The following is a 57671-nucleotide window of genomic DNA, read 5'->3' on the forward strand; positions in this document are numbered from 1 at the left end:
GCGCGGCATGTCACGGTTCACCACCAGTTCGGGCGAGCGAGCGGTGGCCGGTTTCTGGGGACGTGCGCGAAGGCTCTTCCTACTTCGCAGGAAGGGCCCAGGCATCCTGGCTTGCGGGGGTGGGCAAGGCATGTTGAGTTGCAGTCCCGACACGCAAAGGCCCAAGGAGCCTTCATGCCCTCTGCTGCACCTGCTGAATGGAAGGGACCTCCCTCGAACCGCACGTTCCTGGGACACCCGGTGGGTCTCTTCGTCCTCTTCTTGACCGAGATGTGGGAGCGCTTTTCGTATTACGGGATGCGCGGGCTGCTGAAGCTCTACATGGTGAACTACCTGTTCATCACCGTCCGCCAGACGCTGCAGGGCAAGGCGTACGATGGAGCGGGCAATCCGGATGACGTGATCGGGTGGGGCTTCGTCAAGTCGTTGCTGCCCACGATCGATCCGTCGACGCTCGAGCAGTGCGTGGGCGAGAAGGTGAAGGCGCTGGTGGCCCAGAACCCGGGCATGCTGGCGGACATGGCGAACACCATCGCCTCGCAGAAGTGCGCGGTGGAGCCCAACGCCTCGCTGCTCTATGGCGCCTATGCGAGCCTGGTGTACCTGACGCCGGTGATCGGAGGCTGGATCGCCGACAAGTACCTGGGGCAGAAGAAGGCCGTCTACGTGGGCGCCATCACGATGGCGCTCGGGCAGTTCGTGCTCTTCGGCGCGGACAACCTGTTCTTCATCGGCTTGTTGCTGTTGATCATCGGCAATGGCTTCTTCAAGCCGAACATCGCCACCCAGGTGGGCAGCCTCTATCCACCGGGGGATTCCCGCCGCGATGGCGCCTTCACCATCTTCTACATGGGCGTCAACATCGGCGCGTTCATCTGCAACTTCGTTTGCGGCACCCTGGCGGCGTTGTACGGGTGGCGGTACGGCTTCCTGGCCGCGGGCGTGGGCATGTGCATCGGCTTGGCGGTGCAATTCCTGGGGCGCAATGCGCTGGCGCCGGACACGCTGCAGGAGCGCAAGAGCCAGGCCGTCCAGGAGGAGAAGCAGTCGCTGACGGCCAACGAGAGGAAACGTGTCCTCGCGCTCATCATCCTGTGCCTGCTCAACGTCGTTTTCTGGGCCGTCTACGAACAGCAGGGCAACACGATGCAGACGTGGGCCGACGAGAAGACCTTCTGGCCGTCGTGGGCGTCCTCGACGTGGTTCCAGTCGGTGAACCCGTTCTTCATCTTCCTCTTCGCGCCGTTCCTGGATCGGTTCTGGGCGTGGCAGAGCAAGCGCGGCAGCGAGCCATCCTCGGTGGCGAAGATGGCGATTGGCTGCTTCATCCTCGGTGGGTCCTTCGTCGTGATGGTGGCGGGCGCACGCATCGTGGGCGGCGACAAGGGCAGCCTGTTCTGGCCGGTGTTCTGCACGATGCTGCTGACGATCGGTGAGCTCTACCTGTCGCCGGTCGGCCTGTCGCTGGTGACCAAGGTGGCGCCGGTGCGCATCGTCTCGCTGATGATGGGGACGTGGTACCTGTCGAGCTTCCTCGGCAACTTCCTGTCGGGCTGGATCGGCCAGTTCTACACGTCGATGCCGAAGGAGATGTTCTTCCTCGTGCTGATGGTGCTCGGTATCTCGGCGGGTACAGCGATCTGGCTCTTCAACAAGCCGCTGAAGAATGCCATGCAGCCGGAGTCCCCTCATGGGGGCTCGAGCCCGGTGAGCAGCACGGCGTCGTAGTCACGCGGCTCTCTCCGGGGCGGTTCGTCCGCCCCGGAGGCGCCGGCGGCTACAACTCGTCGAGGAACTCGTCGTTGTACGTGTAGCGCGTGAGGCGCTTGACGAGGGCCTCCATCGCCTCGACGGGCTTCACCGCGAAGAGCATCTGCCGCAGCTTCTTCACCTTCTCGTACTCCTTCTGGGTGAAGAGCTTCTCCTCCTTGCGCGTGCCCGACTGGGCGATGTTGATCGCCGGGAAGATGCGCTTCTCCGCCAGCAGCCGGTCCAGCGTCACCTCGGAGTTACCCGTTCCCTTGAACTCCTCGAAGATGACCTCGTCCATGCGGCTGCCCGTGTCGATCAGCGCCGTGCCGATGATCGTCAGCGTGCCGGCCTCCTCGGTGGCGCGCGCCGCGCCGAAGATGCGCTTGGGGCGCTCCAGCGCGCGGCTGTCCACACCGCCCGTCAGAGTGCGGCCCGAGCTGTCCACTTCCTTGTTGTACGCGCGCGCCAGCCGCGTGATCGAGTCCAGCAGGATCATCACGTCCTTGCCCGACTCCACCAACCGCCGTGCCCGCTCCAGCGCCAGCTCCGCCACCTTCAGGTGATCGCCCGTCGGCCGGTCCGAGCTCGAGGCCAGCACCTCGGCCTTGATGCTCCGACGCATGTCCGTCACTTCCTCGGGGCGCTCGTCGATGAGCAGCACCATCACGTGCATCTCGGGATGGTTGGTGATCACCGCCTGGGCGATCCGCTGCAGCATGATCGTCTTGCCCGTCTTCGGCGGAGCGACGATCAACGCGCGCTGCCCCTTGCCGATCGGCGCGATCAGGTCCATCACCCGCGTCACCATCTCGCGGTGGCCGTTCTCCAGCTTGATGCGCTCGATGGGGTCCACCGACGTCAGGTCCGCGAAGTGCGGCCGCCGGGGCGCTCCGTCCAGCGGACTGCCGTCCACCGTGTCCACCTTCTGGATGAGGCCCTTGGTGCCGCGCATCTGCGCGAACGCCGTGACGTACTGCCCCTGACGCAGCCGCAGCTTCTGCACCAGGTTCTTCGGCATCTCCGGGTCATCCGGCGAGGGCAGCAGGTTCTTCTTCACCTGCCGCAGGAAGGCGTTGGGGCCCTTGGCCTCCGTGTCCAGCACGCCCTCCACCGGCGTCAGGTTCTGCTGCGGCGCCGCCTGTCCCTGCTGTCCGCCATGGTGCGGACGCTGGCCACCCTGCGGCTGCGGCTGGCCCTGCTGCTGCTGTTGCTGTTGCTGCTGCGCCAGGCGCTGCTGGTACTGCTGGAGCTCCTGCGGCGTCAGGAACACCTGCTGCATCTGCCCGTCCGGACCGGGCTGCATCCGGTAGGCCTGTCCCTCCGGGGTGAAGTGCACCTGCGCGCCACGGCGGCGGCGGCGGCGGCGGCGGCGGCGGCCTCCACCCTGGCCGGGCTGTCCCGGGGCACCGGGCTGTCCCGGAGTGGGCGCCGCTCCGTCTCCGCCCTCATCGGGTCCGTCATCGCCCTCGCCATCATCGCCGCCGTCATCGTCCATACCGGACGGTTCGGGCCGAGAGGCCTCGGCGGTGGGCGGGAGGGGCTCACGGGGATCGTTGTTATCGGGGGTGTTCTCGCTCATGGAATTCCGCAGGCTCTGCACGCACAGGCCCTGGCCGGGCCGGGTGCGGACGACTCGACATGTGGGACAGGGAGCCAGACGCGGGGTCCTCGAGGCTGCCTGCGCTCCATGCGCGGGTTCTCGATGACCGAAACCGCCGGTCCCTGGAGCCCTCCGGCGGCCCGAGAGCCGGCCAGAGAGCAACACTCACATTAGCAGAGACCCGTGGGAGGCTTCGAGAATTTCGAACCCCCTGTCCTCCAGCCGACTCACTCCACCGTCAGGGTGAAGGGCATGGCGGCCTTGAGCCCCGGCTCCAGCCACCCCGAGGTGAGGCCTGTCTCCTTCACGATCGCCTGCATGCCCGGCAGCAGGGCAGGGCGGGCCTCGGGCAGCAGCCGGTGCAGGACCGAGGGCTCCCCGCCCAGTGACGAGAACAGGCCCTTGGGCTCTCCGTATACCACCAGGTCCAGCTCCTCGTGGGCCTCCACCTTGGCCCGGGCCCGCGCCGTCTCCACCGCCTCCACGAAGCCGCCCAGCTTGTCCACCAGCCCGCGTGACAGGGCATCCTGGCCGGACCACACCCGCCCCCGGGCGATGGCGTCCACCTTCGCCTTCTCCATGTTCCGCGCCTGGCTCACGTAGGTGATGAAGTCGTCGTAGGTGGAGTCCACCCAGCGCTGCACCGCGGTCTGCTCCTCGGGCGTCCACGGGCGCCAGTAGCTGAGCATGTCCGCCATGGGGCCCCGGGAGATGTTCTCCTGGTTGATGCCCAGCTTGTCCTGCAACAGGCCCTGCAGCGCGGGCTTCAAGTAGAACACGCCAATGCTGCCGGTGATGGTGGTGGGGTTGGCGAGGATCTCATCGGCGCCGATGGACACATAGTAGCCACCCGAGGCCGCCACATCTCCCATGGAGGCGATGATGGGCTTGTGCTTCCGGGCCTCCACTACCGCTCGGTACATCAAATCCGAGGCGAGCACGTCCCCGCCGCCCGAGTCCACCCGCAGGATGATGGCCACCACGGAGGGATCCTCCTGAGCGCGCAGGAGCGCCAACACCACCGTCTCGGCCCCGGCGATGCGCGCCCCTCCGAGCGGATCCTCGCGGCTCTTGCCTCCGGCGATGGTGCCCAGCACCGGGACGATGGCGATCCGGCGGCGGCTGCCCCAGCGCGTCTCCCGCTCCGCGCGGGGAGAGTATCCGGGGGAGTAGGTCGAGCCCGGGGCCAGCTCACGCACCTTCTGTTCCACCTGGTCCTGCTGCTGGAGGATGCCGTCCAACAGCCCCAGCTCCAGGGCCTTCTTCACCGGGATGAGGCCCACGCTCCACGCCTCGCGCAGGCGCCCGGGGGGCAGCTTCCGTCCGCGGGTGACGACCTCCTCGTACCAGTTCACCTCGGTGTCCAGGTAGGCGTTGACCGTCTCCCGCTCGGCCTCGCTCATGTCCCGGCGGGTGAGTTGCTCGGGGGCCGTCTTGTACTCGCCCACGCGCGCCACGTCCCAGCTGACGCCCAGCTTCTCCATCGTCCCGCCCACGCTGACGATGCCCGCCGACAGGCCGTTGATGACCAGCGAGGAGGCCGGCATCGCGTAGATCTGATCCGCTGCCGAGGCCACCATGTAGCCCTTGTCGTCGCACGAGAGCAGCACGGCCAGCACCTTCTTGCCGTTGGCGCGCAGGCGCATCACGGCCTGGCGCAGCTCCTCCGCGCGGCCCCAGTCCACGCCGCCCAGCCCCTCCATCTTCAGCACCACGCCGCGCAGCTGGGGATCCTTGGTGGCCAGATCCAGGAAGCGCATCAGGTTCAGGTACGGATCCGGCCCGCTCGCGCCGAGCAGCGCCAGCGCGGGGCTCACGCCACCGGAGAGCCGGTCATTGAGATCCAGCATCGTCACCACGCCGGAGGACAGGCCCAGGGCCCGGTAGTTGGCGCTCGACACGCGCACGGCCAGCACGTGATCCCACCCGTCGCTCGTCCCGCCTCCCGCGTAGGTGACGCCGAGGTGGCCGGTGTCCAGCGTGGCGCCGAGCTGGAACGCCACATCCTCTCCCTTGCGCAGGCCGTGCGAGAGACCGGCGCCCAGCCTGAACCCGGGCCACAGCTCCGCCTTCAGCGCGTAGGTGAGCCGGCCCTCGTCCAGGCCTCCCGAGCGGAAGAGATAGTCCACCCCCAGCGTGTACCGCTCATCGAAGGGACGCACCCCGAAGCCCACGTCGAAGCTGCGGGTGAGCTTGTACTCGCCCTGCTCGGGCTGGTTGATGTCTCGCGCCACCACGCTGTAGGAGAAGGAGCGCCACGGGCGCGCCGACAGGCCGATGTCCCAGCTCGACAGCTTCTCGATGAATGGATCCGACGAGCCGAAGAGGTGGTAGGTGGTCCCGAGCGCCAGCGTGTCCGTGCCGAGCGAGAGGCCCCACGAGGTGCGGCGGTAGTCCGGCTGCGCCGCGTTGTCGAGCCACTCCAGCCCGAAGCCCAGCCCCACCACTCCGAACAGGCTGGTGCCGGTGAACAGGCCGTTGCCCACCTGATCCTGGGGCCGGTTGCGCTCGTGGACGAAGAACAGCTGCGTGTCGTCGATGAAGCGCAGGCTGCCGGGGTTGAGGGAGAGGGCGGTGGCCTCGTCCACGATGGCCGTGGAGTCGGGAGGCAGCGTCACTCCGCGCGAACCCACCAGGGGGCGGAGGATGGCATTCGTCTGGGCGAGGGCGACGCAGGGGAGCAGCAGGAGCATTGCCTGGAGGCGCATACGCCTCGGACTCTAGGCCGCTCCCACCCCGTGCGGACAAGCTTCGCGATCACCAGTCTTCAGTACCGTTCACTCGGTCCAGCGGATCGCCACTCTTGTCCTTCTTCTCCGTCACGCGCCGCCGGCCGCCCTGATCCTCGGAGTTCCACTCCTCCATGCCGTGGCGGTTGTCCAGCGGGTCCGAGCCCGTGACCTTCTTCTCACCGCCTCCCAGGCCGTTGTTGATCAGGTAGTTCACCAGCCGGCTCATCTCCGCCTTGGTCTGGCCGTACTCGTCGCCCTGGAGTACCAGGCGGCGGCTCGCCAGCTTCTTGCCGCTCTGCATATCGAAGAAGCCCACCACCACCTCGGTGCCATTGGGGCCCAGATCCTTCACCGTGCCCAACAGGCCGCGGTCGATCGACAGGGCCTTGCCCATGGCGGTGGCCGCGGGGCTCGGCTGGGTGCGGACGATCTCGCTGGCTACCTTGTCCAGCTGCGAGTCGTACTTCTTGTAGTTGCTCGTCGGCTTGAGCTCGGCGTTGACCTCCACGTCGTCCGGAGTCACCTCCAGCAACTGGCCGGACTGCTGGAAGCCGGGGCGGTCCAGCCGCAGCAGGTGCTTGCCCACCTGCATCGGGCCCACCGTCACCGGCGTGTAGCCCTGGAACTCGCCATCCACGTACACGCGGGCGCCCGCGGGCTTGGACTTCACCGTGGCGCTGCCGCGCAGCACCGAAGTGCGGCTGGTGGCCACCTGGGCGCGCAGGGCGATGAAGTCCTTGTTGTAGCGCTTGGTGTTCAGCTCGAAGGTCGGGTTGAGCGCCATCAAATCGATGAGGTTGAGCCTGGCCTCCTCGGTGTCCCCGCGCTGGCTGAGCACGGCGGCGTACAGGGCGGTGGCCTCGCACAGCTCGGTGCAGGAGCGCATGGCCCCCACGGCTCCCTGCAACTCCTTGAGCGTGGCGCGCAGCTTGCGCTCCGCGTCGTCGTACTCCTTGGCCTCGTAGGCCGCCAGGCTCTCCTCGAGCCCCTTGCTGCCGCGCTTGAGCGAGGCCTGGGCCTCGTCATCCGCGGGCATGCCGAACAGCTCCTCGGGCTTCTTCACCGTGAAGCCGGAGAACTGCTCGAGCGCCTCGTTCATGAAGGTCTCGAGCTTCACCGTGCTGCCCTCGGCCCCCTGATCCATGGGGATGAGCAGTGCGCTGATGCGCCGGGCCGTAGGGGGAGGGGCGGCCAGGGCAACAGCGGGAAGGAGTACGAGCACCAGGGCTTTCATTCAGAGACCTCGATACCTGCCGGACGCGAGCGCGCGGACAGCCATTCAATTCCGCCGCTAGAAGCCCAGCCCCGGGAGACCCGAGACGGGACCTAGCGGGCCGCCCCGCCGAGCCTGCGTGGCATAGACGATACCACCCGTCACCACGGCCGCACCTCCCACCACCGCGGCCCAGAACCAGGGCTTCTTGACGACCGGCGGCAGACCTTTCAGCGGAGAGGAGGGCTCGGCGACCAGCTTGCCCGTGAGGAAGCCGTGAACGCGCTCGGCCGCTGCCTGGGGGCTCTCGGTGCGCTCCTTCGAGGCGGGCTTCAGCTCCACGCCGCGCAGCCGGTTCTTCGTGCGCACATCCCACACCTGGACTTCGGCCTCGGCGCCCTTCTTCTGCTGCACTGCGGCAAGGACCACGTAGCGGGCGCCCACCTTGTCCGCGATGGAGGCGACTTCGGGGGGCATGGCGTCCCCATCGAAGGCCTTGGCGGAGGAGGCCTTGGCGGCGGCGGCGAGCACCTGGGCCAGCTCGGGCAGCGGCTCGAGTTGGGGCTTCAGCTCGGAGTTCTTGCCGGAGGCCACCTGGGGATAGGAGGCGTAGGGCTGGTAGCCGGGCAGGGAGATGACCACCGGCTGGCGGCCAGGGTGGACCTCCACGCCCTTGAGCGGGGTGAGGCCCACGTCCTCGCCGCGCACCGTCACCTGGGCGCCCGAGGGCTTGGACTCGACGACGAGCGTGCCGGGCTTCTGCGCGTTGAACTCCTGCTGTGCGTCGGTGAAGGCCGTCTGCACGTCCGAGCCGAAGAGGTTGTGGTCCGGCTGCGTGAGCGGATCCGCGGCCAGCGCGCGGAGGAAGGCGTTCTTCGCGCCCGGCTTGTCCCCGTTGAGGAACTCGCAGGCGCCCAGGAAGACGAAGGTCCGCGCGAGCTGCTGCGGCTTGAACGCGCCGGGGTGCTTCTCGTAGGCGTCCGCCGCCGCGTTGAACTTCGCGGCGGCAGTCTCCGGATCCAGGTTGTCGTAGGACTCCTTACCCTGCTCGTAGAGCGCGTCGGCCTCCTTGAGGGACACGGGCGGGGGAGGAGGGAAGGCCGAGCCCAGATCGACCATCTGGACGTCCGGCTTGCTGCTCAGCTCGCGGGTGAGGGCCTCCTGGATCTGGGAGGCAGCCGACTCGGCATTGCTGGAGCGGGCGATGGCGAACACCACGGTCCCGTTCTCGACGGCCTTGCGCACCGGGGGGGCGGGCGTGGGCTCCGGCTCCGGCTGGGCGACGGTGGGCTCGGGAGCGGGCTCGGGCTTGGACTTGGGCTCGGGTTTGACGACAGGCGCTGGCTTCTTCTTGCCGCGGCGAGCGGACTGGGCTTCAGCGCTGACGCTCAGAGCGAGCGCGAGAACGAGGAACAGGCGGAAGGTGGACACGGCGCGGATGCTACCCGAGCCAGCCCCCCGGACACCATTCCCCGCCTGGGGGGGGCAGGCTTCCGGCCTGGAACGGAGGGGGGCACCGGATCAGCCCGATGCCCCTCCGGCCAGGATCAGACGTCCAGCTCCTCGACGTCCCCGGCGCGCTCCATGATGAACTTGAAGCGCGCGCTCACGTCCTTGCCGAGCAGGTCATTGATGACCCGATCGGTCTCCAGGGCGTTTTCGATGGTGACCTTGAGACTCTTGCGGTTCTTGGGATCGAGCGTGGTCGTCTTCAGCTCCTCGGCGGTCATCTCGCCCAGACCCTTGAAGCGCATGATGTTGGGCTTGGCGTTGCCCTTGGTCTTCTCCTTGATGATGCGGTCTCGGTCCGCCTCGTCCAGCGCCCAGTAGGTCTCCTTGCCAATCTCCACCTTGTAGAGAGGAGGCTGGGCGATGTGGACGGCGCCGCTCTCGATGAGCGGGCGCAGGTGCCGGTAGAAGAAGGTGAGCAGCAGGGTGGCGATGTGGTGGCCGTCGCTGTCGGCGTCCATCATCAGGAAGACGCGGCCGTAGCGCAGCTTGGAGATGTCGAAGTCCGAGCCGATGCCGCAACCCAGGGCGCTGACGATGTCCTGGAGTTCCTTGTTGGTGGCCACCTTGTCGGTGGAGGCCTGCTCGGCGTTGAGCACCTTGCCGCGCAGCGGGAGGATGGCCTGGGTGCGCCGGTCCCGACCCTGCTTGGCGCTGCCGCCTGCGGAGTCACCTTCGACGATGAACAGCTCGCTGGAGCCGGGATCCGTGGAGGAGCAGTCCGCGAGCTTGCCGGGCAGGTTGAGCCGGTGGCTGATGGCGGACTTGCGGCTGATGGCCTGGGAGGCGGCGCGGCTGGCCTCGCGAGCGCGGGCGGCGAGGATGATGCGGGCCACCACCGCCTCGGCGATGGACTTGTTGTCGTTGAGCCACTTCTCCAGGGCGGGGCGCAGCACGCCGTCCACCTGGTTGGCGGCTTCCGGGTTGTTGAGGCGGCCCTTGGTCTGGCCCTGGAACTGGGGCTCCACCACGTAGACGGAGAGGATGGCCGTCATGCCCTCGCGGATGTCCTCCGCGGTGAGGGTGACGCCCTTGGGCGTCAAGTTGTGCGTCTCGATGTAGTTGCGCACGGCCTTGACGACGGCGCCGCGAAGGCCCGCCTCGTGCGTACCGCCCTGCGCGGTGGGGATGCCGTTGACGTAGGAGCGGATGCTCTCGTCGGTGGCCTCGGTCCACACCAGGGCGGCCTCCAGGCGCACCCCGTTGTCACGCGAGTGGTAGAAGCTGGTGCTTCCAGCCGGCACCACGGGCTTGGCGCGCTCGGCGACCCACTTGGTGAGGTACTCGGCGATGCCGCCATCGTGCTTGTAGGTGATGTGGACGTGAGGGCTGGCGGTGTCGTCCTTCCAGACGACCGTCATGCCCTTGTGCAGGTAGCTCTTGGCCTCGAGCCGCTCGCGGATGAGCTCCGCGTCGAACTTCTGCTTCTCGCCGAAGATCTCCGGATCCGGCTCGAAGGTGGTGGAGGTGCCGGTGCCGCGGGCGGGACCCTCCACGCGCAGGGTGCTGGCGGGCTTGCCGCGCCCGTACGTCTGCACGTGCTTCTTCTGGTCGCGCTTGATCTCGATGATCATCTTGCGCGAGAGGGCGTTGACCACGGAGCTGCCCACGCCGTGCAGACCGCCGGAGTGGATGTAGTTGCCCTGCTCGAACTTACCGCCCGAGTGAAGCGTGGTGAGGATGACCTCGACCGCCGGCTTCTTGAACTTGGGCATGATGTCCACGGGGATGCCGCGGCCGTTGTCCGTCACGGTGATGGTGCGCCCATCCTTGTGGAGCGAGACTTCCACGGTGGTGGCGTAGCCGTTGATGACCTCGTCCACCGAGTTGTCGAGGATCTCCCACAGCAGGTGGTGATAGCCCGTGCTGTCGGTGCCTCCGATGTACATGGCCGGGCGCTTGCGCACCGGCTCCAGACCCTCGAGGACCTGGATGTCCGCACCTGTGTATGTTTCCTTCTTGGTCGCCATGCTCGGCTACTCCTTCTTCTGCTCGGGCAGCGGGATGAAGGTGACGGGCCGGGTCACCTCTTTCACCGCATCCTTCCGCGACATCTCATGGCCCTTGCCGCCGCGGCCCGTCACCTCGTACTTCGTGGGGTTCAGGCTCAGCTTGCGGCCCTTCTGCGTCTCGTAATCGATGGCCCGGTCCTTGGTGCCCGGAGGCACCGAGAGGAACTCGACCACCCGGTCGCTCTCCTCCACCTTGATGACCATCACGCCCTTGCCGGGGCCCTGCAGCTCGTTCACCTCGTTGGCCTTGCAGACCAGGGCATTGGTCTTCTCGGTGAGCACGGCGAGCAGATCCTTCTCGCTGACCGGCTGCACGCCGATGATCTCGTCGCCCTCTCCCGTCTTGGCGTAGCGGCGGCCGGAGCGGGTGGAGACCTCGGTGTGGCCCTCGAGCGCGAAGCGCAGGCCCAGGCCGTCCTTGGTGACGGCGATGAGCTTGTCGGGCTTGGACAGCCGCGTGTCCAGCGACAGCGCGCCGACGATGCGCTCGTTGTCGTCGAACTTGAACAGCTTGCCCACCGGATCGCCGTAGCCGGTGGAGGCCGGCACGTCATTGAAGCGGGTGACGTAGGCGGCGCCCATGTTGCTGAAGAGGACCAGGTTGGCCTTGAGGCTGCCGGCCAGCACCGTCATCACCGCGTCGCCCTCGCGGAGGCGCGTGGTGGACGGATCCTTGATCTCCTTCACGCGCTTGATCCAGCCGTCGCGGGTGAGGACGACGTGGGCGTCCTCGTCGGAGATGAATGCCTCTTCGCTGAACTCGACCTCCTCGGACCCGGCGCCACCGATGCGCGTGCGGCGCTTGTCGTTGTAGGCGGCCTTGATCTCGTCCAACTCGGCCTTCACCGTGCCCCAGATCTTCTTCTTGTCCTTGAGGATGCCCTCGATGCGCTTGATCTCGGCGCGCTTCTCACCGAGCTCCTTCTGGACGACGAGGATCTCCAGGCGGGCCAGCTTGTAGAGCTTCATCTCCAGGATGGCGTCCACCTGGATCTCATCCAGCTTGAAGCGGGCCATGAGCTTCTTGGCCGCATCCTGCTTGCCCTCGGAGGCGCGGATGATCTTCAGCATCTCGTCGAGCGCGTCGTAGACCTTCTCGAAGCCCTCGAGGATGTGGACGCGCTTCTGCAGCTCGCCCAGCTCGTGCTGGAAGCGCTTGGTGACGACCTCGAAGCGGAAGTCGAGGAAGTACTGGAGGATGCTCTTGAGATCCAGGCGGCGGGGCGCGCCCACCTCCGGGTTCTCCGTGGGCACCAGGCACGTGAGGTTCACGCCGAAGTTCGTCTGCAGCGGCGTGTGCTTGTACAGGTAGGCCATCACCAGCTCGGGGCTGGTCTCCTTCTTGATCTCCAGCACGACGCGCACGTCCGTGGTGGACTCGTCGCGCACGTCCAGGAGCAGCGGCAGCTTCCGCTCGCGCACCAGGTCGCCGATCTTGGCCACCAGGTTGCTCTTGTTCACCGTGTAGGGGACGGAGGTGATGATGATCTGCTGGGCGCCCTTCTTGGTCTCCTCGACTTCGTACTCGCCGCGGATGCGGACGGAGCCCTGGCCCGTCTCGTAGATCTCCCGCAGTTCCTGCTTGGAGTTGAGGATCTGCCCGCCAGTGGGGAAGTCCGGGCCCTTGATGAACTTCATCAAGTCGCGGACGGAGGCCTCCTTGTCCTGGATGAGCATCACCAGGGCGTCACACAGCTCGCCCAGGTGGTGGGGCGGGATGTTGGTGGCCATGCCCACCGCGATGCCGGTGGTGCCGTTCATCAACAACTGCGGCATCCGGGAGGGGATGACGATGGGCTCGGAGAGGGTGCCGTCGTAGTTGGGACGGAAGCCCACCGTCTTCTTGCCCAGCTCGTTGAGCAGCTCGCTGGCGATGGGCGCCATGCGGCACTCGGTGTAGCGCATGGCCGCCGCGGCATCGCCGTCCAGCGAGCCGAAGTTGCCGTGGCCGTCCACCAGCGGGTAGCGCAGCGAGAAGTCCTGCGCCATGCGCACCAGCGCGTCGTAGATGGCCGTGTCGCCGTGCGGGTGGTACTGACCCATGATGGTACCGACGACCTTGGCGGACTTCTGGTACTTGGCGTCCGAGGTCAGCCGGTGGTCGTGGTACATCCCGTAGAGGATGCGGCGCTGCACGGGCTTGAGGCCGTCGCGCACATCGGGCAGGGCGCGCGAGGTGATGACCGACAGGGCGTAGTTGAGGTAGCGCCGGCGAGCCTCCTCGGCGAGCGGGGCCGAGACGGAATCTCCACCGCCCCCGCCTCCGGCTGCACCCGAGCCTCCCGAGCCCCCGTTGCCCGAGTCTCCCTGCTTCTTGCGTGTCTTGGTTTCGGCTTGTGCGAGCATGCTCATGTGTTCAGGCAAAGGAACATCCGTTCCCCGAACGCGGCGCGCGCCTCGCGCACTCCACGCTCCCGGACGCGATGTGTGTCTGACGGCCCGCCTAGCACGGCCGACTGACAAAGGGAACGAATTCGAGGGGTTGCGACCTCTCGTGATCGCGATATCTATACAGATGTTCAGTGATTTGTGCCATGGGAAGCGATGCCCAAGGCATGGAAATCATGAACCCGGAGCCTGCTCGGCCGGTGGGTGATCGGGACGGCGCGTGTAGGAGCGGCGCGACTAGCCGTTGTCGTCGGAAGGGGGAGCGATGTCCCCGGAGGAGCCTCCGGACGAGGAGCCGAAGGAGGAACCGCCGGACGAGGAGCCGCCGGACGAGGAGCCAGAGTTGAAGCGGGTGCCTGCCTCCTGCTGGGCCTTGCCCCAACCCTTGTTGCTGCCGCTGCCGCCTCGGAAGATGCGGACGTTTCCGCCCGAGCCTCCGCTGAGCATGCCGGCGATCGTGGCCTGGATCGCCTTGGCGGCGGGCGGGTGGTAGATGACGCGCATCTTGCGAGCCGAGGGCAGGGTGGGGCCGGTGGCATCGATGAGCAGGTAGACGGTCTTCTCGTCGATCTGCACGCGCTCGGGGTCCTGGCGGTTGTCGAGGTCGGAGAGGGCCTCGCCCTGGTCCACGCTCTTGGCTTCGTTGGTGAGCTGGCGCACCTTGACGCGCAACTGGGAGCTGGAGCTCTCGGCCCGGTAGTCGCGCGTGCCCTGGATGATGACGGCCATGTCGGCACCGGTCTCGGGCAGGTTCTTGCCGAGCTGGAGGCCCGTGGTGGTGTTGGTGTCGGTGTCGAGGAAGATGGTGGCGTTGGCGCAGCGGTTCTTGCAGTCGCCCCAGGGCTCCTTGTCGAAGCGCAGGCGCATGGCGAAGTCACTGCCTTGGGGGGCGACGAGCGCCTCGACGATGACGGGGCGCTCTTCGTCGGCGGGCGGGGTGTACTTGAAGGTGGAGCGAGGGGGCGCGGCGGTGCTCGCGCTGGCAATGAGGGTACAGGCGAGCGTCAGCAGCGGTCTCTTCACGAAAAGCCTCCAGAGCTGGGCCGGGCGCTCTTATTCAAGAGCGAAGGGGCCCGTAGTCAAGCCGAGCTTACCCGCATTCATTAGAGTCTCGGAGTACCCCGGTAGGTACTCGGGGGAGGAGGCATGCCCATGGAGACGCCGTATGTTCGGCAGCTGAAGTTGGGACCGATGGACAACTTCGTGTACCTGGTGGGGTTCGAGGGCTCGCCAGAGGTGTTGGTGGTGGATCCGGCGTGGGACGTGGCGGCCATCGAGCGGGCCGTGGTGGAGGAGGGCAAGCAGGTGGTGGGGGCGTTCGTCTCGCACTGCCACAAGGACCACACCAACGGGCTGCCGGAGCTGTTGGCGCGGCACGACATTCCCGTCTACGCCCAGCGCGAGGAGGTGGACTTCTCGGAGGACCTGCGCGCGTTGGCAGGGGACGCGCTGCGGCCGCTGGGGCCTGGGGATGCGATTGCGGTGGGTGGGAGGAACTTCCAGGCGCTGCACACGCCGGGGCACACGCCGGGCTCGCACTGCCTGTTGGCGGGGGACTCGCTGGTGTCCGGGGACACGCTCTTCATCAATGGATGCGGGCGGTGTGACTTGCGAGGCGGCAGCCCGGAGGACATGTACCGCTCGCTGAGCCAGGTGCTGCTGAAGGTGCCGGACGAGACGCGGCTGTGGCCGGGGCACGACTATGGCGAGGTGCCGGTGGCGGCGATGGGTGAAGTGCGGCGCACCAACCCGTATTTCTCCTTCCCGGACGTGGCCGCCTTCGTGGCCTTCCGGATGCGCCCGCGCCGGTAGCGGAGTCAGGCACGGACGACGGAGACGCGGCGTCCGGTGGGAGTCTCGGCCGTCGAGGCGTGGGTGCGCTCGGCGATGGGGGGCTGATCGCTGCGTCGATCGAAGATGACGAGCCAGCCGGTGGAGAGGCCCAGGCCCGCGAGGTAGCCATCGAGCTGGGTCAGTCCTTCGTTGAGAGGATCCTTCTCTCCGTCGCGCCAGACCTTCAGCTCCAGGGCCAGGGTGTCGGGCCCGTGGCGCAGGCACAGGTCCATGCGGCCCATGCCGATGGCGTACTCCCGCTCCAGTGTTCCACCCCCGTTGGCCACTCGGTGGAGGAAGGCCATGAGGACCAGGTGGGGCGCGACCTCATGGTAGTGCGCGGTGCCGAGCAGCGGCTGGCCATGCTGCCGCCAGAAGGCCAGGAACGCCTCCATCAAGCGTTCGGGATCCAGGCGTCCATCGGGGCGTAGCCACGGCGTCGTCCGCTGAGGCGGGAGGGAGGCGAAAGCCGTGTTTGCCAGCGCCCGAGGGATGATCTCCCGATAGATGGGGTTGGCGATCTCGATGCCGCCCGTGCTGGCGATGCGGACGAGGCCCAGATCCTCGACGAAGCGCAGATCGTCCTCGGAGACGTCACCCAGGGAACGGCCCGCCAGCATGGGCTCGATGATGCGGCGGACGCGAGGCTCACGCAGGCGCTCGGCGAGGCTGTCCAGGTGTGTTTCCCGGCGCTGGATGAGGAGATTCCTGGCGCGTTCGATGTCGGCGCGGTGGATGGGTTGGGCCTTGTCGGGGACGAGTTCTTCGACCACCAGCTTGGCCAGGGCATTGACGAGCCAGGGTTGGCCCTGGGTGAGCTCGAAGGCAAGGGCGAGGGCATCGGACTCGAAGCGTTGGCCTGTCTCGGCGGTGTGCTGGGAGTAGAGCTCGGTCACCTCGTCGGCGGTGAAGTTGCGCAGGGTGAGCGAGCGCACCTTGATGTTGAAGGGACTGGCCGTGCCCAGGGTGCTGCTGCTCCCCGAGGCCACCTTGTAGTCGCGCACATCTCGCAGGCCGATGAGCGCCAGCGAGGCGGGGAAGAGCGAGGGACGGTTGCGGTAGCCGTCGCGGAGCTGCCTCAGGACGGAGATGAGCACCTCGTCGCGGAGCGCATCGATCTCGTCCAGGAACACGACCAGGGGCTTGGACGCAGCCCGGGCCCAGGAGGAGAGCGCGGAGCCAATGCGACGCCCTGGGGGGGCCTCGGAGAGAGGGGGAGGACGCAGAGGTGGAGGAAGCTGCGTCTCGGTTGCGTCTCGCCAGCTCTCGAGCACGGCCAGCTCGGCGGCTCCGATGTCCTGGGGAAAGGCGGCGCCGACCTCCATGGAGACGAGGACCGCTACACAGGAGCCCTCGGAGGTGAGCTCCTGAGCGAGAGCAGGGCGGTCGTCTTGCCTACCTGCCGGGGAGCATGGACGACGAAGTAGCCGTGCTGATCAACCAGCTGCCGCACCTCGGGCAAACGCCGCAGGGGCGGGAGCATGTAGTGGTAGTCCGGCCGGCACGGACCGGCCGTGTTGAACCAGCGAGGCATGGGGGGAAGGTATCACCGCCGAGCCGAAGACAGCCGAGGCATGCGCATCTGGGAAGGCCGGTGATCCGCGTGCATCGACTTGTACGTGGCCCAGCCCAACAGCACGATGCCCAGCAGCGACCAGATGGCCGCCCAGGCGATGGCCGGCAGCCACGTGTGCTGCGCCAGCAGCGCCGCGTCACTGCCCGCGCGCACCTGGCTGTCCCACAAGTCACTGCGGAAGTCGAACAGCGCATAGAGCGCGGTGAACGCCGCCAGGAAGAGGTTCACCACCTCCACCACGCCCTCCGGCAGGAACTTCGCCCCCAGCCCCAGCACCACCGAGGTGCCCAGGCAGAAAGCCAGCGTGAAGGCATCCCGCGCGTACAGCACGCCCATGACCGCCAACCACACGCACGCCGCGCCCAGCACCAGCCGCCGCATCCGGAAGCGGAACGTGGCCAGCATCAACACCGCGCCCATCACCGCGCTGCCCAGATACCCCGCCGAGAAGACGATGATCTGCCGCAGCACTCCGGGCGGCAGTGCCGACAAGCACGCCCCGGACTCGTCCGAGCGCAGCGTGATGCTCTGCACCGAGCCGCCGACGATCAGCGAGGCAATCGCATGCCCGCTCTCATGCATCATCACGACCAGCAGCTTGACCGGTCGCAGGAAGGGCGAGTCCCAGAAGAACCAGCCCAGCCCCAGAAAGGCGAGGAGGAGGGCCACTCGCCCCATGTCCAGCTTGGCTCCACTCGCGGTTTGCATCGTTCCTTCCTCCAGCCTTCGGAACACCCGTGCCCGCATCATCTTCCGCTGAAAACGACCTGTGCGCACACCGGGGGTCGCTTGCGGGCCCCAGACGGGGTAGGGAAAGGCCTATGAAGAAGACGCTCCTGCTCCTGGCCCTGGTTGCAGCCCCGGCGCTCGCCGGCGAAGGAAAGTGGACTCCCCAACAGGTCCTCGAACTCGATCCCGCTTGGCTCAAGGCCCAGGGGCTCAAGGTGACGCCCCAGCGGCTGTGGGACCCCAAGCGGGGAACGGGGTTGCTGGCGGGCACTGTGAACGTGGGTGGGTGCTCGGGGTCCTTCATCTCGTCTACAGGCCTGATCATCACCAACCACCACTGTGCTTTCTCGATCATCCAGGAGCACAGCTCTCCGCAAAGAGATTTGATCACCCAGGGCTACCTGGCCACCAGCCGCGAGACGGAGCTGCCCGGCAAGGGAGCCCGTGTCCAAGTGCCTCGCAGCTTCAAGGACGTGACGAAGGAGATGCTCGCCGCGGTGCCTGCCGGCGCGGATGATCTGACGCGCTACAAGGCCATCGAGCGCAAGCAGAAGGAGCTCGTCGCCGAGTGCGAGAAGCGCCCGGCCACGCGCTGCCAGGTGGCCACCTTCGACGGCGGAGTGCAGTACGTGCTGGTGGACGCGGTGGAACTGGCGGACGCACGGCTCGTCTACGCCCCGCCTCGCGCGGTGGGCGAGTACGGCGGTGAGGAGGACAACTGGATGTGGCCGCGCCACACCGGAGACTTCGCCATCATCCGCGCGTACACCGCGCCGGATGGCTCGTCCGCGCCGTACAGCGAGAAGAACGTGCCCTACAAGGCGGAGTTCTTCTTCCCGCTGGCGACCCAGGGCGTGAAGCCTGGGGACTTCGTGATGGTGCTCGGCTATCCGGGCGTCACGTTCCGCACGATGCTGGCCGAGGAGATGGCCGAGCGCCAGTCGCGCTTCTACCCGCGTGTCGTGGATGTGGTGGGCGAGTCCATCCGCATCCTCGAGGAGGAAGGGGCGAAGGACCCGGCCGGGAAGATCGCCGTCGCCTCCACTGTCAAGAGCCTGCACAACTGGCACAAGAACTCCGAGGGCCAGCTCGCTGGGATCAAGCGTGGGCGCATCATCGAGAAGCAGCGCGAGGCCGAGCAGGCCGTGGTGAGCTGGGCCGAGAAGAAGCCTCAGTATGCGGAGGCGCTGCGGGCCCGCTCGGAGCTGCTCTCCCGGATCCAGGATTACGGCAAGACGTGGGAGCGCGAATTCCTGCTCGGCTCGCTCCGGGCCACCGCTCGCTCGGTCACCATGGCGGTGCACCTGTCTCGCCTGTCGCGCGAGCGGGCCAAGCCGGACATGGAGCGCGAGCCCGCGTACATGGAGCGCGAGCACCCCCGGATCAAGGATCAGCTGGAGCGCGAGCAGAAGAACCTCTTCCTGCCCGCGGAGAAGCGGTTGCTCCAGGCCTTCGTGCGGCGCGCGCAGGCGCTCGGGCCCGAGGAGCGCATCGCCGCCGTGGACAAGCACTTCGGCGCCAAGGCCACCGACAAGGAGCTGGCGACCAAGGTGGATGCGCTCTACGCCGGCACGAAGCTGCTCACGCTCTCGGAGCGGATGGCCATGTTCAGCGAGACGGAGGCGCAACTGCAGGCGCGCAAGGATCCGCTGCTGGCCTTCGGGCTGGATCTGGCCATTGAGGTGGCCGCACTGGACGACCTGAAGGACAGCCGGGATGGTGCCTCGAAGCGGCTGCGCCCCGAGTGGCGCAAGGCGGTGATGGCCCACGCGGGCAAGCCCGTGGCGCCGGATGCCAATGGCACCCTGCGCGTCACGTTTGCCAAGGTGCAGGGCTACTCGCCGCGCGATGGCATCTTTCACACGCCGCAGACCACGCTCACCGGCATGCTGGAGAAGAACCGGAACGCCGAGCCCTTCAACGTGCCGGAGAAGCTGAGCTCCACGGTGCAGGCGAAGCGGTTCGGCGCATGGGTGGATCCTGGGCTGAAGGACGTGCCGGTGGACTTCCTGGCGGACGCGGACACCACGGGTGGCAACTCGGGCAGCCCCACGGTGAACGGCAAGGGCGAGCTAGTGGGCGTGAACTTCGACCGGGTCTGGGAGAACGTGGCCAATGATTTCGGCTACAACCCGGACGTGGCGCGCAACGTGAGCGTGGACGTGCGGTACGTGCTGTGGATGCTGGATCAAGTGGAGGACGCGGACGCGCTGCTGCGCGAGCTGGGCGTCCGCAAGGGCCCGCCGGTGGCCCGGGAGAACCGCTGATGTCGGATGCATCTTCGCTCCCGCTGCCCGTTTTCAAGCCCGAGGAGCGGGTATGCGGCAACTGCAAGCTGTGGAGCCCACACTCGGTGGATCACCGGGGCTGGGTGGGGCCGTGCCGCATCTACCCGGGGCGGGGGCTGTTCCCGCCCTCGGCGCCCCTGTGTGACAAGTTCGCGCCTCGAGGCGGAGTCACGGTCCCGGAGGCCGCGCCCGCTGCTCGTGCGAGGGCTGCGCGCAGCGTGGCTCCGGTGGTGCGGCGCAAGAGTGACCCGAACGAGATCGTTGAGCTGGGAGACCTGAACATGACGCGCGAAGAGCTGATGGAGATCTTCCGGGAGGCTGCGGGAGAGACGGAGGCGCCGCCGCTGGCGGGAAAGTGGGAGGGCGGCACGCTGCGGCTGATTCCCGGCAATGCGGAGCTGCAGGCCAAGGACCTGCCGATCGACAACCTGTTCCACAAGGTGGTGATGGTGAGGGATCGGCTGCGCACGTTGGAGCAGAAGATCAACGGGCACAGCAAGCTGACGGACGCCGAGAAGGTGGAGATGCAGAGCTACATCACCCGCGTCTACGGCTCGTTGACGAGCTTCAACATCCTGTTCCGCGAGAAGGGCGACCAGTTCGTGGGGCAGAAGGGCGAGGAGTGAGCTGCGGTCCGGAGGGTCTGTGCCTCACGGGCCCACGGCCCCCAGTGTATAGGTCGGGGGAGGGATGATCTTCGCCAGCACGAAGCCGATGACGGGGATCTCGTAGGCCCTGTAGCGGAGCACCTCCATGCGTTCCTCGAATGTGAGGTTCTCGGTGGAGGAGGAGTGCTTGGAGCCGAGCTTGATGAGCAGGGGCATCAGGAGCACCAGCGCAAAGGCTGTCGCGGTGAGCAGCGCGGTCCCCATGCGCACTCGCGCTCGCCGCAGGCCCACCGGACAGTCGCGGGTGAGTACAGTCCCATCCCAGCGTTTGTAGAGCCGCAGGCACAGCCTTCCGTTCGAGCGCTGGACCAACTCTTCCACCTCGGTGGTGGTCATCGCGCGGACGTTGTAGACGTTGAGCTTGCAACTGGCGCAGTGGCGGACCCGGTCGTCGCCTTTCATGGCGTCCCAGCGCTCGTAACAAGGCGACGCCACCTGCAGCTTCTGAAGGTCGAACTTCGTTTCGGCCATGGGAGACCTCCCGCGCTGCGCCTATTCTGCCACGTTTCCGAACTGGACGCTGCGTCCACGCCTGGGCGAGGGTGCGTGCCATGCCATCCTTCTCTTCGAACGCCCGGCCTGTTGTGGACCTCGGTCTCGCGCGGCGCGTGGAGCTTGCCCAGGCCGCCCAGAACCGCAGTGCCACTCCGGCCGACGGTGTTCTCGAAGTGGCGGGTGGGCTCGCTCTGTTCAACGGCCCGGGTTCACCTCTCACGCAGGCAATAGCGCTCGGCCTGAGCGGGCCGGTCTCGCCGGAGGATGTGGACAGGGTGGAGTCCCACCTGGGGCGCGGTGGAGGAGCCATCCCGATCGAACTGCTGCCCTTTGCTGACCCATCGCTCTCGCAGGAGCTGGGCCGGCGCGGCTACCGCGTGGCCGAGTTCCAGCAGGTGTTCGTGCGCGACCTGTCTGGGCGCTGGCCCGAGTCTCCGCAGGTGGAGGTGCGTCCCATCCACCGAGAGGAGGCCGAGGTGTTTGCCCTCACGGTGGCCCGTGCCTTCATGGGGCGCGAGGAAGTGTCGGACGCAGAGGCTTCGCTCATATTGCCGATGGCGACGACGCCAGGGACCACCTGCTTTCTGGCATTCGTGAACGGCGAGCCTGCCGGGGGAGGGACCGTGGCCTTGCATGAGGGAGTCGCGACGCTCTCGGGAACAGGGATACGTGAGCGCTTCCGCGGCCAGGGGCTCCAGCAGGCACTGATCGCCGCGCGGCTGGACTGGGCGGCGCGTCAGGGGTGCACGTTGGCAGCCAGCAGCACCCTGCCGGCCACCGCATCCCAGCGGAACATGGAGCGCATGGGGTTCTTTGTCGCCTACCCCAAGGTCGTGATGGTGCGAGAACCCGCCAGGAATGGAATGGAGAGGTGAACTGGCTACTGCGGCTTCTTCGATGGCTGCGGCTTTGCCCGCTCGAGAATGGGGTAGTAGCACGAGCCTTTCCACTCATACGCATCGTCACTGCAAGGCGGATGCATATTCGTCATCAGGTGCCAGCACCCGCCATTGATCTCGACAAAGTTGCCTCGGCATGGAGCGCGGCGCTGCCCTGGAAGCAGCTCATCCAGCACCATCGCAATGACCCTCGCCTCCATGCTGTCAGGGAGCCTTGCTGACGCCACACGGGTGATCGGCGTGCTGTCCCCGAGCCCCCGCGTTCCCGCCTTTCTCGCCGCTCCATCTTCCAGAGCCTCAGCTCGCGCAACCTGGGGAGCCTCTTCACTCTGCCCACGACTCCGCCACTTGATGCCAACACACAGTAGGACTGCGGCAGCAGATGCCAGCCCCAGCCGCAATACACGGGAGTGCTTCGAGGACTTAAAGGTGGGCATGTCCATCATCAGGTACTCCGGCATGCGAGAGGGTCACGGCAAGCCAAGCCGTCACCAACGCTACCTCATGAGTAGTGTCCCATCGTGGCGTCCTGTCAAGTCTGCTGCCCTGCGCGCCGCGGCTCGAATGGAGAGGTAGCCGGCTACCGCGGCTTCTTCGATGTACGGGGCTTCACCCGGTCGAGAATGGGGTAGTAGCACGAGCCTTTCCACTCATACGCATCGTCGCCACAAGGCGGTTGCGTGTTCGTCATCAGGTGCCAGCACCCCCCGTTGATCGCGACCGTGTTACCTCGACATGGAGCGCGGCGCTGCCCTGGAAGCGGCTCATCTGGCAACTCTGTCGCAATGATCCTCGCATCCAGGATGTCAGGGAGCCTTTCTGGCGCCACACGGGTGATCGGCGTGCTGTCCCCGAGTCCCCGCGTTCCCGCATCAGGCGCCGCCCCATTTCCCAGAGCCTCAGTTCGCGCAATCTCGGGAGCCTCTTCGCTCTGCCGACGATTGTTCAGCCCGATGCCCATGGCCAGCAGGACTGCGGCAGCAGCAAGCCCCGACCACAGCACGTGGGGGCGCTTCGAGGACTTTGAGTCAGACACCCAAGCCTCTTCATGGACAGGCGCGTCCAGCAACTCAGGCGTGGGCCAGTCATCGCCAGCCAGCGGAGCCTCGCGAGGGGGCACTGCGGCGTTGTTGGGGGCAAGCTGCTCCGAAGCTGCGCCCCGGGGCTCCCATGGGACAGGGATGCTCACCGCCTCGGGCGCCTGTTCCTTCATGCCGAACAGGGGAACATCGGCCTCGGCCCCTGCGCGCTCTGCGAGCGACTCGGCGGCCTCCGCCACTTCGCGCGCCTCGCCTCGTGCCGTCGGCTCCCGAGCCATCACCTGTTCGATGAGGGTCACGAACCCCGGCAGCATCTGCACATCACGGTCCTGGGGCTGCAATTCCAGCAGGCGTCGCTCATTCCGCGCAGACTCTCCCGCCTCCGGATCTGTCCCCGGAGGTGGATACATCCCCGTGACGAGCTTGTAGAGACTGACACCCAGCGCATAGAGGTCATCCGCCGGGCGAGCCTCATAGCGCGCGCCCTTCTCGCGCCAGTGCGCCCACTGGAAGCGATGCGCCTCGCGACTGCGGTACTCGGGAGTGCCCGGAGCCATGATGCGCTCGGTGAGGGGAGGCGCGCCCGCCCAGGTGCCCGAGCCAAAGTCCGTGAGGAGCGCGCGCCCTTCAGGTTCCACGAGGATGTTGTCCCCCTTCACGTCCCGATGCAGGCCCCCGGAGCGGTGCAGCACTTCCAGCCCCCACGCCACCTGCGCCACCACGCGCAGCACCTGGCGCTGGGTTGCCGAGTGCACGCGTGCCCACTGATAGAGCGGAAGCCCCCGGATCCACTCCATCACCAGATAGGGGTGCACCGTGTCCGCGCTGGAGTGCCACCACCCCCGGTCCAGCAATCGCGGTATCGCTGGGTGACGAAGGCGCGAGAGGAGCTCCATCTCCCGGTTAAAGCGCGGGTCCTGGGGGAACAAGGCCAGTTTGAGCGCCACGGGCAAGGAGCCCGGATGTCCGGCACGTCGAGCCCGGAACACCACGCCGTAGGTGCCCCGCCCGCCGTAGCCCTCCACACGCCAGGGGCCCACCAGGTGGCCAGGCCGAAGCGAGTCGGGAGTGGGCAAGTCCATCGGGTACTCCGGCGTGCGAGAGGGTGACGGCAAGCCAGGCCGTCACCGGCACTACCCCATGAGTAGTGTCTCATCGTGACGCCCTGTCAAGTCTACTGCCCTGCGCGCTGTTAATCGGCGTCCCAGGCGGAATGCCGCCCCGCATCGCCACACCCCTGAGCCTGCTACGCACCGGTCTTGAGTAGCTTCACCGGGTAGAGTGGCCAGCAGTACTTGCACCTCAGTCATCGAGAGCGTAGTAGCCCGCATCACTCAGCTTGGAGCGGACTTCAGCGACAGCATCCGGTAGTTGGGCCGCCTCGGACTCAGCTCCGAACGAATCATGGAGCACGTCGAAGTAGTTCTTCGTGAAGGCCACGGCAATGGCTCGGGAGATGGCTCGAAAGGACATCTCCTCCGCTAGGACACCCAGGAGCGGAATGTAGAGATGTTCTGGCACGCCTTGAGGAAAGGCGCGCACGAGGAGTTCGCAGACAGGTTTGAGCGGGTCGGAGTCCGGGAGGTTCATGAGGCGAGCAAGCTTCAACTCTAACAGAGCAGCCTCGCGAAGCCGTGTGTCAATACTCCGCACTCCAGGTTCCGAAACCGGCGTCCGTTCGAGGAGCTCGATCAAACCGCGTGGCGCAAGGGACGTCCCTGGTCAGGGACTCTTCGTCCCATGGACAGCTGCCCCGCCAGCGTGACCTCGGCCATCAGCACCGCTCGGGCGAAGAAGTGAAGAAGCTCGGAGTGGTGGGTTCGATTCCCGCCGCTTCGACGGTGAGCCCTGGCTTGGGGAATGTACGCAGCAGAATCTGGTACGCCCCTCTCGACTCGTTGTGGTCGACTGGCTGGGCGATCGTCGATACCGGGTCGACGCGTCGGGAGGCAGCGCTACGTGACAGAGAGAGCCTTGGGACGGACTTGCCTGTTCACCGCAGTGATGGTCTTCAGCTTCTCCGCCATGTCCTGCTGGAGGCCGGAGGCTCGTTCCAGCGGCGCGAACCACCTCTTGCACACCGAGCCGTTCTAGCCATGGGAAATCCATCACCCGTTGCAGCAGCGTTCCAGTCGGCGTTCGAGCGTGAGTTCCTACCCCTGCTGAAGCTGCTGGGCTTCGTGGCCGGCAAGCCAAAGAAGGGCAAGCCAGGGCTGATCGTGGCCCTGGCCACGCGTGCCTTGACCCCGGAGAGTCGCCTCGAAGTGATGCTCTGGTGCCAGGCCGAGCGCCCGTTACTCCGTTTCAGGTTCGACCGGGTGGAGCCGATTCAGGGTGTCGAGTGCTCGGGGCAGATCGCGCTCGACGTGCCGTGGCAAGACCCCGCCTTCCCGAAGCCGCTGAGTCTCGATTCCAGCGCCAACGAGTTCTTGCCCACGGAGAGCCCCGAACGCCTCTCGGTCGCCATCACCTTTCTGGCGGGCGCCTTCGCGGCGAGCCTCCCCACTCGCGCGCAGGAAGTCCCAGAGCTCAGCGAGGCACTTCGCGCCGCGGCGGCGACGGCCGAGTGGAAGGCGGCTGTGGATCGCGCCAAGGAACTCTGGGAGAAGCGTCACATGCGGGGTGAAGTCGATGAGCGGGAAGTTCCCGCGACCCTTGTCTTCATGGGAGCGAACCTCGTGACGCTCGAGGCCGAAGGGGAACGCCTGACGTTCCGCATGGACACGAAGGCGCTGGACCGCGGCCTCCCCTGGTCCGTCTCAAGGTGGATCAAGAACCCCGCCGGGAGCCTCGTTGCCCTGAGGCTCATCAATGGTAAGAGGGCGTGGGACTTCGACGCTCGGGGCCAGTTTCTCGGAGAGGCGGGGAAGGCTTCCCGGTGACGGTCTCCGTCCCAGGAGGTTTGTGACGCCAGCTGTCAGGGAGCCTGGACGTCCCACGCAACCAGGAGGCTCTCAGGCCTTCGGACGGTGACGCTCTTCAGGAAGCCCAGGTTCTGCCCCGGCACGAGCCGAAGTCCCGGGAGACTTCGAAGCAGGGCGTCGAGCGCCACCCTTGCCTCGAGTCGTGCGAGCGGCGCGCCAATGCAGAAGTGGAGCCCCTGGCCGAAGGCGAGGTGCTTCTTCACGTCCGTCCGCCGGACATCGAAGCGCTCCGGTTCGTGGAACCGGGCCTCGTCGCGGTTGGCCGAAGCGTAGACGATATGGATGTGGGCGCCCTTCGGAATCGGGACGCCCCCAACTTCCACTGCCTCCCGCGCGGTGCGGAACATGGCATGCACGGGCGAGGTCATCCGCACCGCTTCCTCGACGGCACCGGCGATGAGGCTCGGCTCGTTCCGGAGTGCGTGCAATTGCTCCGGATGCCGGAGCAGCAGCTCCACCGCGCCCACGATGAGGCCCGCGGTCGTCTCATGCCCCGCGAAGTGCACCTGCATCAGCAGGCTCACGAGCTCCGCCATGCTCATGGGCGGCGTCATCCCTTGCCCCTCGGTGATGATGTCGCTCATCAAGTCCTCCCGGGGAGCCGTCTTCCGCTCCTCGAGCGCCGAGGCGAGGTAGCGCTGGAACTCGACCACGCCCCGCGCGCATGCGACCTGGTGCTCGACGGGGCCATGCGCCGCCAGGACGGTGGACAACTCATCGGACCAGCGTCGGAACCGGTGGACGTCCGAGCGGGGGATTCCGAGGATCTCCGCGATGATGCTGGACGACAGCGGATGGGCGAACCGGAGGAACAGATCCGCCTGTCCCTCCTGCCGGAAGCCAAGGATGAGCTCGTCCACGAGGGAGCGGATGAGGGGCTCCTTCTGCGAGAGCCTCCGCCCGGTGAAGGCTTTGCTGACGAGGCCCCGGAAGCGGGTATGCGCGGGCGGATCGTTGTCCACGAGGCTGGGCACCAGGGGGTAGCCGCCCATCAGCGTGGAGACGACCTCCGGCGGAATCGTCGCGGCCCCCACCGTGATGGACTCGGCGGAAGAGAAGCGCGCGGTATCGGCCACCACGGCGCTGATGTCCGCATGGCGCGTCACCACCCACGCTCCCAGCGCGGGGCTGAAGAACACCGGCTCCTCTCTCCGAGCACGCGCCAGGAACGGGTGAGGCTCCTCGAGCTGGGGCGAGTCGAGCGGGTGGTACTCGGAGCCAAGGCCTCGGGGCGTGTTGGTCGTGGACATAGATGCGCACCTTTCTGGCAATCAGCTCTTGGGTTGGAGCCATTCTGCAGCTTCTCGAACCGGGCCGGGGGAGTGAGGGTGGGGTGTGACTGGGGGAACGGACGGATTCACCCCATGTCACCACTGGCGTATATCGTTGCAAGTCTCCGCAAGCCCTGGGCCGCGCCTGGCTTCGGACGCGGAACCCTTCTGGAGTGGAGGCTCCTGATAATGAACGTGCAACGGTGGTTTCATGCCGCGCTGCTCGGGGCGATCCTGGTGGCAGCGGCAGCATGCGGTGACCCCGACCCTTCCCCTCAAGAGCCAGACGCGGGCGCCGGGGACGCTGGCTCTGATGCGGGTTTGCCCGATGCGGGTTTCCCGGATGGTGGCTCCTCTCTGGACGGTGGCTCCTCCCAGGATGGCGGCTCCTCTCAGGACGGTGGCTCCTCCCAGGACGGTGGCTCCTCCCAGGACGGTGGCTCCTCCCAGGACGGTGGCTCCTCCCAGGATGGCGGCTCCTCCCAGGATGGTGGCTCCGCGCAGGACGGTGGCTCCGCGCAGGATGGTGGTTTTCCGCAGGATGGTGGCTCCTCGGATGCGGGCATCCCGGATCCGAACGACCCGAACAATGCGACCAAGGACACGGATTGTGACGGTCTGAGCGACAAGGTGGAGTTCGAGACGAACCGAGGCAACGGCAGGAAGACGAACCCTGGGCTTGCGGACACGGACCTGGACGGACTGCCAGACGGGCTCGAGGTGGGAGTCGATACGCCGGTGCCTGGCACCACATGCGTCCTGCTGAGGGATGAGGGCTTCCTGCTGAAGACGGACCCCACCAGCCCGGACTCGGATGATGACGGCCTGCTGGATGGCGTGGAGGATGCCAACCACAACGGCAAGGCGGATGATTGGGAGACGCATCCCCTGCTCAAGGACTCGGACTGCGACGGACTGATTGACGGGCCCAACCAGGGCACCACCCTGGGCGAGGACCTGAACGCCAACGGCTTCAAGGATGGCAACGAGACGGACCCGCGCAAGTCGGACAGCGATGGGGATGGCATCCTGGATGGTGTGGAACGAGGTGTCACCGTCAATCCCGATCCCACCTCCTGCTCGGGCTTCATTCCAGACATCGATCCCGGCACGAACACGGATCCGACCAATACCGACTCCGACGGCGACGGAGTGAGTGATGGCGCCGAGGACTCCAACCAGAACGGCAGGGTGGAGCCCCCTGAGTTGGATCCCGCGGATGGCACGGATGCCAGCGGGCCCGTGGGGCAGGTGTGCACCACGAACAACCTGCGCTCCGTGGCGTTCAAGGACGAGCAGGGGCCCGACATCAAGCTGGCGCTGCCGCTGTCGTTCGACGAAGTCACCCAGATCAAGGTGGGCAGCGATGTCCGAGGCCTGATCGGCTACGACAGCAGCAACAAGGTGGGCTTCCTCGTCTATCGCCAGCCCGCGCCCGCGGGGGCCTCCGACCCGCTGGGGGACGAGGAAGTGCTGCGGCCGTCCATTGCCAGCAAGGGGGCTCTGTCCAATCGAACCGCCCAGCGATTCACGACCTGGGATGGCTATGGGGCCGTGCAGGCCTTCTATGACCAGGCAGGCACGACCACGGATCTCAAGCGCCGGACCGATGAGCTCGTGGACGCGCTGGTGCCCGGCAGCACGGGCCGCCTGAGTTCCTCCGCGTCGGGCATCACCGGGAACTTCCGGCTGCAGACGCTCTTCGTCCATCGCTCGGCGCAGAGCGTCGTGGTTCTCATCGCGGTGACGAACCTGGGGGCGGTCACGGACTCGAACCAGAACTCGGTGGCGGCCTTCTCCGCGAGGGATCTGTCGGATGGGTCCGCGCTGGCGCAGTTCGGCGAGCCGACGGCCGTCCAGTGCGAGCGCTTCCATGTCGCGACGACGTCGAAGTTGGATCTGCTCTTCGTGGTGGACGACAGCGGCTCCATGGCGACGTCTCAGACGGCGCTGGCGACGACGGCCCAGTCCGCGGTCAATGCGCTCAACGCCACCTCCCTGGATTGGCGCATGGCGATGGTCACCTCCAGCTACCACATCGCCAACTCTGCCAACTCGGCCAGGCTGCGGCCGTTCACCCGCAACGTGAACAAGGTGAGGGCGTGGCTCACGGAGAACAGCATCTGCACCTCGGGGATCTGCAGCAATGTGCCCACCACCCCTGAGGCTGCTACCTGCTCTGGAAGCTCCGCGGAAGGCGCGAACGGAGGGTGCTGGGTCAGCGTCACCGGCTCCGGCACCGAGGGTGTTCTGGGTGCGTCCCGGAAGGCCATCGATGACATCACCCCCGGAACGGATGCGACGGCTCCCGAGTCGCCCACCCTGGCGCGCAAGGGTGCCAGTCTCGTGGTGGTCATTCTTGGGGATGCGGATGATCAGACCAGTGGTGTCACCTCGACCGTGGTGAACTGCGGTTCAGGAGGCACCTCGGACAGGGCGGGTTCGGGCTGTGAGCCCATCCAGAACTTCATCAACTTCTTTGGCAGCGTGTCCTCTCCCACGACGCCCGGCAACAAGACGGGCAAGCTCATCCCCGTGCACGGCATCGTGTGCCCGACGGGAGCCTTCTGTGGCTGCACCACGCAGCCGTGCGACAGCAACAACACGACTCGAGAGTTCAACCCGCAGCCCCAGTACGGGCCGTTGCGGCATGCAACGGTGGTCAATGCCTCGGGCGGTGTGTTGGGCTCCATCCTCGATGCCACTTCGATCCAGGCCGCGATGACGGCGATCGTGTCCGACACGATTGGCAACCAGGGATACCAGACGCTCAAGCCGCCGATCGGGGCTTCGATCAAGGTGGCGCTGGAGGCCGTGAGCGATCCGGCGCTCTGCCAGGCGAGCAACGTTCCGCGCAGCACCGTCAATGGCTTCGACTTCGACGGCAGCGCCCGGACACTCTCCCTGTTCGGAGCTTGCCGCCCGGCGACCATGAACTCGCAGGCGGTGGTGTCCTACCGGTACTGGCGCAACACGGTGAGCGATCCGAATGGCGGCGCGCCATGCGAGGACGACCCGTACTACAGCCCGGTCGAGCCGGACCACTGCGCCGGCCCGACCCTGGGCTGCGACGCCTCGGACACTCAGTGCGTGTGCAAGCCCAACTGCGGTGGCACCTGCAGTGTCGGCACGCAGTGCAACATGGCAACCTGCGCATGTGAGTGAGGCTCCCGAGCCCGCGTGAGGTGGTCACCCCATCTCACGCGGGGCTCTCGGAGGAAGGGCTGATCGTCAACTCACGCCGGCTGCAGGAAGCGGCCGTCCACGAGATGGTCGATGACCTCTCGTGCCGAGTCCGGGTCGAGCTTCACCTTGGATCCCAGTTGCGCCACCGCGCTGGCAACCGTCGTCGGGCGCTCGAAGGCGGCCAGGGTGCTCAGGAGGATCCTCCCTTCCTCACCCTGATCCAGCGTCGGATCCGTGAACCGGCGCGGGCTGACCGAAGGTGCGCAGGCCAGTCCCGTTCCATCCACTGACCGCACGACGGTCACCTGTTCCTGGGCCACTTTCGCTGGGACCTTGTGAGGTCCCAGCCAATCTCCCAGCTTGAACTGGAGCGTCGAGGGAGCGGTGTTCAACAGGCGCGTGCGTCCATGGATGGGAACCTTTCGCCTCGCGGCCCTGTGCTCCCACGCCAGCGCATCGACCTGCTCCGACGTGCGCTGCACCGCTTTCTCGAGCGCCGCGTCGCGGAAGCGCAGCATCGGCACCGAGATATCCCCTGGCTCGCGCCGCTCGAAGTACTCGAGGAACTCGGCGAACGTGCGCGCTTCCGTCGCCATGTCGAACCGCGCGGGGTGCTCGGTGACGAGCGCCCCAGGCTGCGCTTCCAGCCGCTGATAGCCCACCACGCAGTCGAGGCTGATCACTCGCTTCACCAGCCGCAACTCCTCCTCGAGCGTGGCGGCGCTAGCAAAGGGCAGACCCGCGATTCCGGAGATCTCGACGCCCAGGTTCGGATGGCGGCGGCAGCGGTCGATGATCTCGAGCAACTCCCGGTCCGAGGCGCAGGGCTTGAGCAGGCCCCGACGCATCTGCTCCTGCCGCTGCTGCTCCGAGAAGCAGCCGATGTCGAGCACCATGTAGACCTGCTCGAAGGTCTGTGCCAGGGCGTCGATCAGCTCCATCGACGCGATCCCCCACAGGAAATACGTGCAGGAGTGCCGCGAGAGATCGACCCCGGCCCAGGTGCTCTGCAGAAACGCCGCCGAGCTCCCCGAGAAGTCATAGCGGTACTGCCACGTCCGGGGGGCGGTCTCCTGGTGGTCGCGGCGAACGCTCTCCTCGGAGCGGAGGAACGGCTTCGCGCGCCCGAAGTCCGCCTTCTGGTTGCCTCGGGCCCCACCGCAATACAGGCAGTTCTCGCCGCACCCCTTGCCAGGCGCGACCCACCCCGAGAAGGCGTGGCGGTCCTGGTAGCTCAAGAAGATATCGTCGAAGTGCGAGTAGTAGACGTCCTCGCTGTTCTTGGCGCCCTGCACGTATTGCAGGGCTTGCCGCCGTGGGGAGCCGTCCGGTGCCTGGGTGACGCAGTTGGGCGGGGAGGGATCGCCTCGGCAGAGCGCGAGCATGGGCACTTCGCCGTCGCCCAGGATGATGTGATCGATGCAGTCGAACGCGTACAGCTCTCGCCACCAGTACGACGCGGAGTTACCACCCAGGACGATCTGGATCTCGGGATCGATCTTGCGCAGCGCCCGGGCCAACAACAGCGCCCGGTGGACATGGTGGAACCACTTGAGGCTGATGCCGACGAGCTTGGGGCGTACGCGGGCTACCAGGGCTTCGAGCGAGCGGACCACCTCTTCCTCGGTCTCGTCCCCGTCGTAGAGGCGGACGAAGGCTTCGATTCCGCCCCGCCGCAGGTAGCCCGCGAGGTACAAGATCCCGCAGGTGGCCTCTCCGGTTCCGGCACCGAGAAGGAGGACTGGAGAGAGGACACGACGGCCATGCATGAGACGTTCCCCAACTTCGAGAGCCCGTAAGTATAGACGGTCCGCCTCAGCCGACCTACCTGATGAGGTGCCCCTCTCGGGCGAGAGAGCGACCCACTGGTATGCTGGCCATACCAGTTCGCGGCGAACCACCCCTAGTTGGAACTGCCAGGTGGCTCCACCGGCTCGGGCATGGCCCACACGGCCGACGGGGTGAGGTAGACCCCGTCGAAGGCGTAGAGGATGCCCGTCCAACGGTCCCAGAAGACGCCCCAGTTGTACTCGGTGGGAGGTGCCGTGAGCGGGTTGCCGTCCGGATCCGGCCGGCTGTAGGCAAAGTCCGAGTAGTCCCACGGGTGGGTACCGAAGGCCGTCGTGAGGAACGGGGTGAGCAACTGCATCAGCGCGGAGCGGGACACCTCATCGGAGCGAGGCGCCGCCGGGGTGAACACAGGCTGCGCCTGATCGTGCTGCTCGCGCCAGGCGATGCAGTTGTTGCCCATGGCAATGAGAGCATCGCGTTCGGCAGGCGTGGGTGCGAGCCGGGCCTTCTCGTACAGGGCGAAGGCCGCCACCAGCAGGCTCTTCCAGTTCATGCCCGGGAAGAGGGTGGAGAACTGGTAGGGGCGGGGTGTGTCATGGGCGTGGGCGAGCGCGTAGGCGTAGGCGCTCTGGGCCTCCACCGGGCTCGTGCCGGGGAGCGGGAACTCCGCCAACACCTGCTCGGGCGTCACCGAGCCCCCGCGAGCGCTGCGCCAGTCGATGTAGCTGCGCCCCGCGCCGCCGATGTCCGAGTAGATGGCCAGGTTGCCCTCATGCAGGGTGCGCTCGAACGTCCGGACGATGATCTCGGCCTTGTCGAGGGGCCAGAAGGCGGGAGCGCTCGAATAGACGACGACGAGCCGTGACGCGGTGGTGAACAGGACGCGCGGGTCCCCGAGCTGCTCCCAGTTCAGGGCCGAGGCCAGCGACGCGAGCGAGGTGGCTACATCCACGGGGATGCCTCGCAGGATCAGCTCCTGGGCCAGGCTCTGGATGGAGCCTCGCATGTCGCCGGAGATGCCCGCCCGATCGAGGCAGGAGGACACGGAGAAGCAGGGCCACGAGCGGGACGCACGGATGATGCGCAGCGCGAGGTCCGTACCGAGCATGCCCTGGCCTCCGGCCTGCGAGGCATGCGGGGCGAAGGCGTACCAGACGGGGCGCACGTTGCTGCTCCCACCCGGTTGGAGGCTCGGATCGACCAGGGATTGCACCTCGTAAGCGAGTTGGATGTAGCCCAGGGTGATGCGGCGGTTGTCTTCCAGTGGCGTGGCGCCTCGAGCCTCGAGGGCTGGAAAGCTCACCCACGCCAGGGCCAGCAGCCACGCAGCGACAGCGCAGCCACGCGAACGATGCTTCATGAAGCAGTCTCCTCTTCGAAGAAGTGGCACGGTCCAGAGGGCCGGGGAGGGTGCACTGGCGGAGGCCGGATGTGAACCCGGTTTTTTGCGGTTCTGTCCGTTGGTTGGCCACTGCTCGTGGAGCGACTGGTGTGCGCCTCCGCTATAACGTCGACACCGGCGACTGCGGCGTCTCCAGAAGGTTGCCGCACATGGCAGATGGCTCGAGAGCGGAGTTGGCGAATGAAGATGCGACGCGCATGGGCAGCGTTCCTCCTCGGTATCCTTGCAACGGTCTGCTGGACGACGGAGGCGTTGGCGCAGACCCCTCCACCGGCCAAGGCGGTCAACGTGGTGCTGGTGCATGGCGCCTGGGCGGATGGTTCGAGCTGGAGCGAAGTCATTCAGCGGCTTCAAGCCGCCGGACTGCATGTGACCGCGGTGCAGAATCCACTGACATCGCTTGCCGATTCCGTCGCCGAGACGCGACGCGTTCTGGCTCAGCAGGAGGGTCCCACGGTGCTGGTCGCCCACTCCTGGGGCGGGACGGTCATCAGTGAGGTGGGAACCGATCCGAAGGTGACGGCGCTCGTGTACGTGGCCGCGCGTGCACCCGATACGGGAGAGGACTTCGTTGCACTCTCCAAGAAGTACCCCACCATGCCCGTGCGGGCCGGCGTCCAGGAGCGCGAGGGCTTCACCACGATCGGTGAGGAGCACTTCCTCAAATACTTCGCGAACGGTGTCGCACCCGACAAGGCGAAGGTCCTGTACGCCGTGCAGCAGCCAACCGCTGCTTCGCTGTTCGCGGGAAAGACCACCGTGGCGGCCTGGCAATCCAAGCCGAGCTGGTATGCGGTGTCGAAGCAGGATCAGACGATCTCGCCAGACCTCCAGCGGTTTCTCGCGAAACGCATGAAGGCGACGGCTGTGGAGCTGGAGGCAGGACACCTTTCCCTGATCTCCCACTCACAGGACATCGCCAACCTGATCCTGGCGGCTGCGGGTCACCGCAAGTGATCACGAAGGCTTCACTTCGGGAGCTTGCCCTGCTGCTTGAGCGTCTCCAGATCCTTGAAGCCTCCGATCAGTGTCCCGTCGATGAAGACCATGGGGAACGTCGGGAAGCCCGCCCAGAGCTTGATCGCCAGGCGCTTCTGCCACATGGAGAAATAGCTCCCATATTCGATGTACGTGAACTGGATGCCCTCGGCTTCCAGCAGCTTGCGCGCTCGCTTCACGAACGGGTTCTGCGCCATGCCCACCACCACCACCTTGTCGCGCGCCACCGTGCTGGCGACATGCTCGACAATGTCGCGGTGGAACTTGCTCACGGCCTCCTGAACAGTCGGAGCCACCTTGTCCTGCGAGAGGGTCAGTCGTGTCATGGGGGCCCTCTTTAATGGATGATGCCTCCCGGAGCCTGGAAATCGACCCGCCTCGTTTCTCCAGCAGGGGAGGCGCTGTCGGCCGCTCGCGATTGTCAACCTGGGCTTAAGAGCCCATGCCTTTCTGGCGCGTAGTCTTCCGCGGGGCAGGGGTGTATCTCGCTTCGAGTGGGCGGTTGTGCCAATAGGATGACTCAAGCACATGGACGTCTTCGAGATCATCATTGCGCTGTTGCTCGCCGGGGCCGGCCTCACCGCGTTGTCCCGACGCATCGGGACACCCTACCCGGCGATGGTGGCGCTCGCCGGAGCAGGCCTGGCGCTCGTTCCCGGCACGCCGACCCTGGTCCTGGATCCTGAACTCGCGCTCACGCTCTTCGTCGCGCCGGTGCTGCTGGACGCCGCTTTCGATTCATCCCCACGCGACCTCTGGGCGAACTGGCGCACCGTCACAGGCCTCGCCATCGGCGCTGTTCTCCTCACCATTGTCGCTGTCGCGGTGGTGGCCCACCTGCTCGTGCCAGGCATGCCCTGGGCTGTTGCGGTCGCACTCGGAGCGCTCGTCGCGCCTCCGGATGCGGCCGCCGCGACTGCCGTCCTCAAGCAGTTGCGTCCGCCGCATCGGCTTCTCGTGATCCTCGAGGGCGAGAGCCTCTTCAATGATGCGAGCGCGCTGCTGGTCTATCGTCTCGCCGTCGGTGCAGCGCTGGCGGGTTCGCTGTCTCTGGCGGGTGTGATCCCGCTGCTGCTCGTCGTCACAGTGGGCAGTGTCGTGCTGGGAGTCGTCCTGTCGCGGGTCCTGCTCCTGCTGACTCCTCGGATACACGATGTCGCCATCGCGGTCGTCGTTCAATTCTGCGGAACGTTCGCGGTCTGGATGCTCGCGGAGCGGCTCCATCTCTCCGGCATCCTCACCGTGGTCGTCTTCGCGATGGCGACGGCCCGCCGCGCCGCGGATCTGGTCCCAGCACGCGTCCGGATCCCGTCGTACGCGGTCTGGGAATTCGCTGTGTTCGTGCTGAACGTGCTCGCCTTCATCCTCGTCGGATTCCAGCTGAAGGCGATCCTCAGCCGGATCGACTCGCACACGCTCATCGAATACACCGGCATCGCGGCCGCGGTGTGCGTCGCGACGATCGTCGCCCGGATCGCCTGGGTGTGGGGCGCCGCGGCCTTCAGCCGCTGGCGGTGCCGTCCCGCGCCGGATGGCACTGCGGGGCCTCGTGACACGGTGGCCCTGTCGAGCCGTGCTGCGGTGGTCGTCGCGTGGTGCGGCATGAGAGGGACGGTGACCCTCGCCGCTGCGCTCGCTCTTCCGACCGGTGGGGCCGACGGACCCGCGTTTCCCTACCGCGACCTGGTCCTGTTCACCGCGTTCTTCGTCGTACTCGGGACGCTCGTCGTCCAGGGCATGACGCTGCGCCCACTCATCAACGGGCTCCAACTCAAGGACGACGGATCGGTGGAGCGGGAGGTTCAGCTCGCCCGCGTCGAGACGCTGCGCGCGGCGCTCTCGGCCACGGTTGAGGTGCCTGGTGACGAGATGTCCGGGCTGCTCCGCCGCCGCTACGAGGTCATGCTCCGGCGCGCCGAAGCAGAGCTGGCCGGCCATGGCCATGCGTCCCAGGAAGCGGGTGATGGCCGCACGTTCAACTTCGACGCAGAGGTCGCGCGCAGGGCCACCTCGGCAGAACGGCAGCGGCTCCTCGCGCTGCGAGCGGATGGCACCATTGGCGATGCGGCGTTCCAGCGAGTCGAGCAGGAACTCGATCTGGAGGAGCTGGACTTGCAGCAACTCGCTCCCAGCAGTGGCCCCGAGGGAGCTTCGTGATCTCTCTGGAGGACCTGAGCGATGAGTAGAGCGACGCGGCCGTATGTGATTTGCCACATGGTTCCCTCCGTCGATGGGAGGATCGTCGTCGATAGCTGGAAGCTCCCGTCAAGCGTCCACTCCGAGTACGAGAGTACGGCGCAGACGTTCGATGCGGATGCGTGGATGATCGGCCGGATCTCCATGGAGCCCTTCGCCGGGAAGACAAAGGTTCCGGTGCGCAAGGTGCCACAGCCGATTCCAAGGACGGATTTCATCGCGCGGCGCGATGCCGAGTTCTACGCCATCGCGCTGGATCCCTCCGGCAAGCTCACCTGGAAGTCGAGCTCCATCGACGAGGAGCACGTGATCACCGTCCTCACTGAGCAGGTCTCGGACGACTACCTGGCCTTCCTTCAATCCAAGGGCGTCTCCTATCTGTTTGGAGGCAAGACGGAGGTGAACCTGAAGCGGGTGCTCGAGAAGCTCAGGAAGGAGTTCGGGATCAAGAAGCTGCTCCTCGAGGGAGGCGGGAAGATCAACGGTTCGTTCCTGGCCGCGGACCTCATTGACGAGCTGAGCGTGCTGGTGGCGCCCATCGCGGACGGAGCCATCGGTACCCCGTCGCTTTTCGATGCGAAGGAGGGAAGGGGGCCTTCGCGTCACCTGAAGCTGGTCTCCTTCGAGAAGCGCACCGCCGACCTGATCTGGCTGCGTTACAAGCTGAAGCGATGAACGCTGATCTCGTCCGCCTCTCGTCAACGGTTCGCACGCGGCTTGCGCGTGTCGGCGCGAACGTGGCCCAGGCGATCGCCGCCGCGCGGGTGCCCTCCAGCGGCGAATTGAGCACCGAGCAATTCTTCACCTTCTGGGAAGCGCTCGGTGCGTCGTCGCCCGCTGACATCGGGCTTCGGTTGGCGGCAGAGACGCGCGTGCACGAGTACGACATCTCGTCGCTCGCGGCGCTGCACTCGCCTGATCTGCAGACTGCCTTGACCAAGCTCGCCCGCTACAAGCGGCTTTGCGGGCCCAAGGACATGGCCATCGACACGAAGGGGAAAGAGGTAACGATCCACACGACCTACCTTCACGCTCCCGGCCCCATCCCCCCGCGTCTCGTCGATGCGTCGCTCGCCTCGCTCCTCGTGCTCTTGCAGCGAGGCAGCGGAGTCCACCTTGCGCCGAAGCGCGTTGAGCTCTCGCGTGCGCGCAGTGACGAGCCAATGCTGATGCGCTTCTTCGGCTGTCCGCTGCGGTTTCGCGCGGGGCGTGACGCGCTCGTCCTCGAGGAGCGCTTCCTGACGACGCCGTTCATCACGCACAACGCCGACCTCTTGGAGGTGCTTGTTCCCAGTCTCGAACAGAAGCTGGCGCCTCTCGAACAGGGCTCGTTCATCGAGCAGGTCCGCAGGGTGCTCGCTCGCCGCATGTCGGGCGAGCGGCCAAGCATCGCGAAGGTGGCGCGCGAGCTATCTCTCAGTACTCGCACGTTACAGCGGCGGCTGGGCGAGTTCGGGGCCAGCTATCAGGGAGTGCTCGACGACGTCCGGCACCACACCGCGTTGCGCCTCCTGCGCAGCGACGACGTCGACGTCAACGAGATCGCCTTCCTGCTGGGCTTCGATGAGGTCAACTCCTTCGCGCGGGCGTTCCGAGCCTGGGAGGGGCAGACGCCGAACCGTTGGCGCGATTCGATGAATCCGCGGCGCAATCGGATTTGAAGGCTGATGTCCCGCGCACCATTCTTGGTGCATGACAAAGAACAACTCGCAAGTCTGGTTCATCACCGGGAGCTCGCGGGGGCTCGGCCGCGCCCTCGTCCTTGCCGTGCTCGCCGCTGGGCACCGCGTCGTCGCCACGGCGCGCAAGCCCGCTGATCTCGATGACATCGTGAAGCAACACGGAGGGAACGTGAAGGCGGTGGCGCTCGACGTCACTCAGCCCGAGCAAGCCGCGCGCGCGGTCCGTGAGGCGGTCGACGCCTTCGGTCGCATCGACGTGCTCGTCAACAATGCGGGCTACGCGAACGTCGACTCGGCTGAAGACATCCCGCTCGACGATTTCCGCGCGCAGATCGACACGAACTTCTACGGCGTCGTCCATCTCACGCGCGCGGTGCTACCCGTGATGCGCAAGCAGCGCAGCGGGCGCATCCTGCAGATCAGCTCCATTGGCGGACGCCGGGGTGGCACGCCGGGCTTGAGTGCGTACCAGTCAGCCAAGTTCGCCGTCGCGGGTTTCAGCGAGGTCGTCCGCAACGAGGTCGCGCCGCTCGGCATCCAGGTCACCACCGTCGAGCCGGGTGGCTTCAGCACCGATTGGGCAGGCAGCTCGATGAAGATCTACGAGTCGCAGCCCGACTATGAGGCCACTGTGGGCGCGACCAACAAGCGGCTCCGGGGCAATCCTGGTGCGGCGCGGGGCGTGCCCGAGAAAGCCGCGAAGGCTCTGCTCGAGCTTGCGTCGATGGAGAAGCAGCCGCGGCGCCTGCTGCTGGGGAGTGACGCGTACGTGCTCGCCAGGGTGACGCTGCAAGAGATGGGGGCCAGCGACGATGCCCACCGGGCCCTCAGTGTGAGCACTGACGCCGACGGCATACCCGACTTCGCCGACACCGACGTGGGCCGGGAGATGCTGAAGCTGCACCGCCGCTGAAGCGAGCGCGAAGTCGTGGCCGTTGCCAACGGTGACGTGGCGAATGCCCGCGTCACGGGTCCGTGCCTCTTGATTTCCCTGCGCCCCTGGGCACGGCTCCCACCGAGCGCGCCGCCAGCTCCCTGGCTGCGTCCACGAAAAGGCGCAGCGCCGGGGACCGCTGCGCACGGCTGGGGAAGTAGAGGAAGAAGCCGGGAACCGTGGGCGCGTAGTCCTCCAGGACCCGCTGCAGCCGCCCGGTGCGCAGCTGCTCCGCCACCGTCGGCTCGACGACGTATGCCAGCCCGAGGCCTTCCTCCGCCAGGGATACCCTCAGCTTGCTGTCGTTGGTGACCACTCCCCCGCGAACCGGTATTCGCCAGTTCCTGCGGCCGCGCTCCAGCTCCCAGGCGTAGAGCGCCCCGGTGCTTTGAGACCGGAAGGTGATGCACTCGTGGCGCAGCAGCTCCTCGGGCCGCTGGGGAGTGCCGTGGTTCGCCAGGTAGTCAGGTGAGCCCACCACCACCAGGCGGAAGGCGTCGGTGAGCCGCACCTGCACCATGTCGCGCTCGATGGCCTCGCTCAGCCGTATGCCCGCGTCGTAGCCCTCCGCGACGATGTCCACGAAGCGATCCTCGATGACGACTTCCAGTTCGACCCTCGGATGGCGCGCGCGAAAGGTGGGAACCACCGGGGAGATGACGTAGGGAACCGCCACCTGCGGCACCGACAGCCGGACCCGGCCCACTGCCTCTCCTGGTTGAGCGGAGACCTCGGTGAGGGCAGCGAGCGCCTGACCCAATGCCGGCCCTGCGCCCTCGACCAACCGCCTGCCCGCATCCGTGAGCGACACGCTGCGGGTCGTGCGGGTGAGCAGCACCACGCGCAGCTGCTCCTCGAGCTGCCGGACCGACTGGCTCACCGCAGGGGTGGAGACGCCCAGTTCACGCGCTGCGCCGCTGAAGCTGCGCAGGCGAGCCACGGCAAGGAACACCTGGAGCTGCGGGAGGGGTGCCGTATTCATTTCGAGAGTCTCTTGGAGGTTGGCGGCCGACGATACCGGGGCGTCAGCGCCTCACTGTTAACCTCTGCTTAAGAGCCTATGGGCTCCCCGGCACGTAGTCATTCGCGGTCGCAGGGCTTACTTCTCCGGATGAACGGGAGAGACAATGCACAAGCGCAGATTGGGAAACAGCAACCTGGAAGTCTCCGCGCTCGGCCTCGGCTGCATGGGACTGAGCTATGGCTATGGCCCGGCAACGGACAAGCAGGAGGCCATCAAGCTGATCCGGTCGGCCTTCGAGCGGGGCGTCACCTTCTTCGACACCGCCGAGGCCTATGGCCCCTACAAGAACGAAGAGCTCGTGGGCGAGGCCCTGGCCCCCTTCCGGGATCAGGTGGTGATCGCCACCAAGTTCGGTTTCGAATTCGATGCCCAGGGTGGACAAAGCGGCATGAACAGCCGGCCGGAGCACATCAAGGAAGTCGCCGAGGCGGCGCTCAAGCGACTCAAGACCGATCGGATTGACCTCTTCTACCAGCACCGCGTCGATCCGAACGTGCCGATCGAGGAGGTTGCTGGCACGGTGAAGGAGCTGATCCGGGAGGGCAAGGTCAAGCACTTCGGATTGTCGGAAGCGGGTGTGAGGACCATCCGGCGCGCTCATGCGGTCCAGCCGGTCACCGCTCTTCAGAGCGAATACTCCCTGTGGTGGCGGGAACCCGAGAAGGAGATCCTGCCGACCCTGGAGGAACTCGGGATCGGCTTCGTGCCCTTCTCCCCGTTGGGCAAGGGCTTCCTCACGGGAGCGATCAGCGAGAGCACGACGTTCGACAGCAAGGATTTCCGCAACGTCGTTCCGCGCTTCACGCCCGAGGCCCGCAAGGCGAATCAGGCCTTGGTGGATTTGCTCGGCGAGATCGCGGCCCGGAAGAAGGTGACACGGGCCCAGCTCGCGCTCGCCTGGCTGCTGGCCCAGAAGCCATGGATCGTTCCGATTCCAGGCACCACCCGGCTGCAGCGCCTGGAAGAGAACGTGGGAGCAGCGGCCGTGGAGTTGACGCCCGAAGAACTCCGCGCCATTGAGGGCGCCGTCTCCCAGATTCCGGTGCAAGGGGAGCGGTATCCCGCGCACCTCCAGGCCCGGGTCGATCGCTGAGAATCGAGCCGAAACGCGCATCGTCGTGCTTCGGCTACTCCGCGGGCGCGCGGTATTGCTCCTCGCTGACCTGCTCCAGCCAATCGACGACCTTGCCATTCACGTGTTCCTGAATCGCGAGGTGTGTCATCGGGCTGGTCGCCGTCCCACCATGCCAATGCTTCACGCCTGGCGGCGTCCAGATGACGTCGCCGGCACGAATCTCCCGCTTCGAGCCGCCCCACTCCTGGATCCAGCCGACCCCCGACGTAACGACGAGGGTCTGGCCAGCCGGATGGGTGTGCCACGCCGAGCGTGCGCATGGCTGGAAGGCGACGGACGCAGCCGACGCACGGGTGTGCTCGGTCGCGGCGAAGAGAGGGGTGACCACCACTGAGCCCGTGAAGTTCGCTGCGGGACCTTGGCTGGACGGTTGTGCCCCAGCGCGTGTGATCACCAGGTGTTGAGAGCCGTTCTGCGAAGTCGATGCGGGTGCGGTGGACTTGCCGCCAGACTGAGTGTTCGAGCCGTTGTGGGAAGGTTGGGTCATGGGAGTCTCCGCCTGTGCGCTGGGGTTGAAAGGTGTCGGGGTGAGGAAGGTGAGCGTGATGGCCGGAGCCAAGAGCCATTTCATGCTGGGATTCGTCATGGGCAGGTGCCTCTGAGCGCGTCTCTCTCAACGCGGTCGATGCGGGGTGCGCGGAGGAGCCGCGCTGCGATGAGCGCGGCGGAGAGCACGACGAGCGTGCTCACGAGGAACACCGAGGACAGGCCTGTTCGGCCTGCGAGCAGACCCAACGCTGGGTTCGAGAGTCCCAGTGACAGATCGAGAAAGGCCGAGAATGCGCCCATCGCGAGGCCGAGGCTCTCAGGGGGCGCGCGGCGGACGGCCTCCACGCCGAAGCCGGGGTACACGAGCGAGTAGCCCAGTCCGGTCACCGCCGAGCCCATGAACACCAGGAAGGGCGTCGGCGCGAGCCAGATCATCGCGAGGCCGGCCGCTTCGATCACCACGCAGACCAGCGCGACCCGGGCTCCCCCGAGCTTGTCCGGCAGGTGACCGAAGAAGACGCGCCCGAGGATGAAGAAGACGCTCACCGCGGTGAAGGCGATCCACGCCGAACTCCAACCGCGCTCCGAAAACATCAGCGCGCCGAACGTGGTGATCGTGCCGAAGCCGACGGCGGTCAGCGCCAGGCCAAACCCTGGGACCGATACGGCACCGAGCACACGGGTGATCGGTGGCCTCGCAGTCCCCGAGGCAGGGACCGAGGGGAGTGGCACAACCAGGAACAGCGCCAGGAGGGGCAGCAGCATCGTCGCGAGTGCGATCGCCGCGAAGCCATGACTGGCGTACAGCGCAGTGCCTGCTGGAGCACCGGCTGCATATGCGGCCCACAGCGCGGTCCCGACCCAGGCAATCACCTTTCCCGCATGGCGTGTTCCTCCGAGCACGAGCCCCAAACTCAGGGCTCCAGTGATCACGAAGCTCTCCACTCCGCCGAGCAGGACCCGGCCGACGAGCAGGAGCCCGAGCGCCACATTGGGTGCGCGGACGAACTGAAGCGAGACGAGGTAGAGCAGGCCGGCAGCCGCGCCCAAGAGCAATCCCACGACCATTGCGCGCCTGGCGCCGCGGGTGTCGGCGTAACGGCCGGACCAGAAGCGCGAGATGAGCGCCGCGGCGAACTCGATGCCCGCAGCCACGCCGACCATGAAGGTGCTGAGCCCCAGCCCGTCATGCACGTACAGCGGCAACACCGGCATGGCGATGCCGATGATCAGGTAGGCGACGAAGACGACGGCCATGATCGGAGCCAGCGCACGCACCACGTGGGTCGCCTCCATCCGGCGTCCTGCCGCAGAGGCCCCACCGGACGCCTGGATACCCGGTGGCTGGTAGGCGCCCCGTCCGGGTGGCTGCTCGCTCGCCGGGCGGGCGTTGTCGTGGAGTGGCATGCCCATGTCTCGCTCTCGGTGAAGCTCGGGGGCGTGTGTCCCCGTTCACGACAAGAGATACGGAGGAGTCACGGGCTCAACTACTGGTGCCAATAGCAATGGCCTGTTCAGCGTAGCTTTACAATGATCCCCGGAGTGGGGTGCTACTTCGTCCCTGCTGGCATTCGCGTGGGTGCCAGCCGGCTCGGTCCCGAGGCTCGGCGGAGCCGAGGAGGCACTGATATGGATACGACGCTCCTGCCGCAGCTGCAGGTCTTTCTGGTGGTGGCGCGCCTGCGCAGCTTCAGCGGCGCGGCCCGCGAGCTCGGAGTCACCCGATCCGCGGTGAGCCAGGCGGTGCGGCAGCTCGAGGAACAGTTACGTGTGGTGCTCCTGACTCGCACGACCCGGAGCGTGGCGCTGACCGACGTAGGCCGGAAGCTGGTCGAGACGGCTGGGCCTGGTCTGGCGCAGACGCTCACCGCGGTGAAGGAGCTCTCCGCTCAGCCCGGTGAGATCGTGGGCAGGTTGCGGCTCTCCGTGTCGCGAGCCTCCGTGCCACATGTGATCGAACCCGTCCTCCCTGCGTTCCGCGCGCGCCACCCGCGCGTGGAGGTTGAAGTGGTGATCGAAGAGCGGCTCGTCGACATCGTCGCGGAGGGCTACGACGCGGGCGTGCGACACAGCGAGGCCATTGAGCGTGACATGGTGCAGGTCCGGCTTACGGGCCCGTTTCGCTTCGTCGTGGTGGGCTCACCTGAGTACCTGGCTCGGCACGGAGTGCCTCAGCGTCCCGAAGATCTGCTGCGCCACGAGTGCATCACCTTCCGCTCTCAGACCACCGGAGCGCTCTACGCCTGGGAACTGGAGCGGGGGCGGAAGACGTGGCGCGTGCCGGTTCGCGGAGGCGTCGTCACGAACGATGGTCCGCTGTGTGTGTCGATGGCCAGGTTGGGCTTGGGGCTCGCCTACGCGTTCGAGCCCATGGTCATGGAGGATGTGCGCAATGGGCAGCTTCAGCAGGTGCTGGAGCCCTACGCGGCCACCGTGCCCGGCTACTATCTCTATTTCCCGAGCCGCGCACAGCGCACTCCTGCCCTTCGTGCCTTCGTGGACTCAGCCAGGGAGTCGATCGCGCAGGGAAGGTGAGCCGAGCCCGAACGCTGCCCCCAGACCTCAGGCTCCCAGTAGAACCCGTGGTGCGCTACTGCGTCGGAGCGGCCTGAACCGCGTCCGGAGGAGGCGAGGGCAGCGCGCTCAGCTCTTTGACCCGCACCACCGCAGTCTCAGCCGCCGCGGTATTCCCAGCCTCCTGTTCGCGGATGGCCAGCGCGCGCCACAGGCCCGGCGCTCCCGGGTGCAGCTTCACGGCGATCTGCAATATCCCGAGCCCCACGGGAGCATGCTTCGCCCGCGCGAGGAGCTTCTCGGGAGCGAGCGCGTCGGGGCCCGCAGGCCTTTCGAAGGCGCGTCGGTAAAGCAGCTCCGCGGCCTCGGTGTCCCCCGCCAGGAGGAACTGGTCCGCTCGGGCAAGCAGTGTGGGAATAGAGCCTGGGTGGTTCTTCAGTGCCCAGTCGAGCAGCCGCGCCGCCTGCTCGGGAGCCGTCTTCGGCGCCTTCGCCATTTCGAGCACCTCCTCGGAGTAGTCGGGGTGCACCGGCGCGTCCTGGAGCACTTTCTGGAGTGTCTCCAACGCCAGCGGCAGGTCCGGGACAGAGCGCAGGGACACCTTGCGCAGCTCTGGCGCGTTCGCCTTCCGCCACGGCCCCACCAGCCGCGCGATCTCCGAACGCACGCCAGGGGAGAAGCGGAGCTCCTCGGGACAGTGCTCCTTCTCACACGCGCGCAGGTAGTCCTCGAAGAAGGGCAGGGCGCCTTCGGCGGGATAGGCGGCCAGCGCCTCGGGCCCGAGCGCTGAGGCGATCCGCTCCGCCATCTGCACGCCTACCCGGATGAACAGCTTCCCGGTGCGCGGATGGTGCGCCTGCTTCAGCAGCTTCTGCGCGGCGCGGAGGTCTGTGGTGATGGCCTCCCGGGACAGCAGTTGGGAGGCCTCGGCGAAGGCGCTCGGGAGATCTCCGGGCTCGGGGAGGTTCCCCAGTCCCGCTTGGTGGAAAGTGTAGAAGGCGCGGCCGTACGAGAAGATCCGGTACAAGCCCTCATGGAGCACCTCGTCCACCGGGTCCGTCGCGTAGACGGGCCGCCTGCGTGTTCCTCCCTCCAGGAGCACCTCCAGCAGCGAGCTGTAGATGTCTCGCAGCAGGTCCGCCTGGTCCTCGACATTCGATTCCAGCGCGATCACCAGCCGCTCCGCGGGGATGATCAGCAGGAAGGTGCTCGTCTCGGGCTGGCCTCCCGCGTGCGCGACGACGTAGTGGCCTCGGAGCGGGTAGGTGGCGAACCCCATTCCGTAGTCCGTCAGCCTGCCATCCCGCGTCTCCATCGACACCTGCATCATGCGGCCCGTCTCGGGCTTCACGAGCGTGCTGGCCATCACCGCGCGCCCGAACGCGAGCAGATCCACCACCGACGCCCGGCCACCTCCGCCGCCAAAGCGCGATGAGACATCCAGCGGAAAGGAATGGGCGAGGCCGCTGGACGTGGGCCGGTAGCCCACCGCCTGCCATGCATCCCGCGTCTTGAAATCATCCAGCGCCGCGTGCTGCATCCCTGCGGGCCCGAAGACGTGCTGCTGCAGGTACTTCCCGAACGGCATCCCCGAGGCCCGCTCGACGAGCGCCCAGAGGAGGTTGTAGCCGTACGAGCTGTAGGTGAACTCGGTGCCGGGCTCGACCACCAGCGGCCAATCCTTGAAGATCGCGAGCGCCTCGGCGGTGGTCATCCGCTTCGTCACCCGGTGCTCCTTCGGATCCTTGTAGTGGCTCACCCCGCCCAGGTGCCCGAGCAGCTGCCGCACCGTGACGGGCCACGGTTTCGCGGGGAACTCCGGCACCCACTTGCGGATGTCGTCGTCCAGCGACACCGTGCCGGCCTCCACCAGTTGCAGCACGCAGAGGGCGGTGAAGGACTTGGTGATGGAGGCCGTGCGGTAGGTGGTCCTTGGCGTCGCCCGGAGCCGCTTCTCGATGTCGCGGAAGCCGAAGCCTCCCGTCCACGCGAGGTCTCCCTTGGCGATGCCCACCGACAGCCCGCCCAGGAGCCGGCCCTCGAACTGCTCGCGGATCCGGGCCTCCAGGGCTCGTGCCACCTCGGGGGGGAACGCCTCCGTGCCAGGCGGGAGCTGCGCGGGAGCAGGCTTGGCCCGCGGCTGGGCGGCGACCGCAGTGGATAGCAACACCCCGAGCGCGAGCCACACGCCTGGGGAGAAGCCCGTTCTGGGTTGCCGCATCAGTGCGCTCTCCCGGCCGCGACGAGCGAGTCATGCCGGACGAGCTCGGCCAGGAGCCACGCGCCTACCGTGACGCCCCGGTCGATGGGATCCTGGAGGTCCGGAGGCAGGGGCGGCAGCGTGACAGGGAGGCACGTCTCTTCGCCCGGCGCCGCGTCTCGTGTGGAGACGAGCGAGGCGCAGCGCAGGCTCACCGGACCGGCCTTGGCGATGGAGCGGGGCAGGGCATGGGCGGCGCTGGGATCCAGCACCAACCATCGCGCCTCCTCGGAGCGAGGCGTCCAGGCCCGCGTCGCGGCGAGCACTCGCTGGAAGCCGCGCGTCACCGGATCGCGAGGATCTCCAGGCAGCAGGGCCACCGGTGGCGCCTGCCGCCAGGGTTGGACTTCGTGGGGGAGCAGATCGCTTCCGACGAGCGTGGCCCAGGCCTCCGCCAGCGCGTAGGGCTGCTCGGCGCGCGGAGTCTCCGACCAGGACTTCAGGAGGGCATTGCCCAGCAGCGCCCCGAGCAGATCCAGCCCCTGGCCGCGCGGGTGCACCAGGTCTTCATGCACCAGTCCTCGGGTCTGGAAGCGCTGCAGCGAGCCCGCGCCACCCATGGCAGCGAACATGTCGAAGAACGCGCAGCCCTCCTCCAGGGAGATCTTCCGCTCGAGTTCGATCACTTCCAGCAGTTCGGCTCGCTGCTGGAAGGGCCGAGCCGCACCCGGGCCCAGTACGGCATCGAGCGGCCCGACCATGAGGCACGCGGAGGCCGGGGCGGCCCGTTTGATGCGCTGGATGAACAGGTGCAGGTCTCGCTCGACCTTCTCGAAGGTGGAGCGCCCCCATTGGAGCCGCTTCACCTCATTGCCTCCCAGCATGATGAGCACCAGGGTGGGATCGCGGGAGCGGAGCTGATCGGCCACCATTTCCTCTTCCGCGTGGAGGAAGAGGCTGGCATCCGCCGCGGGGACCCCCAGCGTGTCGAGCACGATGCCTGGGGTCGGCCGATCGAGCACGATGCCGTGGACGGCCGTGCCCTTCTTGTGGGCGATGATCTCCAGGGAGGTGCTGCCCTCGGGGAGCGTGAAGGCCGTCTGCTGCGAGTGGCCCTCGTTCTTGGGCGAAGTCTCCAGCAGGAGCTTGCCGTCGACGCGGAGTTCGATCGGGCCCGCGTCCTTGTCCACCCAGAATAGCGTGCCCTGTTTCTCTCCCGAGAGAGCGAAGCGCGCCCGCGCCCGAGGCGTGTCGGAGACGTGGACGACTCCGGCCATCCCGAGGGGCCAGGACGACGGTTGGATATCGCCCACCGTTCGGACGATCCATCCACTCGCCGAGTTGCCGGTGCGCACGCGGCCGCCGTAGTCCGCGATCCGATCGATGAGGAGCAGGCCCTGCCCGCCACTGCCGAACATGCGGCTCAGATCGTCCCGGACGATGTCGACGATGCGGTCCGAGGCGATGAGCGAGTTGCCGAACGCGGAGAGGGTGACTTTGGAAGCGCTGTTGCCCGAGCGCAGCCCGTCCAGCGCGGAGAAGAAGGGATCGAGCGTCGTGCGTGCGCAGAAGGGCCCTGCCCACTCGGTGCAGGGGTTCTCCACGGCGGCGCCGGGAGCCTTGAGCGCGGCGGCGAGCTTGAAGAGTTCCTGGTCTCGGTGCGTGGGCTCGGGCAGGCGGCGGGAAGGCAGCGGTGCCAGGGTACGAGCGATGGCCCTCGCGGCGGCGATTCGAACGGACTCGCGATCCGCCGGCTCCGCCGAGGCAACGGCCGGAGCCGTGGGACGAGGCGTGGGATCGGGCGCACTGGAGGAGCGAAGGGAGACCAGCGCGATGCAGGCCACGCAGGATGCGGCCACGAAGGTGGCGATCCGTTTCGAGGCCCGCAGGTGCTGTGGGATCCCCCCTTGGGGCTGAACGTCCATTGTCCGCAGTCTAGCCTCATGGAACGGACACGCGAGAGAGCGGCCAGGGGAGCGCGGCTTCCACTCCCAGTCCCAGTCTTCGAGGGGCATGGGGGAGGGGGCCCGCTGGTAGCCAGATGTCAGGAAAACCTGACAAGGCAGGGGGTGTCCGGAGGGCACCGGGGGCAGGCCCTGCCGGGCTGCCGGATTTGCGCGAGCGAGAGCCTTGCGCGTGACAGAGTCCGGCGCATGCACATGCGCTCCACGCTCGTCCTGCTCGGGCTGATTGCCTCGGCCTGCGCTACCTCGTCTCCCACCGCAGGCTCCAGCTCCGCAGCCATTCCCGCGACCGCTCCGCAGTCGTCCGAGGATGCGCGCTTCACCGCGTTCCTGGAGGAGGAGTGGCAGTGGACGCTGAAGGATTCGCCGCTCTTCGCCACCGTCGTGGGCGACGAGCGCTACAACGACCAGCTGGATGACCAGTCCATCGAGGCCATCGAGCGCCGCAAGCAGCACTTCCGCGAGCGGCTCGAGCGGCTGAAGGGCATTGACCGCGCGAAGCTCTCGGAGGCCCACCAGCTCGACTACGAGCTCTACCGCCTGGACACGGAGAACATCGTCGAGGGCCAGCGCTTCCCCGAGGAGTACCTGCAGATCAGCCAGCTCGGGGGCATCCACGACACGATGGCGCAGTTCGCGCAGATGGTGCCCAAGCGCAACGCGAAGGACTACGGGGACTTCGTGAAGCGGCTGCGGGCCGTGCCGGTGTCGGTGGACCAGGCGATTGCGTTGCTGCGCAAGGGCCTGGAGGCCCACGTGACGCCGCCTCGGGTGACGCTGAGGGACGTGGCAGGCCTCATCCAGAACCAGATTGTGGAGGCTCCCGAGAAGAGCCCCATCTACCAGGCAGCCTTCCAGGGGTTCCCTCCCTCGCTGGGCACGGAGGAGGCGCGGCTGCGCTCGGAGGTGGCCGCCGCCATTCGCGAGGCAGTGGTGCCCGCCTATCGCAAGCTCCACACCTTCTTTGTGAACGAGTACCTGCCGCACACCCGTGAGCCGCTGGCGATGTCTGCGTTGCCGGATGGCCAGGCCTGGTACGCGTTCCGGGTGAAGGACATGACCACCACGGACCTCGCTCCCGAGGCCATCCACCAATTGGGATTGTCAGAGGTGGCGCGCATCCGGGCGGAGATGGAGAAGGTGAAGGCGCAGGCGAAGTTCCAGGGCTCGCTGGCGGAGTTCAAGAAGTTCCTGTTCACGGACAAGCGCTTCATTTTCAGCTCGCGCCAGGCGCTGCTGATGACCTACCGGGATGTGGCCAAGCGGTTGGATCCGGAGCTGCCCAAGTTGTTCGGCACGCTGCCTCGGCTGCCGTATGGCGTGCGCCCGGTGCCTGAGTTCTCGGAGAAGACGGTGCCTGCGGGCTACTACAACCCGGGCTCGCTCGAGGCGGGCCGGGCCGGCTCCTTCTTCGTGAACGCTTATGATCTGCCCTCCCGGCCCTCCTGGCAGGTGGATGCGCTGGTGCTCCACGAGGCCGTGCCGGGCCACCATTTCCAGATCGCGCTCGCGCAGGAATTGGGGGACGTGCCCGCGTTCCGTCGCTACGGCGGCTATGGGGCCTATGTGGAGGGCTGGGGCCTCTACGCGGAGTCGCTCGGCGAGGAGCTCGGGGTGTACCAGGATCCGTACTCGAAGTTCGGCGGACTGGCCTCGGAGATGCTGCGCGCCGTCCGGCTCGTGGTGGACACGGGGCTCCACTCGAAGGGGTGGACGCGCGATCAGGCCATTGCGTACTTCCGGGAGAACTCCGGTGAGACCGAGAACGACATCATCGTCGAGGTGGACCGGTACATCGTCAACCCGGGGCAGGCGCTCTGCTACAAGCTCGGCGCGCTGAAGATCCAGGAGCTGCGTGCCTATGCCGCTCGCGAGCTGGGCTCGCGTTTCAACGTGCGCCGCTTCCATGACCAGGTTCTCGGGGCCGGCGCGCTGCCCCTGCCCATCCTGGAGTCCCGCCTGAAGGCCTGGGTGGCTCGGGAGAAGGCGGGATGAATCACATGACGGGCTCGGAGGCGCGTGCTGGGGACATCTACAGAGGACTGCCGGTGGGTTTCATCCTCTGGTTCACCGGGCTGTCCGGCGCTGGCAAGAGCACTCTCGCCAGTGCCATCCAGAGCCGGCTGCGGATGACACGCCCGGTGGAAGTCCTGGATGGTGACGAGGTCCGCACCTTCCTCTCTCGCGGGCTCGGGTACTCGAAGCCGGACCGCAATGAGAACATCAGTCGCATCGGCTATGTCGCCCGCCTCCTCGCGCGTCACCGCGTGGCCGTCATCGTCGCGGCCATCTCTCCCTACCGCGAGTCCCGTGACGAAGTCCGGCAGTTGGCCATGGAGCAGGGGATTCCCTTCGTCGAAGTCTATGTGCAGGCTCGCCTCGAGACGCTCATCCGGCGCGACGTGAAGGGGCTCTACAGGAGGGCCCTGTCCGGAGAGATCCAGAACTTCACCGGTATCTCGGACCCTTATGAGTCCCCCGAGTCTCCCGAACTGGTGCTCCACACCGACAGTGAGCCAGTGAACGAGAGCGTGGCGCGCATCCTGGATGCTTTGCGCACGCGCGGTCTGATCGCGCCTGATTGAGCCCTCGGAACCGGGGGGGCTTCGTTCAGCGCTCCTGTCGGAGGAGTTGTTCGAGCTCCACTGTGAGCTTCCCCAGCAAGGCCGGATCGGCTGCGTCTCCTCCATATCGGGCCTGGCGGTAGCGGGCGATGAACGCCTCGGCCAGAGCTCCGGCCCGATCTCCCCGCGCCGTGCGCAGGCGATTCAGCAGCTCCTCATCGGTCTCGGTGGGGGCTGGCACGAGGTTGGCCCCCCGCTTCATCGCGCGCAAGTAGCGCGCATAGGCGGCTGCCAGGCCTGGATCCGTTCCGCGCATCGCCGCTCGAGCCTTGGGGACACGCTCGCGCCGGTACCGCTTCACCAGCCGCCATGCCACCCCCACTCCCACCACGAGCCACGTGAGCGGGAAGCTCACCACCGCAAGCAATGCCTCCAACGGAGAGTCCAACAGGCGCTCCGTCCATCGGCGGAAACCAGAGCTGAAGGCCTGCCAGGCGGCGCTCCAGGTGCTGATTGCCGCCTGTGCATCCAGCGGCTCGCGGCTGCGCCAGGGGGTCGGATCAAAGGCGACGAAGCGCCCCTCCTCCGGGAGGTAGACCTCCACCCAGGCATGTGCGTCCCGATCGCGAATCAGGAAGGCCTCCGAGAAGGGATTCTTCTCCTGGGGCACGAAGCCTCCGGCCATGCGCGCCGGGATGTCCAGGCTCCTCAAGAGCGCCGCCATGGCGCTCGCGAAGTAGGTGCACCACGCGGGACGCCGCTCGCGGATGAGGATGGCCAGCGGGCTGCCCTCGCCACTCAGATCCACCGACAGTGAGTACTCGTAGTTCTCACGGAACCATAGCTCCAGCGCCTCGGCCCGGGCCCGAGGCGTGGTGGCGCCACGCGTGAGTTCCAGGGCCATGGGGCGCAGCTCGGCCCGCAGCGCCTCGGGGAGTGCCGTGAGGCGGGCGTCGGGAGGTGGCTCCTCGGGAAGTTGTTCGCGTTGCTCGTGACGAAGGGTGAGGGTGACTCCCTTTCTGCCGTCCCCGCGGAGCATCCAGCCGCCCTGCACCTTGGGCGTCGCGCCCGCGATCGAGCGAATCCCCGCGGGAGCCGGCAGGTAGGGACGAAGCGCCTGCAGCAGGGTGAGTTCGGTCGAGCGCAGCGGTTCTTGGGGCCTCGGCGGAGTCAAGGCCAGCTGGGTCTGCTCGAGTTCTTGTGAGGTTTTCCAACGGGTGCCATCGAACGTGTCGAACACGGACGTCCGAAGCCGCTCCGGCCGGTCGCCTCGCAGCTCCATCACGAGCTGCCCGGCACCCGACATCCGGCCCTGCCGCTCGAGTGAGATCTCCGACTGCATGGCCACGCCCGAGAGCCGCGGGGCGCTCTGCACCATCCGGAAGAGCGTATCCGTCAGCACGCCCTGACTGGCGCGCAGGAAGCGCATCATTCCGAAGCTGGCTCCCATCAGCACCAGCACGAAGACGCCAAAGGCGACGCCTCCCGCCAGGCCCGCATGTCCCATGCGCCCGCGCATGAATATGAGCACCAGCAGGCTGAGGGCTACGACCAGGATGCCCACGAACACCGCGTTGGATCCCCTCACCGCCGTGCTCAGCGCCGACAACAGCAGGGCATAGGTGAGGGCATACATCCGCCGCCCGCAGAGGGCACAGAGGGTGGTCAGCCCCACCAGGGCCCCGCACAGCGGGCCCATGATGAGCGGAGAGATGGGGCCGAGCGTCGGCCACATGCCGCTCATGACCGCTCCCACCGTGCCTCCCACGACGCCCGAGATCAACAGCAGCCGCGACGAGTACGGAGGCTGCCTGCCCAGCATCGACAGGACGACCAGTAGGAGCGCGGCGGGCCCGCACATCAGCCAGCGATCGTGCGCCACCGCGTTGAAGGCCAGCGCGGCGAGCACCGGCAGCAATTCGACTCCCCGTTCGACGCGGGAGACCGGGGCGGCGGGCTCGCTCATGGCAGCTCCACCACCTCATCCGGGGCAAGCCCCTCGGGCCGACGGTCCGGCCGCACCGAGAGCACCCGCACGGCCACTCCGTGCGCCTTCAGCTTCCGGATCAGCCCGGCTCGCTCTTCATCCCAGTCCATCATCACGAGGACCACGGCGGAGAGCTTCCCGGCCTCGGGGAGCAACGCGGCCTCCAGCGCGTTCATGTCCAGCCGATCCTCGGCCTCGAGGCAGGCAAGGATCTCCAGGATGTGCTCGAAGTGCGCCAGGGCCCGACCCGCCTGGAAGTGGAACACCTGCGAGCCGGCCGCGAAGATGTCGATGATGTACTCCTGGCGCGCGAGCACGTCGGCGATGCCCGCTGCCAGCGAGAGGCTGCGCTCGAACAGCGCGTCATCCCGAGCTGTGCGCGCCTCCACGTCCAGCACCATGGCCAGCCGGACGAAGTACTCCTCCTGATACTCCTTCACCACCAGTCGCCCCGTCCTCGCCAGCGAGGGCCAGTGGATGTCCCGCATGCGATCCCCTTCGCGCCACTCGCGGGTGCCGGCCAGCTCGGTGGACTCACCCACGCTCGAGGCGGTGGGGATGCCGCCCGGCTGGTAGTTGCGCCCGTGCGGAACCTCGAAGCGCTCCAGCGGGGTGAAGCGCGGGTAGACCAGGAGCCGCTCCTTCCCTGGCGCCCGGCGCGGCCATTTCACCAACGCGGACGGAAAGAAGCTGGCGGCCTGCAGCCACGGCAGCTCGTAGGCTCCGCGCGTGGTGCACTCCAGCGACAGGTTCACCTCTGCCTGCTCGCCGGGCGCCAACTGCTCGAGCACCGGTGGTTCGCCCGTGGGCTTCAGTTCGGGAGGCAGGTTGCGCTCCTCCACCACCACCTTGCGCGCGGGCCGGGAGCCTCGGTTCTCGACCACCACCCGGTAGAGGAGTGTGTCCCCCGCAGACACGGGCGGCGGCATGCGCCGGGACAGGGCGAGCCGAGGCCGGAAGGGCAGGCCAACCACGATGGCGCCCAGCAGCATCCCGGAGCAGAAGGAGAAGAAGGTCATCGCCGGCGGGAGCCCCCACAGCATCATCAGCGCCGCGGCGCCCGTGCCCCACAGCGTCGCTTGCCCGAGCGGCGTGAGCCACGCCCGGTAACGGTCGCTCAGGTACCGGAGGAGGCGATGCTCCTCCGCGGGCATGAAGAAGGACCAGCGGCGGCGACGAGCCATGGCGGGCGGCCTAGCGGGGCAGGGGAACGGCGGAGACGATGTCTCGGGTGAGCGCCTGCTTGTCTGTACCCGCGTACCGCGCTCGGGTGTCCAGCACCAGGCGGTGGGTCAGCACGGGCACGGCCAGCGCCTTGAGATCCTCCGGCAGGACGAAGTCCCGGCCATTCGCCAGCGCTCGGGCCCGGGCCATGCGCGCATAGAGGAGCGCCCCGCGCGTGGATACCCCGAGCCGGACGCTGGCATGGCCTCGCGTGGCGTGGACGACACGCAGCAGGTAGTCCGCCACGGAGCCCTCCATTCGCACCTCCTCCACCGCTCGTTGCAGCGCCACCACCTCCTCCAGCGTGCACACCGTCTCCAACTGGGAGACGGGCTGTGGGCCCCGCTGCTCGGTGAGCAGGGCACGCTCCTCGGCCTCGGGCGGGTAGCCGAGCGACAGCTGCGCGGCGAAGCGATCCAGCGAGGCCTCCGGCAGGGGATAGGTGCCGTGGAACTCCACCGGGTTCTGCGTGGCGATGCAGAGGAACGGTGAGGGCAGGGAGCGCGTCTCCCCATCCACCGTCACCTGCTGCTCCGAGAGCCCCTCCAGCAGCGCGGACTGGGTGCGCGGGGAGGCGCGGTTGATCTCGTCGGCGATCAGCACGTTGGCGAAGATGGGCCCGGGCTTGAAGCGGAAGCTGCCGTCCTGAGGGTTGAAGAGGGAGGTGCCGACGATGTCCGTGGGCAGCAGGTCCGGCGTGAACTGAACCCGCTTGAATACTCCGCCGATGCTGAGCGCCAGGGCCTTGGCCAGGGTGGTCTTCCCCGTACCGGGCACGTCCTCCAGCAGCACATGCCCGCCTGCCGCAACGCAGCAGAGGAGCAATTCCAGGGCCTCTCGCTTGCCGCGGATGGCCTTCTCCAGGTTGCCCAGCAGCCTCGCGAGGAGGGTGCGAGCCCTGTCAGTCTGCTCGGCGCTCGGAGAGGAAGGGACCGGGACGGTGGCCATGCGCATGGGGACAGCGTATCAGCGCGCCTCTTCTTCCGAGAAAGCCCCCCCGCCCGCGCCTCGTGACAAAACCCCCGCCTCCGAGGGATATCTTGAAAAAACCTAAGGGGGCAGCACCTTGCGGAAGATCCTGTGCTTTCTGGGAGTCATTGCATTCCTGCTGAGCGCTTGCGACGACGATGGGACCTATGTCGCCGCCGTGGCGGAGGCTCCCGCCGTGGCGCGTGTAGTCCCTGGGGGCAGTGGGACGTTGTCCCTGTCCCTGCGCAATGACGGTACCGCGACGTGGAAGCCTGGGGAGGTGAAGCTGGTCCTCCGGGATCAGCCGGAATGGGGCGGTACGCTGGCGCTCGCGAAGAAGACGAAGCCGGGCGAGGTGGCCACCTTCCAGGGAAACGTCACCGCTCCGGGGCAGCCCGGGCTCCACACGCTGAAGTGGACGCCCCAGAACAAGGACACCTCCTTTGAGAGCTCCATCGAGGTGCAGGTCGAGTTGACGTGCTCCGACGGCATCTTCTGCAACGGCGAGGAGCGCTTCGCCAATGGCAAGTGTGTCCCGAGTGTGTCGCCGTGCGAGGACAGCACGGCCTGCACCCAGGACTCCTGTGACGAGGCGAAGAAGACCTGCCTGCACACGCCCTCGGGCGCGTGCGCCGTGTGCGAGGCGGGCCCCTCCTGCACTCCCGATTGTGATGGCAAGCAGTGTGGAGATGACTCGTGCGGAGGGCAGTGTGGCTCCTGTCCGTCGGGCGAGAGCTGCGCGCAGGCGATCTTCCAGTGCAAGCCGGACACGCAGCCGGGAACCTGCCGCTCGCCGCTGCCGCTCCTGGCGGATGGAGTGCCCTTCGTTGGCGACCACTCCATCGATGGCGATACCTCGGGAGGAGTCCATCAGCTGGTGCCCTCCTGCAACAGCACCAGCACGGCGGTGGAGACCGTCTATACCTTCACCCTCACCGAGCGGCTCGGACTGGAGGCGCGCGTGTCCGGCTACGACACGGTGCTGCACCTGCGCAAGAAGCGCACCGCGGACGGCGCGGCGGACTGCCTGGACAACACGCCCGCGAAGACGGTGGCGTGCAGCGATGACTCGTCGCCTCCGGGTGATTACGGCTCGCGCATCACCGTGGCGCTGGACCCGGGAACCTACTACCTCATCGTCGACGGCTTCGATGCCAGCAACTTCGGGCCCTTTACGTTGAGCGTCCGCTTCGCCAAGGAGGGCTGCGTGCCCAAGTGCGACGGCGTGTACTGCGGCGGAAGTGACGGCTGTGGCGGCAACTGCGGCGTCTGTGGAGACGGGCTGTCCTGCGTGAAGGGCCGCTGCCTGCCGAGCCCCTGCATCCCCCAGTGCGATGGGAAGGAATGTGGGGATGACGGGTGCGGAGGGCAGTGCGGCTTCTGTCCCGGCGAGAAGCTGTGCGTCGTAGCTACCGGCACGTGTGACACGTTCGCGGCCTGCGATCATCTGAAGCCCACGTGCTCGCCTGGGTGCAGCGCGGCGGAGTTCTGTGGCTCGGACTGCGCGTGCCACCTGGTGGGCGGGGATATGCCGGATCTGGTCGTGGACGAGAAGCGCCTGAGGGACGAGATCCTCTTCGACACCGTCTACGTCACCGAGAACTCCTGCGCGAAGGTGGAGGAGTGCGTGACAGGTGTCGGGGAGCGCCGGGTGCTGCGCTTCAGCGTGGAGGCGATCAACCAGGGTACCGCGACGCTCAACGTGCCGCCCCCGGCGAACCGGCCGGACCTCTTCACGTTCTCGCCGTGCCATGGGCACTTCCACTTCAGCGGCTTCGCCTCGTACGCGCTGCTGGACAAGGAAGGGCACACGGTGCTCACCGGCCGCAAGCAGGCCTACTGCATGGAGGACACGCAGCGTGTGGCCGCGGGGCCCAAGGTGGCGTGCTCCAAGGAGTACACCTGTGACAACCAGGGCATCCAGCGCGGCTGGTCCGACCTCTACGGCAACACGCTGGATTGCCAGTGGCTGGACATCACCGACGTGACTCCGGGGGACTACCAGCTCCAGGTCTCGCTCAACCCCGCGCGAGCGTTCCAGGAAGAGACGCTCGACAACAACGTCGCCACCGTCCCGGTGACCATCCCCGCGCCGTAGTCCGGGGACAAGTGTCATAGTGTTCAATTGACACTTTGGGCGAGGTGGTCCAAGAATGGGGAATGACCACCTCGAAGCCCGCCGACACCGCCACGCGCCTGGAGCGCGCCCTGCTCTCGCTGGATGGACTCTCCGTGGGAGATGCCTTCGGCGAGCGCTTCTTCCTGCCTCCGGGTGTCGTCCAGTCGGTGATCCGGGAGCGCACGGTGCCCCGTGCGCCCTGGGGCTACACGGATGACACGGAGATGGCGCTCGGCATCCTCCAAGTGCTGGAGGAGCACGGGCGCATCGATCAGGACGCACTGGCGCAGGTGTTCGCGGCCCGCTACCGGCTGAACCCCTATCGGGGGTACGGCGGGACGGCCCAGGAGATCCTTCGGGAGA

44 protein-coding genes (2 of these 44 only partly in view) are annotated in these 57671 nt (G+C 67.1%); 18 read left to right on the plus strand and 26 right to left on the minus strand.

What is annotated here, in order from left to right; translation table 11 throughout:
• Positions 1 to 9, minus strand: partial view of a S9 family peptidase gene (locus tag KY501_RS41155; RefSeq protein ID WP_224369397.1) — the start only. 2058 nt of this gene lie to the left of the window's left edge; the window shows 9 of its 2067 coding nt (coding positions 1-9); it begins with the start codon at positions 7 to 9; its stop codon lies beyond the left edge, outside the window.
• A 165-nt stretch (positions 10 to 174) separates the two neighbouring features.
• Between KY501_RS41155 and KY501_RS41160 the strand changes: the two genes are divergently transcribed.
• Positions 175 to 1728 carry a peptide MFS transporter gene (locus KY501_RS41160; protein WP_224369398.1) on the plus strand — a complete coding sequence of 518 codons (1554 nt, stop codon included), beginning with the start codon at positions 175 to 177 and terminating at the stop codon, positions 1726 to 1728.
• 49 nt (positions 1729 to 1777) lie between these two features.
• Here KY501_RS41160 and rho read toward each other — a convergent pair whose 3' ends face one another.
• The 7 genes from rho to KY501_RS41195 all read right to left on the minus strand — a co-directional run bounded on the left by rho (position 1778) and on the right by KY501_RS41195 (position 14229).
• The gene (rho, locus tag KY501_RS41165) at positions 1778 to 3331 is read right to left on the minus strand and encodes a transcription termination factor Rho (RefSeq protein ID WP_224369399.1); all 1554 of its coding nucleotides are present in this window, start codon (positions 3329 to 3331) and stop codon (positions 1778 to 1780) included.
• Positions 3332 to 3579: 248 nt separating this feature from the next.
• Positions 3580 to 6060 carry a signal peptide peptidase SppA gene (sppA, locus tag KY501_RS41170; RefSeq protein ID WP_224369400.1) on the minus strand — a complete coding sequence of 827 codons (2481 nt, stop codon included), beginning with the start codon at positions 6058 to 6060 and terminating at the stop codon, positions 3580 to 3582.
• Positions 6061 to 6109: 49 nt separating this feature from the next.
• Positions 6110 to 7318 carry a PEGA domain-containing protein gene (locus KY501_RS41175; protein WP_224369401.1) on the minus strand — a complete coding sequence of 403 codons (1209 nt, stop codon included), beginning with the start codon at positions 7316 to 7318 and terminating at the stop codon, positions 6110 to 6112.
• A 57-nt stretch (positions 7319 to 7375) separates the two neighbouring features.
• On the minus strand, positions 7376 to 8728 hold the full coding sequence (locus KY501_RS41180) for a PEGA domain-containing protein (RefSeq protein ID WP_224369402.1): 1353 nt from the start codon (positions 8726 to 8728) through the stop codon (positions 7376 to 7378).
• Between the two features lie 116 nt (positions 8729 to 8844).
• Complete coding sequence (locus KY501_RS41185) at positions 8845 to 10776, minus strand: DNA gyrase/topoisomerase IV subunit B (protein ID WP_224369403.1); 1932 nt, start codon at positions 10774 to 10776, stop codon at positions 8845 to 8847.
• Between the two features lie 6 nt (positions 10777 to 10782).
• On the minus strand, positions 10783 to 13164 hold the full coding sequence (locus KY501_RS41190) for a DNA gyrase/topoisomerase IV subunit A (RefSeq protein WP_224369404.1): 2382 nt from the start codon (positions 13162 to 13164) through the stop codon (positions 10783 to 10785).
• A 279-nt stretch (positions 13165 to 13443) separates the two neighbouring features.
• On the minus strand, positions 13444 to 14229 hold the full coding sequence (locus tag KY501_RS41195; protein WP_224369405.1) for a hypothetical protein: 786 nt from the start codon (positions 14227 to 14229) through the stop codon (positions 13444 to 13446).
• A 129-nt stretch (positions 14230 to 14358) separates the two neighbouring features.
• Here KY501_RS41195 and KY501_RS41200 point away from each other — a divergent pair, with 129 nt between their 5' ends.
• Positions 14359 to 15018: an MBL fold metallo-hydrolase gene (locus tag KY501_RS41200; RefSeq protein WP_224369406.1), complete on the plus strand. Its 660-nt coding sequence runs from the start codon at positions 14359 to 14361 to the stop codon at positions 15016 to 15018.
• Between the two features lie 5 nt (positions 15019 to 15023).
• On the opposite strand, the gene KY501_RS41205 is transcribed toward KY501_RS41200, so the two are convergent.
• From KY501_RS41205 to KY501_RS41210, 3 genes are read right to left on the minus strand one after another with little or no spacing between them, the layout of a single operon-like run.
• Positions 15024 to 16364, minus strand: coding sequence for a hypothetical protein (locus KY501_RS41205; protein WP_304608699.1), 1341 nt, complete (start codon positions 16362 to 16364; stop codon positions 15024 to 15026).
• A 14-nt stretch (positions 16365 to 16378) separates the two neighbouring features.
• A complete protein-coding gene (locus KY501_RS53775) occupies positions 16379 to 16573 on the minus strand; it encodes a hypothetical protein (RefSeq protein WP_304608700.1) in 195 nt (64 codons plus the stop codon).
• A gap of 12 nt (positions 16574 to 16585) precedes the next feature.
• Positions 16586 to 17323, minus strand: coding sequence for a M50 family metallopeptidase (locus KY501_RS41210; RefSeq protein WP_224369407.1), 738 nt, complete (start codon positions 17321 to 17323; stop codon positions 16586 to 16588).
• Between the two features lie 113 nt (positions 17324 to 17436).
• Here KY501_RS41210 and KY501_RS41215 point away from each other — a divergent pair, with 113 nt between their 5' ends.
• The gene (locus KY501_RS41215) at positions 17437 to 19611 is read left to right on the plus strand and encodes a S46 family peptidase (protein ID WP_224369408.1); all 2175 of its coding nucleotides are present in this window, start codon (positions 17437 to 17439) and stop codon (positions 19609 to 19611) included.
• Entirely contained in the window at positions 19611 to 20258 is a 648-nt protein-coding gene (locus tag KY501_RS41220) for a DUF8685 domain-containing protein (RefSeq protein WP_224369409.1), read from the plus strand. The genes KY501_RS41215 and KY501_RS41220 overlap by 1 nt, the downstream gene beginning before the upstream one ends.
• A gap of 24 nt (positions 20259 to 20282) precedes the next feature.
• On the opposite strand, the gene KY501_RS41225 is transcribed toward KY501_RS41220, so the two are convergent.
• On the minus strand, positions 20283 to 20771 hold the full coding sequence (locus KY501_RS41225) for a hypothetical protein (protein WP_224369410.1): 489 nt from the start codon (positions 20769 to 20771) through the stop codon (positions 20283 to 20285).
• Between the two features lie 80 nt (positions 20772 to 20851).
• On the opposite strand from KY501_RS41225, the gene KY501_RS41230 reads away from it, so the two are divergent.
• Entirely contained in the window at positions 20852 to 21670 is an 819-nt protein-coding gene (locus KY501_RS41230; protein ID WP_224369411.1) for a GNAT family N-acetyltransferase, read from the plus strand.
• Positions 21671 to 22274: 604 nt separating this feature from the next.
• Here the strand turns inward: KY501_RS41230 and KY501_RS41235 are convergent.
• Positions 22275 to 23816, minus strand: a complete 1542-nt coding sequence (locus KY501_RS41235) for a serine/threonine-protein kinase (protein ID WP_224369412.1) — start codon at positions 23814 to 23816, stop codon at positions 22275 to 22277.
• A gap of 220 nt (positions 23817 to 24036) precedes the next feature.
• Entirely contained in the window at positions 24037 to 24324 is a 288-nt protein-coding gene (locus tag KY501_RS41240) for a hypothetical protein (protein WP_224369413.1), read from the minus strand.
• A 206-nt stretch (positions 24325 to 24530) separates the two neighbouring features.
• On the opposite strand from KY501_RS41240, the gene KY501_RS41245 reads away from it, so the two are divergent.
• Complete coding sequence (locus KY501_RS41245; protein WP_224369414.1) at positions 24531 to 25616, plus strand: hypothetical protein; 1086 nt, start codon at positions 24531 to 24533, stop codon at positions 25614 to 25616.
• Positions 25617 to 25651: 35 nt separating this feature from the next.
• Here the strand turns inward: KY501_RS41245 and KY501_RS41250 are convergent, their stop codons facing one another.
• Positions 25652 to 26908: a cytochrome P450 gene (locus KY501_RS41250; RefSeq protein ID WP_224369415.1), complete on the minus strand. Its 1257-nt coding sequence runs from the start codon at positions 26906 to 26908 to the stop codon at positions 25652 to 25654.
• A gap of 210 nt (positions 26909 to 27118) precedes the next feature.
• Between KY501_RS41250 and cglD the strand changes: the two genes are divergently transcribed.
• Complete coding sequence (gene cglD / locus KY501_RS41255) at positions 27119 to 30094, plus strand: adventurous gliding motility lipoprotein CglD (protein WP_224369416.1); 2976 nt, start codon at positions 27119 to 27121, stop codon at positions 30092 to 30094.
• 71 nt (positions 30095 to 30165) lie between these two features.
• Here cglD and KY501_RS41260 read toward each other — a convergent pair whose 3' ends face one another.
• Both KY501_RS41260 and KY501_RS41265 read right to left on the minus strand, forming a co-directional pair.
• Positions 30166 to 31884 (minus strand): cobalamin-dependent protein, encoded by a 1719-nt coding sequence (locus tag KY501_RS41260; protein WP_224369417.1) that lies wholly within the window; start codon positions 31882 to 31884, stop codon positions 30166 to 30168.
• Positions 31885 to 32018: 134 nt separating this feature from the next.
• Positions 32019 to 33266, minus strand: coding sequence for a hypothetical protein (locus KY501_RS41265; RefSeq protein ID WP_224369418.1), 1248 nt, complete (start codon positions 33264 to 33266; stop codon positions 32019 to 32021).
• A gap of 222 nt (positions 33267 to 33488) precedes the next feature.
• Here KY501_RS41265 and KY501_RS41270 point away from each other — a divergent pair, with 222 nt between their 5' ends.
• Positions 33489 to 34265, plus strand: a complete 777-nt coding sequence (locus KY501_RS41270) for an alpha/beta fold hydrolase (protein WP_224369419.1) — start codon at positions 33489 to 33491, stop codon at positions 34263 to 34265.
• Positions 34266 to 34276: 11 nt separating this feature from the next.
• On the opposite strand, the gene KY501_RS41275 is transcribed toward KY501_RS41270, so the two are convergent.
• Positions 34277 to 34633, minus strand: coding sequence for a glutaredoxin (locus KY501_RS41275; protein WP_224369421.1), 357 nt, complete (start codon positions 34631 to 34633; stop codon positions 34277 to 34279).
• Positions 34634 to 34835: 202 nt separating this feature from the next.
• Between KY501_RS41275 and KY501_RS41280 the strand changes: the two genes are divergently transcribed.
• From KY501_RS41280 to KY501_RS41295, 4 genes are all read left to right on the plus strand, one after another.
• The gene (locus KY501_RS41280) at positions 34836 to 36464 is read left to right on the plus strand and encodes a Na+/H+ antiporter (protein WP_224369423.1); all 1629 of its coding nucleotides are present in this window, start codon (positions 34836 to 34838) and stop codon (positions 36462 to 36464) included.
• A gap of 21 nt (positions 36465 to 36485) precedes the next feature.
• Positions 36486 to 37178, plus strand: a complete 693-nt coding sequence (locus tag KY501_RS41285) for a RibD family protein (RefSeq protein ID WP_224369425.1) — start codon at positions 36486 to 36488, stop codon at positions 37176 to 37178.
• 62 nt (positions 37179 to 37240) lie between these two features.
• The gene (locus tag KY501_RS41290; RefSeq protein WP_224369427.1) at positions 37241 to 38164 is read left to right on the plus strand and encodes an AraC family transcriptional regulator; all 924 of its coding nucleotides are present in this window, start codon (positions 37241 to 37243) and stop codon (positions 38162 to 38164) included.
• Between the two features lie 31 nt (positions 38165 to 38195).
• On the plus strand, positions 38196 to 39098 hold the full coding sequence (locus tag KY501_RS41295) for an oxidoreductase (protein ID WP_224369429.1): 903 nt from the start codon (positions 38196 to 38198) through the stop codon (positions 39096 to 39098).
• Positions 39099 to 39150: 52 nt separating this feature from the next.
• Here KY501_RS41295 and KY501_RS41300 read toward each other — a convergent pair whose 3' ends face one another.
• Positions 39151 to 40101: a LysR family transcriptional regulator gene (locus tag KY501_RS41300; RefSeq protein WP_224369431.1), complete on the minus strand. Its 951-nt coding sequence runs from the start codon at positions 40099 to 40101 to the stop codon at positions 39151 to 39153.
• Positions 40102 to 40246: 145 nt separating this feature from the next.
• On the opposite strand from KY501_RS41300, the gene KY501_RS41305 reads away from it, so the two are divergent.
• On the plus strand, positions 40247 to 41236 hold the full coding sequence (locus KY501_RS41305) for an aldo/keto reductase (protein WP_224369433.1): 990 nt from the start codon (positions 40247 to 40249) through the stop codon (positions 41234 to 41236).
• A 34-nt stretch (positions 41237 to 41270) separates the two neighbouring features.
• On the opposite strand, the gene KY501_RS41310 is transcribed toward KY501_RS41305, so the two are convergent.
• Together KY501_RS41310 and KY501_RS41315 are read right to left on the minus strand one after the other, a co-directional pair.
• Entirely contained in the window at positions 41271 to 41849 is a 579-nt protein-coding gene (locus KY501_RS41310; RefSeq protein WP_224369435.1) for a (R)-mandelonitrile lyase, read from the minus strand.
• 11 nt (positions 41850 to 41860) lie between these two features.
• Entirely contained in the window at positions 41861 to 43180 is a 1320-nt protein-coding gene (locus tag KY501_RS41315) for an arabinose transporter (protein WP_224369437.1), read from the minus strand.
• Between the two features lie 216 nt (positions 43181 to 43396).
• On the opposite strand from KY501_RS41315, the gene KY501_RS41320 reads away from it, so the two are divergent.
• Positions 43397 to 44302 carry a LysR family transcriptional regulator gene (locus KY501_RS41320; RefSeq protein ID WP_224369439.1) on the plus strand — a complete coding sequence of 302 codons (906 nt, stop codon included), beginning with the start codon at positions 43397 to 43399 and terminating at the stop codon, positions 44300 to 44302.
• Between the two features lie 55 nt (positions 44303 to 44357).
• Here KY501_RS41320 and KY501_RS41325 read toward each other — a convergent pair whose 3' ends face one another.
• Together KY501_RS41325 and KY501_RS41330 are read right to left on the minus strand one after the other, a co-directional pair.
• Positions 44358 to 46502, minus strand: a complete 2145-nt coding sequence (locus KY501_RS41325) for a serine hydrolase domain-containing protein (RefSeq protein ID WP_224369441.1) — start codon at positions 46500 to 46502, stop codon at positions 44358 to 44360.
• A complete protein-coding gene (locus KY501_RS41330; RefSeq protein ID WP_224369442.1) occupies positions 46502 to 48340 on the minus strand; it encodes a GDSL-type esterase/lipase family protein in 1839 nt (612 codons plus the stop codon). Before KY501_RS41330 ends, KY501_RS41325 begins: the two co-directional genes overlap by 1 nt.
• 294 nt (positions 48341 to 48634) lie before the next feature.
• Between KY501_RS41330 and KY501_RS41335 the strand changes: the two genes are divergently transcribed.
• Together KY501_RS41335 and cysC are read left to right on the plus strand one after the other, a co-directional pair.
• The gene (locus KY501_RS41335) at positions 48635 to 50440 is read left to right on the plus strand and encodes a DUF885 domain-containing protein (protein WP_224369444.1); all 1806 of its coding nucleotides are present in this window, start codon (positions 48635 to 48637) and stop codon (positions 50438 to 50440) included.
• The gene (gene cysC, locus KY501_RS41340) at positions 50437 to 51030 is read left to right on the plus strand and encodes an adenylyl-sulfate kinase (RefSeq protein WP_373691707.1); all 594 of its coding nucleotides are present in this window, start codon (positions 50437 to 50439) and stop codon (positions 51028 to 51030) included. Before KY501_RS41335 ends, cysC begins: the two co-directional genes overlap by 4 nt.
• Positions 51031 to 51055: 25 nt before the next feature.
• Here cysC and KY501_RS41345 read toward each other — a convergent pair whose 3' ends face one another.
• From KY501_RS41345 to KY501_RS41355, 3 genes are read right to left on the minus strand one after another with little or no spacing between them, the layout of a single operon-like run.
• Positions 51056 to 52975, minus strand: a complete 1920-nt coding sequence (locus tag KY501_RS41345) for a transglutaminase TgpA family protein (RefSeq protein ID WP_224369446.1) — start codon at positions 52973 to 52975, stop codon at positions 51056 to 51058.
• A complete protein-coding gene (locus tag KY501_RS41350) occupies positions 52972 to 54180 on the minus strand; it encodes a DUF58 domain-containing protein (protein WP_224369448.1) in 1209 nt (402 codons plus the stop codon). The genes KY501_RS41345 and KY501_RS41350 overlap by 4 nt, the downstream gene beginning before the upstream one ends.
• A gap of 10 nt (positions 54181 to 54190) precedes the next feature.
• The gene (locus KY501_RS41355; protein ID WP_224369450.1) at positions 54191 to 55174 is read right to left on the minus strand and encodes an AAA family ATPase; all 984 of its coding nucleotides are present in this window, start codon (positions 55172 to 55174) and stop codon (positions 54191 to 54193) included.
• A gap of 112 nt (positions 55175 to 55286) precedes the next feature.
• Between KY501_RS41355 and KY501_RS41360 the strand changes: the two genes are divergently transcribed.
• Positions 55287 to 57287 carry a lysyl oxidase family protein gene (locus tag KY501_RS41360; protein WP_224369452.1) on the plus strand — a complete coding sequence of 667 codons (2001 nt, stop codon included), beginning with the start codon at positions 55287 to 55289 and terminating at the stop codon, positions 57285 to 57287.
• A gap of 62 nt (positions 57288 to 57349) precedes the next feature.
• Positions 57350 to 57671, plus strand: the start of a protein-coding gene (locus KY501_RS41365; RefSeq protein ID WP_224369454.1) for an ADP-ribosylglycohydrolase family protein. 596 nt of this gene lie beyond the right edge of the window; the window shows 322 of its 918 coding nt (coding positions 1-322); it begins with the start codon at positions 57350 to 57352; its stop codon lies beyond the right edge, outside the window.

It is taken from the genome of Hyalangium versicolor, assembly GCF_020103695.1.
In the GTDB taxonomy this organism is placed as follows: Bacteria; Myxococcota; Myxococcia; order Myxococcales; family Myxococcaceae; genus Hyalangium; species Hyalangium versicolor.

What these genes read in the sequence shown, in the direction of transcription:
- sppA (WP_224369400.1), bottom strand. Translation starts at nt 6,060, where the DNA reads ATGCGCCTCCAGGCAATGCTCCTGCTGCTCCCCTGCGTCGCCCTCGCC.
- KY501_RS41355 (WP_224369450.1), bottom strand. Translation starts at nt 55,174, where the DNA reads ATGCGCATGGCCACCGTCCCGGTCCCTTCCTCTCCGAGCGCCGAGCAG.
- KY501_RS41345 (WP_224369446.1), bottom strand. Translation starts at nt 52,975, where the DNA reads ATGAGCGAGCCCGCCGCCCCGGTCTCCCGCGTCGAACGGGGAGTCGAA.
- KY501_RS41350 (WP_224369448.1), bottom strand. Translation starts at nt 54,180, where the DNA reads ATGGCTCGTCGCCGCCGCTGGTCCTTCTTCATGCCCGCGGAGGAGCAT.
- KY501_RS41335 (WP_224369444.1), top strand. Translation starts at nt 48,635, where the DNA reads ATGCACATGCGCTCCACGCTCGTCCTGCTCGGGCTGATTGCCTCGGCC.
- KY501_RS41175 (WP_224369401.1), bottom strand. Translation starts at nt 7,318, where the DNA reads ATGAAAGCCCTGGTGCTCGTACTCCTTCCCGCTGTTGCCCTGGCCGCC.
- KY501_RS41205 (WP_304608699.1), bottom strand. Translation starts at nt 16,364, where the DNA reads ATGGAGGTCGGCGCCGCCTTTCCCCAGGACATCGGAGCCGCCGAGCTG.
- KY501_RS41210 (WP_224369407.1), bottom strand. Translation starts at nt 17,323, where the DNA reads ATGCAAACCGCGAGTGGAGCCAAGCTGGACATGGGGCGAGTGGCCCTC.
- KY501_RS53775 (WP_304608700.1), bottom strand. Translation starts at nt 16,573, where the DNA reads ATGCCTCGCTGGTTCAACACGGCCGGTCCGTGCCGGCCGGACTACCAC.
- KY501_RS41220 (WP_224369409.1), top strand. Translation starts at nt 19,611, where the DNA reads ATGTCGGATGCATCTTCGCTCCCGCTGCCCGTTTTCAAGCCCGAGGAG.
- rho (WP_224369399.1), bottom strand. Translation starts at nt 3,331, where the DNA reads ATGAGCGAGAACACCCCCGATAACAACGATCCCCGTGAGCCCCTCCCG.
- KY501_RS41190 (WP_224369404.1), bottom strand. Translation starts at nt 13,164, where the DNA reads ATGCTCGCACAAGCCGAAACCAAGACACGCAAGAAGCAGGGAGACTCG.
- KY501_RS41275 (WP_224369421.1), bottom strand. Translation starts at nt 34,633, where the DNA reads ATGACACGACTGACCCTCTCGCAGGACAAGGTGGCTCCGACTGTTCAG.
- KY501_RS41320 (WP_224369439.1), top strand. Translation starts at nt 43,397, where the DNA reads ATGGATACGACGCTCCTGCCGCAGCTGCAGGTCTTTCTGGTGGTGGCG.
- KY501_RS41185 (WP_224369403.1), bottom strand. Translation starts at nt 10,776, where the DNA reads ATGGCGACCAAGAAGGAAACATACACAGGTGCGGACATCCAGGTCCTC.
- KY501_RS41225 (WP_224369410.1), bottom strand. Translation starts at nt 20,771, where the DNA reads ATGGCCGAAACGAAGTTCGACCTTCAGAAGCTGCAGGTGGCGTCGCCT.
- KY501_RS41310 (WP_224369435.1), bottom strand. Translation starts at nt 41,849, where the DNA reads ATGAAATGGCTCTTGGCTCCGGCCATCACGCTCACCTTCCTCACCCCG.
- KY501_RS41235 (WP_224369412.1), bottom strand. Translation starts at nt 23,816, where the DNA reads ATGGACTTGCCCACTCCCGACTCGCTTCGGCCTGGCCACCTGGTGGGC.
- KY501_RS41260 (WP_224369417.1), bottom strand. Translation starts at nt 31,884, where the DNA reads ATGCATGGCCGTCGTGTCCTCTCTCCAGTCCTCCTTCTCGGTGCCGGA.
- KY501_RS41280 (WP_224369423.1), top strand. Translation starts at nt 34,836, where the DNA reads ATGGACGTCTTCGAGATCATCATTGCGCTGTTGCTCGCCGGGGCCGGC.
- KY501_RS41240 (WP_224369413.1), bottom strand. Translation starts at nt 24,324, where the DNA reads ATGAACCTCCCGGACTCCGACCCGCTCAAACCTGTCTGCGAACTCCTC.
- KY501_RS41250 (WP_224369415.1), bottom strand. Translation starts at nt 26,908, where the DNA reads ATGTCCACGACCAACACGCCCCGAGGCCTTGGCTCCGAGTACCACCCG.
- KY501_RS41300 (WP_224369431.1), bottom strand. Translation starts at nt 40,101, where the DNA reads ATGAATACGGCACCCCTCCCGCAGCTCCAGGTGTTCCTTGCCGTGGCT.
- KY501_RS41285 (WP_224369425.1), top strand. Translation starts at nt 36,486, where the DNA reads ATGAGTAGAGCGACGCGGCCGTATGTGATTTGCCACATGGTTCCCTCC.
- KY501_RS41315 (WP_224369437.1), bottom strand. Translation starts at nt 43,180, where the DNA reads ATGGGCATGCCACTCCACGACAACGCCCGCCCGGCGAGCGAGCAGCCA.
- cysC (WP_373691707.1), top strand. Translation starts at nt 50,437, where the DNA reads ATGAATCACATGACGGGCTCGGAGGCGCGTGCTGGGGACATCTACAGA.
- KY501_RS41230 (WP_224369411.1), top strand. Translation starts at nt 20,852, where the DNA reads ATGCCATCCTTCTCTTCGAACGCCCGGCCTGTTGTGGACCTCGGTCTC.
- KY501_RS41200 (WP_224369406.1), top strand. Translation starts at nt 14,359, where the DNA reads ATGGAGACGCCGTATGTTCGGCAGCTGAAGTTGGGACCGATGGACAAC.
- KY501_RS41215 (WP_224369408.1), top strand. Translation starts at nt 17,437, where the DNA reads ATGAAGAAGACGCTCCTGCTCCTGGCCCTGGTTGCAGCCCCGGCGCTC.
- KY501_RS41265 (WP_224369418.1), bottom strand. Translation starts at nt 33,266, where the DNA reads ATGAAGCATCGTTCGCGTGGCTGCGCTGTCGCTGCGTGGCTGCTGGCC.
- cglD (WP_224369416.1), top strand. Translation starts at nt 27,119, where the DNA reads ATGAACGTGCAACGGTGGTTTCATGCCGCGCTGCTCGGGGCGATCCTG.
- KY501_RS41295 (WP_224369429.1), top strand. Translation starts at nt 38,196, where the DNA reads ATGACAAAGAACAACTCGCAAGTCTGGTTCATCACCGGGAGCTCGCGG.
- KY501_RS41305 (WP_224369433.1), top strand. Translation starts at nt 40,247, where the DNA reads ATGCACAAGCGCAGATTGGGAAACAGCAACCTGGAAGTCTCCGCGCTC.
- KY501_RS41325 (WP_224369441.1), bottom strand. Translation starts at nt 46,502, where the DNA reads ATGCGGCAACCCAGAACGGGCTTCTCCCCAGGCGTGTGGCTCGCGCTC.
- KY501_RS41160 (WP_224369398.1), top strand. Translation starts at nt 175, where the DNA reads ATGCCCTCTGCTGCACCTGCTGAATGGAAGGGACCTCCCTCGAACCGC.
- KY501_RS41270 (WP_224369419.1), top strand. Translation starts at nt 33,489, where the DNA reads ATGAAGATGCGACGCGCATGGGCAGCGTTCCTCCTCGGTATCCTTGCA.